Here is a 56,860-nt window from a genome sequence, read left to right as displayed (position 1 = left end):
GATCATGTTTGGCAGGCTGAAGGATTGGCGACGTGTGGCCACACGATACGACAGATGCCCCAAGGTCTTCCTCTCCGCAATCGCACTCGCCGCGCTGGTCATCTATTGGCTATGAGTCCTGACCCTAACGTATCAAGATGGGGCAGGCAGGGCAGGCCAATGCGGCGGATCTGATCCTCGGGGCCTGCGACGAATTCCAGATTGGTCCGCAGCCCTTCGGCGCGGGCGCGTTTCAACACGGTGACCCAGCCGTTGGCATCCTCGCCCCAAGCATTGTCCATCGTCTTATGAATGCCGGGCAGGCCAAGGTGCAGCACGCGGGCGGTGCTGCCGGACACATCCAGATGATCGGGCGACAGAACATCCGCCACGCCGAAAAAGATGATATGCGTGCGCCGCCCGGTTTTGGCCGACAGATAGGCGTCGGTGGTCTGCGTCATCATGCCGGGCAGGCGGGCGACGCGGCTGCGGTCGATCCCATAGTTATCGGCCACCGTTAAAAGAAAATCACCATTTTCGCCTGCGCCCACAAGGCCGGTGGTCGCCACGGGGATAGACCCGTCCAGCCGCCGCATATCGACGGCGAAATTGCAGGCACTGCCGCCGCCCGCCGGATCGACGCGCTGCACGGCGGCGGCCATGTCTTCGGACCGCCATTGATCGACGGTGATATTGCGGTCAAGGCACCAGGTGCCAGCGGTCAGAAACCCCCGGCGCATGGATCACACATTGGCCTTCAGCAGCGGTTCGGTCAGGGCCAAGTCGTCATCGAGGCTGCGGAACGGCGTGATCCCGGCATTGGCCAGATCGCCATGAAATGCCCGGACGGCCTCGTCGCTGGTGATTTGTTCTTCGATCACGCGGCGCATGGCGCGGATCATGATGACGGAATCCTCGGAGTAATAGATCTTGCGCCCGAATAGCGCGACGCGGGCCCCATATTTCTCCGCCTGCCGGATCAGCTCAAGACAATCGCGCGTGGTGCCTGCGCCGCCACCCAAGATGCCGAAGATCAGGTTCTCGGGGTCAAACCCGGCGATTTCCTCGGTCGCGGCGGGGCCGTTGTAGGCGGCTTTCAGGAACACGGGCCGGTCATGGCGCGACACACCCGCAAGGCAACGGGCGATCATATCGTTGTTGTAGCTGGCAAAATCGCCGTTCGCCTCAACCGGGATCTGTGGGTTGAACACCTCAAGGAAGTGGTCGATCCCGGCGGCGGATGCCTCATCCCGGAACTGCGCGTATTCGGTCAGGGTGGCGTGATCTTGTTCCAGATCATTGTAGAAGGTCACCGAATAGAGGCCCAGCGGCGCGACAGGCTTGACCCGATCCAGCCGGGCCGAGCGGAAGTTCTTCATCATCCGCTTGGGGTAGCTGCCGCCGCGCACGTGCCAGATGTCGGATGTGTCGTTCAGGCGAACGGCAGGGGTCACGGGGCTGTCGTGAAAGGTGCCTGATTGGCTTAGCGCCTCAGCCGAAGACAGCGACATCAGCATGATATCCACCAGCCCGGTTTGCGTCACGCGCACCATGTCATCGCGGTAAGCCTTCAGCGGTTTCATCCGCCCATCTGGCCCTTTCCCAGGAGAGGCCGCACCAAAGGCCATGTCGCCATCTTTGGCGTCGGCGATGATAAAGTCCTTCGGGCGATACGCACCGTCGCGGATGGTATCGAGTTTGCGGCTTAGGCTTTTGGTCATGACGGTCTCCTCCACCGGGCAGTTTAGCGCCAACATTTCAAAAGTGTCAGCGAATTGTGAAGCCTCCATCGGCTACGATGTTTTCGCCGTTGATGATCCCGGATTGGGCCGAACACAGAAACGCGGCGGTTTCGGCGATCTCGGCCGGTTTGGCAAAGCGGCCTACGGGGATGTCGGCCTTGGCCTTTTCGCCCTTTTCCCCGGACCAGCCGGCCAATGCCATGGGCGTTTCGACGACCGTCGGGGAAATGGCGTTGGCGGTGATGCCAAACTGCGCCCATTCCAGCGCCATGACCTTGGTCAGCCCGATTAGCCCCGCCTTGCTGGCGCCATAGGCGGCATGGTCTGCAATGGCGACGATCCCGGCTTGGGATGCCATATTGACAATGCGCCCCCGGCCAGAGTGTTTGAGGAAGGGCAGGGCATGGGCGGCCATCAGCCACGGTGCACGCAGGTTGATGGCTTGGGTCAGATCCCAAGTGACGACATCGGTTTCATGGGCGGGCGCAACCACGCCCAGCCCGGCATTGTTTATCAGAATGTCGATGCCCATTGACGCGCCAATCGCAGGTACGGTGGCCGCAATGGCGTCGGGGTTTGCCAGATCCAGCTGCCACGCGCGATGATCTCCGGGCAGGGCGGCTGCCAAGTCAGTGCAATCCAGCCGATCGACCAATGCCAAGGTCGCCCCGGCGGTCGCAAATCGGTCGGCCATGGCGGCACCAATGCCGCCCGCCGCCCCAGTAAGCAGGACGGTCAGACCTGAAAGATCTTCGCAAGTCGCAGACATGCTAAATGTCAAAGTTGGTCGGCAGAACGATCATATCGCGGATCGTCACCGTGCGTTTGCGGGTCAGCATATAGAGAACGGCATCTGCGACCTCTTCGGGGTCGATCAACGCGCCGTTTTCCTTGGCTTTGCGCAGGTTCTCTTCGGGCCAGTCGGCCAACAGCGCAGAAACCACCGGGCCGGGTGAAACTTGGCCGACGCGGATGCCGTGCTTGTTCAACTGGCGGCGCATGGTTTGCACAAAACAGGTGATCGCCCATTTCGATCCGGAATAGACCGGCTCCCACTGGATGGGCATGTGTCCTGCGACCGAAGACGTGACGACGATATCACCGATGCCGCGTTCGGTCATATGGGGGATTACATCGCGGACGTTTTTCATCACCGCGTTGACGTTCAGGTTGAGCATACGGTCGATGGTGGCCGTGTCCGTCTCAATCAGATCGCCGCCGATATAAGTGCCGGCGTTGCAGTGCAGAATGTCGATTTGGCCGACCTTTTCCAAGATCTGCGGCACCATGGCGGCGCAATCCTCGGCATCCAGAAGGTTGGTGACCTGGGCAATGGCGTTCTCGCCAAGTTCCCTGGTCAGACGGTCCAGCGCCGCCTTGTCGTAATCGACCATCACCACCCTTGCGCCTGCATTCAGCAAGGCGCGGGTGGTGGCCAGACCGATGCCGGATGCGGCTCCGGTGATCGCGGCGGTTTTGCCCGTAAGCGTTTGTGCCATATTCAGAAACTCCGATGAAAGGGTCAGACGGCCAGAAAACCGCCGTCAATAGGAAGGACAGCGCCGGTCACGACCGGGGCGTCGTCCGACAAGAGCATTGCGATGGTGCGGGCCACATCTTCGACCTCGGCAAAGCGGCCCATGGGGTGGCGCACCATCATCGGGTCTTTCTTGGCCGGGTCGGACCACGCGGCGGCGGCCAGTTCGGTCATGGTGACGGTCGGGGCCACGGCGTTGACGCGGATGCCGTGCGGCCCGAGTTCCTTGGCCATGACGCGCGTTGCGCCCTCTAGCCCGGCCTTGGACGCGGCATAGACCATATGGTCCTGAAATCCGCGATGCCCGGCGATAGAGGTGACGTTCAGAATGCTGCCGCCTCCACCCGCCTTGATCCGGGCGCGGGCAAATTCCTGCGCGCAGATCAGCGCCGCCCGCAGGTTGATGTCCATCACGGTGTCATAGCCGTCCTCGGTCATGTCCAGCACGCTTTCCAGCACATTGGTTCCGGCGCAGTTGATCAGATGGTCGGCGGTGCCGGCCTCGGCCATGGCGGCGCGGGCGGCATCGGCGCGGGACAGATCAACCTTGATTGGCACCGCGCCGCAGCGGGCGCTTAGATCGTCCAGATCGGCCTGCGTGCGGGCCATGGCAATCACCCTTGCCCCGCGCTTGGCCAGCAGTTCGGTGCAAGCGCGGCCAATGCCTTTGCCTGCGCCGGTAATGATGATGGTCTTGTCTTGGAAATCGGCTGTCATGAATGGCTCCGGTATTTATCAGGCAACGGCCTCAAGCTGGCTGGCGCAGGCGGCAGAATAGGCCCGAAGGCATTCGCGGATGCGCCAGATCACCAAGGCTTCGGGGTCAAAGGGAGTGTCGGCAAAATGCGACGCGGCGGGCATGTGTTGCCACAGCAGCGGACGCGGCAACTTCTGCCCGCGCAGGGCATTGAACAGGGTCGCAACGGCGGCTTCGGCCTCGGGCTGGGCCCAGTAGTAACGGATGCGATCCGACAGTGAATAATGCCGCAACAGACGCTGTTGCCCCGACGCTCCGCTGTAGTGGCGGCTCCAGTTGCCCGACCGGGCGCACATCAGCGCCTCCATCGCGTGCATCAGGGGCCTGTCGCCATAGTCTGGCAACAGGTCCGATGCGATCAGGTCCAGCGCATAAAGCGCCTCGCGCAGGATGAACGTCAGTTCCGGCCCGACCTTCAAAATTGCAAACCCGTCGCGGATCAAATCCGACAGGGGGCGGACGCCTTGGTAGTCTGTGGAATGGGCTTCAAACACCAAATCGGGCTCGTCGTCCAAAATCCGGCTGAGCGCCTTGGCGGCGGCGGGATCATAGGCAATGACGTTGTGATTGCCGAATTCCACGCCCGGCTGCACCACAATGCCCAGAACGCGCGCAAAGGCATCCTCTAGCCCGGCATTGGCAAAGGCGCGGCGGTGGATGGCGATGGTCTGGCGTGCGGCCTCGGGATCGGTGGGCGGCACGGTGTCCAGCACATGATCGGCTCCGCCGGGGGGCGGCACCTCGGTCCCGATGATGTAGCGCGGGCGCGGGCCGCCCGTTTGGTCCGCTGCCCGTTCGGCAACGGCGGCCAATTGCACAGCCCGCATCGCGCAGGTGTCATCGTCCAGCGCCTCAGGCTCGCCCGCGCAGCCCATTGAGGCATCAAGGTGGATCTTGCGGAACCCGGCCAAAACATAGGCCTCGATCATCGCCGCAGCCTCGGCCATGGCTAGATCGGCGGACAGATGACGCCACGGGTTGGGGCCAAGATGGTCGCCGCCCAGAACGATCAGCGCTTCGGGGCAGTTTTCCTGACGGGCAAGCTCTGTCACCATGTCGCGAAAATCGGTGGGGCGCATTCCGGTATAGCCGCCTTGATGATTCACCTGATTGCAGGTCGCCTCGATCAGAACGGTTTCGCCGGTGTCGCGCCCGTGGCGCAGCGCCGCCCGCAAAACCAAGGGATGGGCGGAACAGACCGATGTAATGCCGCGCGGCAGGTCGTTGCGTCGGCAGGGGGCCAGATCGTCAAGCAGTAATGCCATGCGTGATCCTCCTGTTTGCTTTCATAAAGTCTTCAAGTTCTTGGCGGGTGCCTGCGCCTTCCATCGGGCCGCGAACTGTGACGTTGCGGGCCCCTGCGGCGCAGGCCAGATCAAGCGCGGTGGCAATCTGCTCACCCAGACGGCGTGCAGCGATATAGGCCCCGCCAAAGCAGTCGCCCGCGCCGGTTGGATCGACCTCGGTCACGGCAAAGGCATCGGCGTGAACCGGGGCCGCGCCGGGCGTGAACACCGTGGCCCCGCGCGTGCCGTCCTTCAGGGCGATCTCGGTGATCCCGCGGGCAAACAGGGCGTCAATCGCCGCTTGCCTGTCCGATCGTCCCGCCGCCAGTTGCAATTCGTCGCCCGACGGCAACAGAACATCCGTCATCTCAAGGATCTGCGCCAACCGCGCGGCGGTTTCGCCGTCGTCCTTCAGTTCCTTGCGCAAGTTCGGGTCAAGCGAGATGCTGCCGCCACGTGCCTTTATGATCTGCGCGGCGCGGTCCGTCATGTCCCAGATGCCAGGCCGAACCAGCAGTGTTCCCATGACGTGCAAGTGACCTGCGCCGCTGACCACCGCCTCAACCGCATCGGTCCAGCGCAGGTTTCCGGCGGCAGAGGTCCACATGTTGAACACGAAATCACGGTCCCCATCCGGGCGATACCGGACAAAGGCAGAGCCGGTGGGCAGGGTGTCATCCACCGCGATGCCAGACACATCGACGCCGTCGCGTTCCAGCCTTGCGCGGTTCATCCGCCCGAAATCATCATCGCCCACCGCGCCGATCATCGCCGCCTTGCCGCCGATCCGGCCGCATTGGTCGATAAAAATCGCCGGAGCGCCGGATGGGAAGGGCCCGATCAGTGGCTGGCTTTCGGCAAAGCCATGTCCTGTGGTGGTGGCCACGATCTCGGCCAGAATCTCGCCGATACAGATCGTGGGGCCAAGTGTGTCAGGCGAAATCATCGATCACGCCCGGCGGTTGGTGGCTTGTCGGCGAAGTGCCTCGGCCCATTTCAGGTCAATGAACTGCTTGGCATGGGCGGCCAACGGCGCGCTGTCGGTCCATGTGTCGCGCCAGATCGCGCAGGCCAGCGATAGCCCTTCATCCACCACTGCGGTTGAGAAGCTCTCGAATACGACATCGCGATCATACCCAATCTCGGCCAAGGCATCGAAGACCCGATCCCAGTCGATGGTGCCATCGCCCAGATAGCCACGGTTGGATTCGCCAATGTGGAAATAGCCGATTTTGTCGCCCGCCATGCGGATCGCGGCGGCTAGGTTGGCCTCTTCCATCTGCATGTGGAAGGTGTCCAGATGCAGGCGGACGTGGTCATTGCCGGTGTCGGCGATGAATTTCATCCCCTGCGCGGCGGTGTTCAGCAGGTTGGTTTCGAACCGGTTGACGACCTCAAGCACCAGATCGACGCCCGCCTTTTCGGCCAGCTCTGCTGTTTCGGCGATGGCCTGAACCGAGTTGGCCCAGCCGCCTGCGGTGGGCTGACGATTGTATTTGGTATGGGCCGAATAAAGGATGCCGCCCAGCTTATCGCCGCCTATATCCCGCACCGCGCGCACCGCATCGGCCAGCATCGCCTTGCCCGCGGCGACCGCATCAGGATCTTCGGACGATACGTCTTTGTCTAGCGGAAGACCCATGGTCACACCGATCTGAACGTCTAGGTCTTGGCTTTTCCTGGCCAGCCGGTCGAGGTCAAAGAGTTCGGGTCGCAGATAGGCAAATTCAATACAGCGATAGCCGTGTTCGGCAGATTGTTCGAGGGCGCGTTCCAGCCCCTCTTGGGTTTGTCCGCCTGTCCATACAAAGGAATGAATTCCCAGTCTGCGCATCGTCGTCTCCGGTATGAGGCTAGGCCTCGGTTGACCCCGGTAAGGGGGGCGTTGCAGATTTTCCGTGTTCGAGCAGAAGCTCGGCCGTCAGGTCGTCTGTGACCAAGGTGTTCACCAAGCCGCGCTTGATGGCGGCGGCGATGATCTCGACTTTGTGGGGGCCAGCGGCGGCCATGATTTTTTCCGGTACGGCCTCGACCGCCTCAAGCGGCATGCCGATGGTGTGATCGTCCACGTAGGGCAGGACAGACTTGCCGTCGCTGTCCAGAAATCGGCCCAGAACATCGCCGATCGCCCCGGCTTCCTTTAGCTTTCGCGGCGTCAGGGATGCGGGCAAGCCGTTGGAAACAAGAAATGATTTCGACGACACGTTCGAACAGGTCAGAAGCACCGCATCCAGCCGGTCGAATTTGTCGAAATGGGTGCGCAGAACGTCCTGCGACAGGAACAGATCGCGGTCGATCCCTTCGGACAGGTAAATCGGCGCGGTCAGAATCGAGTAGTTCGCACCCAGCACATCGGCAAACCCCGACGCAATCCCGAAAGAGTTGAAGGACGACCCGTGCGGTGTGCCGCCAAGGATCGAAACGACCTCTAGCTGGGGGTGGCTTTGGCGTTGCAGGCGGCGGATTGCGCTGTCCAGCGTCAGCCCCCAAGACACGCCAAACGTCTTCCATTCACCGCTGCGCAACCGTTCGGTCAGATAGTTGGCAAGGCCCGATCCAACCGGCCCGTGAAAATCGTAATTGTCCCGGTCCACGGGCGCAACCAGCGCTTTTTCAATGCCGTAGACCTTCTGAAGTTCCTGTTGAAGCTCCATCCGGGTGGTGAAGGGGGAATCGATTTGTACATGAACCAACCCCAGCGCCTTGGCCTTTTGGATGGCTTGGTTCACGCGCAGACGCGTGACCCCCATCATCCGCGCGACTTCGGCTTGGGTGTTTCCGTTCATGTAGTAGTGCCAGCAAACCTCCGTGATGAAGGTGACGCTGTCTTCGATCTGCTCTCGTGCCACGGTGTTTCCTCCTGGATGCGGTGACCAATTGGTTACCGCATCGGCGATGAACGTGACATACCTTGCATATGTATGGCAAGTGATACAAATGGAAAAATTACAGTTGCATTGTGAAATTTACAAATGCATGTTTGCGCCGTGAGTTGACGCGAATCGACCCTGTTTTCGACGGCAGGGCGCGCGATTCAGCCCGTTACCTTTGGGAGGAAAGTGAATGAGCTTTGCACATAAAATCGCGGTCTCTGCGCTGGCGCTGGCAGTCTCTGCCGGGGCGGCCTTGGCCGGTGGACATGAAGATTTCTGGAAAAAAGCAGCCGAGCCGTATCAGGGCGTGACTCTGCGCGGTGTGACGGAATCATCACCGCCGTCGCTGTATATTCGTGAGGTTCTGGCCCCGCAGTTCGAAGCGCTGACAGGCATCCGCGTCGATATCGAAACCACGTCATGGGATCAGATGTTTGATAAAGCGATCAAGGACATGGAAGCCGGAACCGGCATTTATGATATGGTCTATATCGAACAGGACATCATCTATTCGTATCTGGCCCGCAACTTCCTGACCGATACGACCCAGCTTCTGGCCGATAACCCGCAATTGCAGGCACCCGGCTATGATGAGGCGAACTTTACCACCTTCGCCGACTACTTCCGCGGCGACAACGGGCACCTTTATGGCATCCCGATGGAAGCTTTCATCAAGATCTACCTGTACCGCACCGATCTGTTCGGCGATGCCGACATTCAGGCCGCCTTCAAAGCGGCAACAGGCCGCGATCTGGCACCGGCGACCACCCATGCCGAATACACCGAAATCGCCAAGTTCTTCTATGAATACGGTCAGGCCAATGACATGCAGCTGTGGGGTGCCACGGTTCAGGGCCACACCGGTCACCCGGCGTCTTGGTACGAATACTTTGAATCGGTTGCGCCGACCTTTGGCGTCTACAACTGGGGCATCGACGCCAACAACAACTACGCGGCAAGCGTGGCCAATGGCGGCGCGATGAACTCGGACACCGCGAAAGAGGCGCTTCAGTGGTGGCTGGATCTGCGTCAGTACGCACCGCCTGAATCGAACCAGTCCACCTGGACCGAGGTCGGTACGACCTTTGGCGCGGGCCGCGCGGCCCAAGGTCTGGTTTACGGTGAAAACGCAGGTTGGATCGCAGCCGATGACACCAAATCGCTGGTTGTCGGCAAAGTGGGCGTCGCCCTGCCGCCGCTGGCCGATGGTGTGATGGCCGCTGCCGAAGCAGGTGATGGCTACATCGGGTATTATGACGGCGGTGCCTTCGGTCTGCCTTCGACCTCAAAGCAGAAAGAGGCCGCAGCGCTGTTCCTGGAATACATTGGTCAGAACGACGTTCAGCCCGACTGGGCCGTTGCCGCGCCGCGCGTGACCAACACCGCCACCTATGACGATCCCAAAGTCGTGGCGATGAACGAAGAACTGGGCGGCTACTACGACATGCTGCGCGACAAGGGTTACCTGTTCGCGGGCGCGCCGGCCTATCCGTTCCACGCGCAGGTGCGCGAAGCCACCGCACCGACCTTCTACAAGATCCTGACCGGTGATCTGAACGTGTCGGAAGGTCTGGACCAAATGGCAGCCGAGGCCGAGGCGTCGCTGACCGAACTGGGCTATCGCAAGTAAGCCTCCCTGGCTGTGCGACTGGGCCGCTGCCTTTCGTGGCGGCGGCCATTTCCACCACCGATCCGGCACAGCCGCGCACGGTGGTTCTACTTCCGCATCGTACCTTAAAGGGGGACTGCCGATGCATTCCAACAGGCTTGGATGGATCCTGCTGGCACCGACGCTGGTCATTCTGTTTTTCTTCGGTGTCTTGCCGTTCGTCTATGTGGTGTTCGTGTCGTTCCATTCGTGGAACCCCTTCGCCGCCAACCCCGAGATGATCTTCAACGGGGCGGACAATTTTCGCAAAATCGTCTTTGATGCCGAGTTTCTGAATTCCGTTGGCGTCACGGTGACATTCGTATTCTTCGCGGTCGTGTCCGAATTGATCGTTGGGTATTTTCTGGCGCAGGCCTTCATGAAGGAATTCCCCGGCAAGGCGATTTTTCGCACCATTCATACGCTGCCGCTGATCATGGCCCCGATCATCGTCGGGTCTGTCTGGAAGCTGATGATGACCCCCTCAATCGGGATCATCCCGCATTATCTGAACGAATGGTTTGGCCTGTCGGTCAATATCGGTACCTCGTCTTTCGCGGCCTTTGCCACCATCGTTGTCATGGACATCTGGCACTGGACGCCGCTGGTCACGCTGACCTTGATCGCTGCGCTGGTGTCTCTGCCGCAAGATCCGTTTGAACAAGCCCAGATCGACGGGGCGAACAAGCGCCAGATCTTCTTTCACATCACGGTGCCGATGATCGCGCCTGCGGTTGTGGCGACGGTCTTTATCCGCCTGATGGACGCGCTGCGCACCGTGGATGAGGTCTGGATGTTGACCGGCGGCGGCCCCGGATCGGCCACACGTTTTGTTGGCGTACACATCTTCCGCGAGGTGTTCCCGAAAACGAACTACGGCTACGGATCGACGATTTCGGTGATCGTTCTGTACCTGACGATTGTCGCCTGTTGGTTGCTCTATGTGACCATGCTGGCCCCCCGCAACACCAAGAAGGACTGAGACTGATGAAAAAGAACCGCCCGGTCCTTGCCATCGTATTCTGGGTTCTGGTCAGCTTTCTGACCCTGTTCCCGATTTACTGGCTGTTCGTGATTTCGGTGAAACCCGCTGTTCAGCTGTTTTCCACGCCTGATGTTATCCTGTCGGACCCGTACTGGGGCAACTACGCCAAGGTGTGGGGCGACCGTCTGCTGCGCAGTTACATGGTCAATTCACTGGTAATTTCGACCGGCAATGCGGTGCTCTGCACGCTCCTTGGGTTCTTTGCCTGCTATGCGCTTTCGCGCTTCAACATGGCGGGCAAGGAAAGCCTGTTCTTCTGGACCATCACCAACCGTATGGCCCCGCCTGCCGTGTTTCTGCTGCCGCTGTTCCTGCTGATGACGCAGGTCTATGCGGTGGGCGATTTCCGGCTGCTGGATACGCGGATCGGGATGATCCTTGTCTATTGTACCTTCAACCTGCCGTTCGCCATTTGGACCCTGCGTCCAACGGTCGACGGCATCCCGAAAGAGCTGGACGAGGCGGCCTATGTCGACGGGGCCAGTGCGTGGAAAGTGATCACCGAGGTCGTCTTTCCGCTGTGCCGTCCGGGGCTTGCTGTCACGCTGATCCTGACCTGGGTCTTTGCCTGGAACGAATATCTGCTGGCTGCGACCCTGACCAACTTCAACGCCCGGACCCTGACAACGGGCCTGTCGGAATATGTCACCACCACCGGCACGGAATGGGGGATCATGGCGACGATTTCGGTCTTTACCCTGATCCCGGCCCTGATCGTCTTTGGCATGGTGCAAAAGCATATCGTGACCGGCCTGACCTTTGGCGCGGTGAAAGGATAACCGATGACACAGCATGAAACGCCGCTGGCATCGGCCCAGCACGAAGACGAGGCCCCAAAGACGCAGCCGCCCAAGGTTGGTTTCCTGCCGATCGAGACCAACTGGTTTGACCGTTTGTTCATCTCGGTCGTGATCTGGGTGGCGCTGTCCTTGTTCTGGTTCCGGTTCGTGGAACCAGTGGGCCTGTCGATCTGGATTTCCAATATCATCGCGTTGGCCTTGGCCGTCGTCATTATCAGAAAGGGGTAAGCCAATGAAATCGCTTGTGCTGGAGCGTAAAGACGAACTGTCCCTGCGCGATTTCCCGGCCATTTCCAAAGCCGAAGAAACGCTCGGCCCCCGCGACGTGCGGATCAAGCTGCACACGGTCGGCATTTGCGGGTCGGACGTGCATTACTACACCCATGGCAAGATCGGCCCCTTCGTGGTGAACGCGCCGATGATCCTAGGGCACGAAGCCTCAGGCACGGTGATCGAAGTGGGGTCAGACGTTTCAACGCTGACCATTGGTGATCGCGTCTGCATGGAGCCGGGCATCCCGGACCCAAACAGCCGCGCGACCCGCCTTGGCATGTACAACATCGACCCGGCGGTGCAGTTCTGGGCCACGCCGCCCGTGCATGGCATCTTGCGCCCAACCTGCGTGCATCCCGAGGCCTTCACGTTCAAACTGCCGGACGATGTCAGCTTTGCCGAGGCAGCGATGGTCGAACCTTTGGCCGTAGGCGTGCATGCCGCGACCAAAGCGCGGGTTAAGCCGGGCGATGTGGCGATTGTGATGGGGGCAGGGCCGATTGGTCTGGTCACCGCGCTATCGGCGCTGGCCGCAGGATGTGCACGGGTATTCGTGACCGATCTGGCCGAAAAGAAACTGGACATCGCCGCCAGCCTCAGCCCCGCCATCACACCCATTCAGATCCCGGCGCAGGACATGGTGCAGATCGTGAAGCGTGAAACCGCAGGTTGGGGCGCGGATATCGTGTTCGAAGCCACCGGCAGCCCACATGCCGCGCGGACCGTGTTTGAACCGCTAGCGCCCGGCGGCTGCGTCGTCATGATTGGCGGCCAGCCCGACCCGATCCAGTATGATGCAGGCGCTGCCATGGTGCGCGAAGCGCGGGTCGAAAACATCTTCCGCTATGCCCACGTCTTTCCGCGCTGCGTTGGCATGCTGTCCAGCGGCGCGATTGACGTTAAACCCCTGATCACCAGAACATTCGACTTTGAAGACAGCGTCCGCGCCTTCGAAATTGCCGCGTCGGCCCCGCCCGCGGATGTGAAGATGCAGATCGTGCTGCCGCAATAGAAAGGACCACCCCCTTGGCCAACGTAAAAATTGACAATGTTATCAAGCGATACGGCTCTGTGCAGGTGATGCACGGCGTCAGCGTCGATATTGATGACGGCGAATTCGTGGTCCTTGTCGGCCCGTCCGGTTGCGGCAAATCAACTTTGCTGCGGATGCTGGCAGGGCTTGAGGAAATCAGCGACGGCGAAATCTCGATCGGGTCGCGCGTGGTGAATGATGTTCCGCCCAAGGAACGCGACATTGCCATGGTGTTTCAAAGCTATGCGCTCTACCCGCATAAAACGGTGTTCGACAACATTGGCTTTCCGCTGAAAATGGCCAAGCGGCCTGCGGCGGAAATCAAGGAAAAGGTAACTCGGGCGGCAGAGATCCTGGATCTTGCCCATTTGCTGGACCGCTATCCCAAGCAATTGTCTGGCGGCCAACGCCAGCGGGTTGCCATGGGTCGCGCCATTGTGCGCGACCCGCAGGTTTTCCTGTTCGATGAGCCGCTGTCGAACCTTGACGCCAAGCTGCGCGTGACCATGCGGGTTGAGATCAAGGAACTGCATCAGCGTCTTGGCACAACCATCGTCTATGTGACCCACGATCAGATCGAAGCGATGACCATGGCCGACAAGATCGTAGTGATGCGTGACGGCAGGGTAGAACAGATCGGATCGCCGCTCGATCTCTATGACAACCCGGCGAATGTTTTTGTGGCGGGCTTTATCGGATCGCCCTCGATGAACTTTATCCATGGCAAGGTGGATATGGCGGACGGGGCCAAGGTCTTTGCGTCGGACAGCGGTTTGACGCTGCCTTTGCCGGACACTTCCGCCACTGTGGGGCAGGGGATCGTCTATGGAATTCGGCCCGAACATATCCAGATCGGCGACGCCGGTGTGCCTGTCAAAGTCGTGGTGACCGAGCCTACCGGATCAGAAACGCAGGTCTTCGCCAAATCCGGCAAAGATTTGCTGGATGCCGTTGTAAAAGATCGGATTTTTGCCAAGCCGGGGCAGCAGATCGGTTTCATTATTGACCCTGCCAATGTACATGTGTTCGACCGCACGAGCGAGCAACGCATTTGAGGCAGAATAGATGGGTGAACACGTAACCGAAGCAGTGATCTTCGATCTGGATGGATGTCTGGTGGATAGCGAACCTTTGTCGCTGGAAGCCGTCGCATCGGTCATGCGCGACTTGGGCGTGACAGACGCCACCGCCGAGGAGATCGGATCGCAGTTTCTGGGCGTGTCGATGAAGGTCATCAGCGATTACGTGACCAAACGGCTGGGCAAACCTTGCCCGGCCGACTTTGCGGATCGGGTCGAGGCGCGGCTATTCGACTGGTATCAGACCAAGCTGCGCCGGATCGACGGGGCAGATGCCTTGTTGGCGCAATTGCAGGGGCAGGGGCTGGGGCTGGCTATTGCCACTGGCGGATCGCTGAAACGGATGGGGATCACCCTGCGCACTGTCGCGATTGACGGGTATTTCACCGATGCCGCCTGTAGCGCGGATGAGGTGGCCAAGGGCAAACCCGCCCCGGATCTGTTTGAACTGGCTGCATCCCGACTGGAAGCCAAGCCCGCCGCCTGTGTGGTGGTTGAAGATTCCCCGCACGGGATCAAAGGCGCAAAAGCGGCTGGAATGCGGGCCATTGGCTTTGTCGGCGGGTCGCATCTGGACGGGCAGCGCGACAGACATGCCGACCGGCTGCGCGCAGCGGGGGCTGATGTGGTTGTTGAAACCCTCGCCGAGGTGGCCGCCGAAATTTTGTAAACGCCACTGTTTGTGACGTGTTCCAAGCCCTTGCCGCCCGGCAGGGGCTTTTGTTTTGCGCGCGTCAATCGGCCAAAAGAAAACCGCGCCCCGGTGACAGGGCGCGGCGTTGATTTTGCGATTTACGTCAGGCTCAGACGAACTTGTTGACGTAGTTTTCCAAGATTTCCTGACGGCCCGAACGGGGCTGCGGGTTGACCCCTTCGGCCAGAACGCGCTGGGTGATGCTGTCCAGATCGCTGTTCAGCATGGCCTTGGCGCCCTCGGTTTCCCAACCGGCATAGCGATCGGACAGGGCCTTTTCCAAACCGCCATCTTCGAGCATGGCAGCGGCGGCTTTCAGGCCGCGGGCGCAGACATCCATACCGCCGATATGACCGGCGATCAGGTCTTCTGCATCCAGCGACTGACGGCGCAGCTTGGAATCAAAGTTGGTGCCGCCAGTGCTGAACCCGCCCGATTTCAGGACGTGGTAATAGGCCAGCGCCGTTTCGGGAACGTTGTTCGGGAACTGGTCGGTGTCCCAGCCGGACTGATAGTCGTTGCGGTTCATGTCGATGCTGCCCAGCATGCCTTCGGCGGCAGCGACAGCCAGTTCGTGTTCGAACGAATGCCCGGCAAGGATGGCATGACCCTGTTCAAGGTTCAGCTTTACCTCGTTCTCAAGCCCGTATTTACGCAGGAACCCGATGCAGGTCGCCGCGTCATAGTCATACTGGTGCTTGCTGGGCTCCTGCGGCTTCGGTTCCACCAAGATCGTGCCTTTGAAGCCGATCTTGTGTTTGTAATCGACAACCATGTTCAGGAAACGGCCCATGTGGTCCAGTTCCTGACCCAGATCGGTGTTCAGCAGGGTTTCATAGCCTTCACGGCCGCCCCACAGAACATAGTTCGCGCCGCCCATTTTGTGCGTTGCGTCCATGCAGGATTTCACCGTTGCAGCGGCAAAGGCGAACACCTCGGGATCGGGGTTGGTGCTGGCACCGGCCATCCAGCGGCGGTGGCTGAACATGTTGGCCGTCCCCCAAAGACACTTGGTCTTCGAGGTTTCCATCTTGCCGCAGATATAATCGGTGATTTCTTCCAGCGTGCGCAGGTTGCCTTCATAGCTGCCCTGTTCGGGGCGGATGTCGGCATCGTGCCAGCAGAAGAAGGGAACGTTGAGGATGTCGAACATCTCAAACGCCACATCGGCCTTCAGCTTGGCGCGCTCCATGTTGTCCTGGGGGTGCCAGGGCCGTTCGAAGGTCAGACCGCCGAAGGGGTCGCCGCCTTCCCACGCGAACGAATGCCACCACGCGGCGGCAAAGCGCAGATGGTCTTCCATCCGCTTGCCCATGACGACTTCGTCGGGGTTGTAGTGTTTGAAGGCCAGCGGGTTATCGCTGTTGGGGCCTTCATAGGCGACTTTGGAAATGCCGTCGAAAAATCCAGTGCTCATATCAGTGTCTTTCAGTCTGCGTTGGCGTCTTCGCCGGGTTTCTTGCCAAGGATGATCATCGACAGCAGGTCGTCATCGGTGACATCGGGGATGTCCACGGTGCCGACCAGTTTGCCGTTTTTCATCACGCTGGCACGGTCGCAAAGCTCCATCACGGCGTGCACGTCGTGGTCGATCAGGAAAATGCCGATGCCTTCAGCCTTCAGCTGTTGGATCAGCTCGGCCACCATCTGCGTTTCGTGCGGGCCAAGCGCGGCGGTGGGTTCGTCCATGATCAGGATACGGGCGTTGAAATAGACAGCGCGGGCAATGGCCACCGACTGGCGCTGACCGCCCGACAGGGCCGACACGGGCGCTGCGAACTTGCGGAAGTTCGGGTTCAGGCGGCCCATGATTTTGCGGGTCTCGGCCTCCATCGCGGCGTCATCGACAAACCCCAACGGCGAGATCAGCTCGCGCCCGAGGAACAGGTTCGATGCGGCGTCCAGATTGTCGGCCAAGGCCAGCGTCTGGTAGATGGTTTCGATGTTCAACTCGCGTGCGTCGCGGGGCGAATGGATCTGAACGGGGTTGCCGTCCACAAAGATCTGGCCGCCACTGGGCTTATACGCGCCCGACAGCATCTTGATCAGGGTCGATTTGCCCGCGCCGTTGTGGCCCAGAAGGCCGACAACTTCGCCGGGATAAAGGTCAACCGACACGTCGTCGACCGCGTTGATCCCGCCGAACGAGATCGACATGTTGCGCATTTCGACCAGCGGAGTTCCGGAACGATCAATGGTCATCACTTAATCCCCGTACGCTTGCGATATTGAATGTCGATCCAGACGGCAAAGACCAGAACGGCACCGACGACGATGTTTTGCAGCGGGCTGTCGACACCGACCATGCCCATGCCCGATGTCAGCGATTGCATGATCAATGCGCCAAGGATCGCGCCATAGATGGTGCCAGCGCCGCCCGATAGGGCCGTGCCGCCGATAACGGCCGCCGCGATCACGCGCAATTCGTCCAGCGTGCCGATGTCATTGGCGTGGCTTTGCAGACGGGCCTGGGCTACGACAGCGGATAGCGCGCAAAGGAAGCCCATGATCGCAAAGACTTTGACCGTCAGAAGGCGGGTGTTGATGCCCGACAGTTCCGCCGCATCCGGGTTGCCGCCGGTGGCAAAGATATAACGGCCAAGGCGGGTTTTGCGGGCGACGATGGTCATCACAACCGCCACAAGGATCAGGATCAGCACCGAAATCGGCAGGCCGTGGCCTTGGGTAAAGCCGTCCGGCATCACCTCGCCGCGGGCTTCGAACATGCGGCGCAGTTTGCCTTTGGGAATGCTATAGGCGTTTAGCGTGGCGACAAAGCCAAGAATGGCCACCACCGCGATACCGGCGAGCGAGAATTCGGCCCAGAGCGGTTTGGTGGGGAATTCGTGGCGGATGCGGCTTTGACGTGCGGCCCAGACACCGTAGACGGCGGCGATGGCGGCAAGAATGCCAACGACCCAGCTAAGTGCCTCGCCCAGAGTGCCTTCGGAGCCGCCAAACAGGATGAAGGTTTCGTTCAGCGGGGCAATCGTCTGGCCTTGGGTCAGATACCAACCGGCATAGCGCCAGATCAGGAAGCCGCCGAGCGTGACGATAAAGGCCGGGATGCCCTGATAGCCAATCAGCCAGCCATTGAACGCCCCGATCAGGGTGCCCACGGCAAGACCGATCAGAATGGCGATCGGCGCAATCAGCGGCGAGCCAAGATCAATGCCCAGACCGGGCAGCCAACGCGCCTGCGTCATAGCCATAATGGCCGAACAGATCGCAAGGACAGCGCCAACGGATAGGTCGATGTGGCGGGTGACGATCACAAACACCATGCCAGTGGCCATGATCGCCACGGAAACGGTTTGAATTGTCAGGTTGAAGATGTTTCGCGGCGACAGGAAGTTGCCCCCGGTGATGAAGTTGAAGGCAACGGCGATCAGAATGAAAGCGCCAATCATGCCCATCAAGCGCATGTCCAGTTCCAAGCTTTGCACAAAGCTGCGCTTGGTCTGAGTGGTGGCTTGCGAAGCGTCGCTCATAGCGAAAGTCCCGCTGTTTGCACCTCGGTTTCCCGGGTTGTGTCATGGATTTTGGGTGAAATGCCTAGGTTGCCACCCCGCAACATGGCGGGGTGGCTGAGGCGATTTGGTCTGTAATCAGATCAAATTAGTTGCAGGGTGCCGGGCCGTTTTCCACGCCCTGGCACAGTGCGTCTTTGGTGATCCAGCCAGCGTCGACGACAACGGTCAGGTTGTCAGCGGTCACCGGAACCGGCTTCAGGAACACGGCCGATACTTCGTTGCCGCCCGGAGTGGTGAAGGACACCGCACCGTTCACGTCACCAGCAGCCGAACCGCCAGCCAGAGCCACGGCGATTTCGCCTGCGGCTTTGCCCAGCTCACGGGCGTCTTTCCAAACCGAAACGGTCTGGGTGCCTTTGGCAACGCGGTTCAGAGCGGCATGGTCGCCGTCCTGACCCGAAACCGGCAGACCCTGCATGCCCTGGCCGGACAGTGCGGCCACAACGCCACCTGCGGTGCCGTCGTTCGAAGCCACAACAGCGTCAACGCCGTTGCTGGTTTCGGTCAGGATCTGTTCCATGTTGCGCTGTGCGTTCGCCGGCAGCCAGCCATCGGTATAGGCTTCGCCAACGATTTGGATGTCACCGGCGTCGATTGCCGCCTGAAGCACTTCTTGCTGACCGCCGCGCAGGAAGTCTGCGTTCGGATCGGTCGGCGAGCCTTTGATCATGACATAGCGGCCCTTGGGGGCAGCGGCCAGAACGGCTGCGGCCTGCATACGGCCGACTTCGACGTTGTCGAAGGTCAGGTAGAAGGCGCGGCTGTCTTCGATCAGACGGTCATAGGCGATGACGGGGATGTCTTCGTCAACGGCGGCCTGAACAGCGGGGATAACCGCCTGCGTGTCTTGGCCCAGAACGATCAGAGCGTCCACGCCCTGTGCGATCAGGTTCTCAATGTCGCTCAGCTGTTTGGCCGAGGACGACTGAGCGTCTGCCGATACGTAGGATGCGCCTGCGGCTTCCAGTGCTGCTTTGATCGCCGCTTCGTCGGTTTTCCAGCGCTCTTCCTGGAAGTTGGACCAGCTGACGCCGACGGTAACGCCGTGGCTGCCTGCGAATGCTGCGGTGCTGGCCATAATCGCGATGGCCGAAATGGTTCCGAGAAGTTTCATCTCAGTATTCCTCCCTGAAGGTGTCTTCGCCCGAAACATGACCTTTCGGTCCGTTCGGAGCGCCGTTCATGACTAAGATTAAATATTTTACTTGTCAAAATAATTCTTTTGGAGAATTCTGCGCCGACTTGGGAGGACGCAGTTTTGAAGAAGACCATGGCAGAGGTTCAGGTGGTCCGACCGTCGTCGGATCAGCGAGAATCCGGTCGATTACAAGTGCTTGACACGATCCGATCAGCTGGCCGGATCGCCCGGATCGACATCGCGCAGGCCACAGGATTTAGCCCTGCCACGGTGACCGCGATCACTTCGGAGCTTCTGGCCGCCGGGCTTATCGAGGAATCATCCAGCGACGATCAGCCCAGTGAAACCCGGCGCGGACGCCCGCGTGTTACGCTGAAATTGCGGGGCAAAGCGCATCGCATTGCCGGGCTGAAGGTCGCGCAGCGCACCATCACCATGCTGATCGTGGATTTCGAAGGCAAAACCATCGTCGATCACGAGATGGAGTTCCCAACGGCCCGCGTGTCGCCCACCGAACTGGTGGACCGCATCTTGAAAATCGTCGACGCAACCTGCCGCAAAGGCGGGTTCGATCGGACGGGGCTATCGGGGCTGGGAATCGGCCTGCCGGGGCAGATCAACAGCGTGTCGAACTTCGTGCATTGGTCGTCCTCCTTGTTGGAACGGAACGTCGAACTTGGGGCGCTTCTGGCGCAGCGCCTGCCGTTTCCGGTGTTCGTGGATAACGATGCGAACCTTGTGGCCAAGGCCGAACATCTGTTCGGTAAGGGGCGGGAATCACGTAATTTTCTGGTTGTGACGCTGGAATTTGGCGTCGGCCTTGGTATCATGATTGATGGTGAGGTGTATCGTGGCCAACGGGGCTGCGGTGCCGAATTCGGGCACACCAAAGTGCAGCTGCACGGGGCGCTCTGCCAGTGTGGTCAGCGTGGCTGCCTTGAGGCATATGTCGGTGATTATGCCCTGCTGCGGGAAGCAAACGGCGTGACCGTGGGCGAGCCTTATACCGATGTCGCGCAGCTGGTTGCTGCCGCGCGGGGCGGCGATCAAGTGGCCATGTCGATCTTTGAACGGGCCGGGGCGATGTTCGGGATGGGGCTGGCCAATCTGATCAATATTTTCGACCCGGACCTGATCATTCTCGCGGGGCGCAGCCACAACAAACGCCATATTTTTCTGGATGCCGCTGTCACGCGGGCGATGCAGTCCGTGGTGCAGGTCGATGCGCCCCCGCCAGAAATACGCACACACGGTTGGGGCGATTTGATGTGGGCCAAAGGGGCCGCCGCCTATGCCATCGAAAAGGTGTCTGGCCTGACGGTCAAGGATGTGACGCGCAATGCCTCGTAATCTATGGATTTTTCTACAAGGCGGGGTGCTGGTTTTGGGCGCACCTGCACAGGCTGCCGATCCCGTTTTCGCACCGCGCCCCGTGACCGAGCACCGCTATGACGGCGGGTGGGAACACTTCGTCGGGGGCGGTGTTGCGGCCTTTGATTGCAACGGCGATGAACTGCCCGAACTTTACGCCGCCGGTGGCAGCAACCCGGCGGAACTGTTCCTCAATCAGTCAGGTGAGGGCGGGTTAACCTTCGCGCCCAGCACCCCGGATGCCCTATCTCTGACAGGCGTCACTGGTGCTTACCCGATTGATATTGATGGAGATTCTGTGCTTGATCTGGCCATTCTTCGGGTCGGCCCTGATGTCCTGATGCGCGGGCTGGGCGATTGCCAATTCGCACCCTTCGACGGTCTGTCGTTTGAGACGGGCGATCATTGGAGCACGGCTTTTTCTGCCACATGGGAGGCGGGGCAGGCCCTGCCGACGCTGGCGATCGGCACCTATGTTGACCGCAGCGACCCGAACGGGCCGTTTATGACCTGCGATGACACGCTGCTGTATCGGCCTGACGGCGACCACTATGCGCCGCCGCATGCGCTAACCCCCGGATTTTGCGCGCTTTCGATGCTGTTTACCGATTGGTCCCGCACCGGCCGCGCTGATCTGCGCATCAGCAATGACCGCCATTACTATGTGCGCGGCGGGCAAGAACAAATGTGGGCGATGGAGCCCGCGCCGCGCCTCTATTCCGAGGCCGAGGGCTGGGCGCCCTATAGCCTGTGGGGCATGGGAATCGCGTCGCGCGATGTGACGGGGGACGGATATTCCGACGTTTACCTGACATCGATGGGCGATCAGAAGTTTCAGACCTTTGACCCTGCGAGCGGCGGGCCGGTTTACCGCGACGCCACCTACGCACGCGGCACCACGGCGCATCGGCCTTATACGGGCGGCGATGGGCGGCCTTCGACCGGGTGGCACGCGGCTTTTGGCGATGTGAACAACGACGGGCTGGACGATGTGTTCGTCGCCAAGGGCAATGTCGAACAGATGCCGGACGCGGCGATGCACGACCCCAACAACCTGCTGATGCAACAGCCAGACGGCACCTTTGCCGAAAGCGGTGCGGCGGCGGGCCTAGCCAGCATGGAACGCGGGCGCGGGGCGGCTTTGGTTGATCTGAACTTGGACGGTATGCTTGATCTGGCGGTGGTCAATCGCCGCGCGCCGCTAGAGCTGTATCAGAACGTGACCGCGGGCGCAGGCAACTGGCTGTTGGTGGCGTTGCAAGGGCAGAGCGGAAATAGCCAAGCCATTGGGTCTTTTGTGGAATTGCGCGTCGGTGGCCAAGTGCAAACCCGCGAAATGACCATCGGCGGTGGCCATGCCGGGGGCGATGCAGGATATCTGCATTTCGGTCTGGGCAATGCCGAACACGCCGAGATTCGGGTCATTTGGCCGGATGGCCAAGTGGGCGACTGGCAGGCGGTGTCCGCCAACCAGCGCCTTAGCTTATCCCGTTAACGATCAACCGGCAGTCCGCTGGGCACGCGATCGGGAATGCCCAAACGCTCGGCCGGGTCTTCCAGCGCATGCAGGAAAGCGATGATCGCGTCGATCTGGCCGCTTGATAGCATCGGCGTGACCGGGCGGGCGACATCGGCCAAAGCGGCCATATCCTGCGGGCTTTGCAAGATCAGATCATCCTTCGCGGTGCTAAGATCCGGCAATACCGCGCTGCTAAGTTGATACCCCTGCAAGCTGGCGACCGGGTCCATGTGCTGGCGGATCATCGCGCCAAGATCGGCAAATGCGCCGTCATGGCCATAGGGCGCGGTCAGGGTCACATTGCGCAGCGACGGCGTGCGAAAGGCAAAGGCGTCTGCAGCCGCGCCCGTCACGCGCAAACGGCCATCATCGCGGTGGTGGTTTTCGAACCGCGCGGCCTTGCCGGGGCCGATCTGGGGCAGGGCCAACGCGTGAAAATCGTGGTCGGTTTGCAGCCAGCCGCTGTGACAGGCCGCGCACCCGGCCTCGCCGTAAAACAGTTCCATTCCAAGGGTTTGCGCATCTGTCAGTGAGGAGCCACCGGCCATGTAACGGTCAAAGGCGCTATTGTCGGCCCGCCATTCGACCCGGATGAAATCGGCGATCAGGTTGCCGATCTCAGGGAAGGTGATGGGGCTGCCGGGGCCGTTCACCGCGTCGAACTTGGCGCGATATTCTGGGATTTCGGAAACCCGCGCTGCCAGTTGGTCCCACGCGCCGCCCGGCTGGCTGAGAAGGCCAAGGCGCACCGTTTTGCTGATGTCGTTTTCCGCGTAATGCCCGGCCATTTCGTCGGGTGACAACACGGGGAACATCGCCTGCGCTGCCAGCGCTGAGTCGAACCCTTCGGCCATATCGGCCCCTAGCGGCGTGCGCACGCCGTGCGGTTGGCTGGGATCATCCTGCAACCGGCCATCGTGGAAAAACGTCGTAAATTCAATCGCTCCGAGGTTCCAAAGCGCCGGTGCGTTGCGCGGAATGCGTTGTTCCGGCAGGTTGGCCGGGTCGGGTTTGCGATCGGGGCCAAGGCCAATGCCGCCATCGCCAATGCCAAGCGACAACCCGTCCGCCGTGCCAAAGCGCGGATGGTGGCAGGTGGCGCAGCTGACCGATTTATTGCCCGACAGGATCGGATCGTAGAACAACAGTTGGCCAAGCGCGGCGCGGTCGGCATGGGGTGTATTGAACACGGGGCGCGGTCCTAGGTCTGGCTGGGTCTGCCCGACCACCGGCATGGCCGTCGCCACCGTCAGAGACGCAGCAAGACGCCAGAGATTCGCGATATTTGCCATAGCTGGCCCCATATTAATTCAGTCCGTGAATTAACAATGCCAAGGGGGAGGGCGTCAACCGATTGATGCGCTGCGATGCAGTATCGGATGGCCTCAAAAACGCGCAAATGGTGGGGGTCTGCCAAATCAACACGCGTGTCGTTCGACGCCGGGCCGGATTGAGCTACAAAGTCGTGCCGTCGTTACAAGAGCTTGGCACAGTAAGGCAGGGCCATAAAAGGGGACGGCAATGTTTTCACTTCAGGGCAAAAAGGCGCTGATTGTCGGGGTCGCGAATGCGCAGTCCATCGCCTATGGCTGTGCCAAGGCGCTGCGGATGCAGGGGGCGGATCTGGCGATTACCTATCTGAATGCCAAGGCCGAACCTTATGTCCGCCCACTCGCCGAAGATTTGGGCGCGCAGATCATCGCACCGCTGGATGTGGCCGATCACGGGCAGATCGACGCCTTGTTTGACCAGATCGGGGCGGAATGGGGCACGTTGGATACCGTCCTGCATTCCATCGCCTTTTGCCCGGCAGAGGATCTGCATGGCCGCGTCACCGATTGTTCGCGTGCGGGTTTTGCCACGGCGATGGATATCTCGGTCGGCAGTTTCATGCATCTGGTGCGCAAATCCGAACCGATGATGCCGAATGGTGGAACCTGCATGACGGTGAGCTATTACGGCGCGGAAAAGGTCGTCGATCATTACAACGTCATGGGGCCGGTCAAGGCCGCGCTGGAAAGCGTGACCCGCTATATGGCGGCGGAACTTGGGCCGAAGGGGATCAGCGTGCACGCATTGTCGCCCGGACCATTAAAGACCCGGGCGGCAAGTGGCATTGCGCATTTTGATGAGCTGTTGGACAAAGCGGCCCAGAAGGCCCCCACTCATCACCTTGCGACGATCGAAGATGTGGGGGCCTATGCCGCGTTTCTGGCCAGCACGGAAGCCGCCAATGTCACCGGTGGGGTGCACTATATCGATGGCGGCTACCATATTGTCGGCTAGCGCTTAGCCGAGCAGGTCGAAGGTCTGACCGGCGGCCAGCACGTTCAGGCTGGTTTGCGCATCGCCATCGACCAAGGCCCAGAGCAGGTTGCCCGATGGGAGATGCGTGACGAACACCTCTTGCACGGCGGCATCGCCGGCGTTCGGGGTGCTGGCCCGCTGCACAAGGAAGTCGGACTTGACCGCGACACCGCCACCAAAGAACAGCACGTCGCCTTCGGCCGCGTTGTAGTCCTGGATCCAGTCGGACCCGTGTCCGGCGGCATTGGTGTGATAGAATTTATCAGCCCCCGTGCCACCGTTCACCCGGTCGAAGCCAAACCCACCGTTGATGAAATCATTGCCGTTGCCGCCAAAGATCTGGTCGGACCACGCAGACCCGGTCAGCACATCATTGCCGTCCCCACCGATCACCAGATCGACGCCAAATCCGCCTTCGATGCTGTCGTCACCCGCGTCGCCGCGCAACTCGTCATTGCCGTAGCCGCCGTCGATAGAGTCGTTGCCGTCACCGCCATAGACCACATCCCGCAGGTCGTCGCTGGTGGCACCGCCAAGGAGGGTGTCATTGCCCGCACCGCCGATCAGCAGGTCAAGCCCGTCGCCGCCAAGGATGCTATCGTTGCCATCCTCGCCCGACAGACGGTCATTGCCGCCAAGGCCGGAAATGGTGTCATTGCCACCGCCGCCGGTCAGGGTGTCGTTCCCTTCGGTGCCGACAAGGTTCAGGTTGGCACTGGCGCGAAGCTGGGCTTCGGTGAACAGGCCATCCCGAAAGATGAACTCTTCCACGCCTTCGAAAGTGTCGGTGCCCTCTGGTCCAGACAGGATCAGCTGTGCACCGTTGACCGTGACCGTGGTGTCGGCCAGCGCAGCGTCATGCAGGATCACCTGATCGGTGCCGTCGCCGCCAATGACCAGATCGTTGCCCAGACTGGGCGCAAACCCGTCATTGCCGTCACCGCCCAGCAAGGTGTCATTGCCTTCGCCGCCATTCAGGAAGTCGTTGCCCCCAAGGCCAGACAGGCTGTCATTGCCGGTCATGCCGTAGATTGTGTCATTGCCTGAATCGCCGGTCAGGGTGTCATCATCGACCGTGCCGTTGATGATCTGGCCCGCCGGGGGCAGCAGATCGGCCACGGCGACGGTTTTGTCATTGAAGACGATGGTTTCCACGCCGGATACGGTGTCCATCCCATCCGCCGAGGAGATGGTAAACGTGCCTTGATCGCCGCCAAGCGTGACATTGGCCTGATCGTCGTGGATGCGCAGCCGGTCCGTGCCAGCGCCGCCCGCGATCACGTCATTGCCCGTGCCACCATCGAGGTAGTCATTATCGGCCCCGCCGTCGAGCAGGTCATTGCCTGCAGCTCCGGCCAGACTGTCATTGCCGCCGCCGCCGCGCAGGGTGTCGTTGCCCGAGCCAGCCGTGATGTTATCCGTGCCGTTCGACTGGTCGTCATAGTCGAAGATGTCGATCCCCGTGAAGTCGAGGTTGTTGACGTAGTAGCCATCGAATTGGCCGCTGAACCCGTCTGTTCCGGCGGTCGCCGTCATATAGGCCCCGCCCGAGTCCGTCCGGGTGTTGGTCACTTTCAGCGTGTCGATCCCTGCGCCGCCGTGAACCGCGTCCCAGCTGGCCAGAACCATTTCGATCCGGTCATCGCCCGCACCGGTGGTGAACACATCGCCTTGCGAGGTGGCGATATCGGTGTTGCTGACGATGGTGTCATTGCCCGCACCTGTGGTCAGGTTCGCGCCTTCGATGTTCTTGACACTGCCGCCGCCGTGATAGGTGGAGGTTTGATTCAGGTTGATCAAAACAGCCGTGTCATTGGCGCTGATATCGGCGGTCCAATAATCCACACCGGTGCCGCCATCGATCGTATCCAGTCCGCCGCCACTGATCAGGGTGTCATTGCCCGCGCCACCGGACAGGCTGTCGTTGCCCATGCCCGAAACGAACCGGTCATTGCCGCCTGCGTTGTCGATAAAGGTGAAGTGGTTCACCCCGTGAAAGTCGATGTTGTTGGTGTAATACCCATCGATAAAGCCGGAATAGCCTTCGCCATTTTCGTCCTCGGAAAAGGCGCTGACGTTGACATGCGGGCTGGCTACCAGATCGGTTGTCACGATCAGACGGTCATCGCCCGGACCCATCCAGACGCCATCCCACGCCGCCAGCGACAGGGTCACCACGTCGTCCCCCGCGCCGGTGTCGATGATATCGCCGTAGTTACTTTCGCGCAGGGCAAGGCCGGTGATGGCGTCATTGCCGGACCCGGTCTTCAGGTTCATCCCTTCGACATTGGTCAGAGCGCCGCCGCCGGGCAGGGTGCTGGGGCCGTTCAGGTCGACCACGACTGCAGTGGTCAGGCCCGAATGATCGGCCATCCAGTAGTCGCGACCTTCGCCGCCATCGACGGTGTCATTGCCCGACCCGCTGTTCAGCGTGTCATTGCCGCCGCCACCGATCAGCAGATCCGCGCCTGCGCCCGAGGTGAAGTTGTCGCTTGTGCCGGCGGTATCGATGAAGGTGAAGTCATTGATCCCCGAGAAGTCGATGTTGTTGGTGTAATAGCCGTCAATGAACCCCGAATAGCCGGTGCCATCATCGGTGGCCCTAAAAGAGCTCATGACGACCGCGCCGTCGCTCACATCGTTGGTGACGATCAGCCGGTCATTGCCGGTGCCGCCAACGACCAGATCCCAGCGGTGCAGCGCCAATTGGATGATGTCATCACCGGCACCACCGTTGACGGTGTCGTTCATATAGACTGAGTCGTGGCCGCGCAGCGTGTCGTTGCCGCTGCCCGACAGCAGGTTCATGCCTTCCATATTCGTCAGCGTGCCGCCGCCGGGCAGGGTAGAGGTGCCGTTCAGGTCAATGCTCAGCGGTGTGGTGACCGCGCTCAGGTCCGCGACCCAAGCGTCATTGCCGTCGCCGCCATTCACCGTGTCCTGACCTGCACCGCTGTTCAGCGTGTCATTGCCACCGCCGCCGGTCAGGCTGTCATTGCCGGACCCGGCAACAAAGTGGTCGTTGCCGTTGTTCAGATCGGTGAAGGTGAAATGCTCGATCCCGGAAAAGTCGATGTTGTTGATATAATAGCCATCGATAAAGCCAGTGTACCCGAATGTCCCTTCGGGGGTCCGGGTGTTGGTCAGGGAAAGCCCGGTGCCGGGGCTGACTTGGTTGGTCACCACCAGCCGGTCGCTGCCTGCGCCGCCATCGACGCTATCCCAGCCGCCAAGCCATAGGGTGATCAGGTCATCGCCGCCGCCCGAGTGCACGGTGTCGCCATAGTTGGTTTCCCCGCTGACACAGCCGGTCAGACTATCGTTGCCGCCGGCGGTGGTGACGTCGAAGCCTTCGACATTCTGCACGCTGCCTTGGCCCAGATAGGTCGATGGCCCGTTCAGGTCGATGGCCACGGCCGTGTCGCTAAAGCTGGTATCGCCCTGCCAGAAGTCACGCCCTTCGCCGCCGTCGATGGTGTCATAGCCTTGCGCCGACCGCATGGTGTCATTGCCCATACCGCCGAACAGGCTGTCGTTGCCATTGCCGGTGTTCAGGTTGTCATTGCCGCCAGCATTGTCGATGACGGTGAAATGCTCGATCCCGGAAAAGTCGATGTTGTTGATGTAATTGCCGTCGATAAAGCCTGAATAGCCATCCGCCCCAAGCGTGAGACTATCAATCGACATGGTCGGTTCGGCAAGGTTGTTGGTGACGTGCAGACGGTCGTCGCCTGTACCGCCTTCAACCGCATCCCAGCCGCCAAGATCCAATTTGATCAGGTCATCGCCTGCGCCGCCGCGGATGGTGTCGCCATAGTTGGTTTCCATCAGGGCATGGCCGACGACCGTGTCATTGCCCGCGCCCATGGTCAGGTTCACGCCTTCAACGTTCTGCACCACCCCGCCCGTGCCGTAGTTGGACACAGCGTTCAGGTCGATCAGGGTATTGGCACTGAATTCCGACAGATCCGCGCCCCAGAAATCGCGCCCGGCACCGCCGTTGATCTGGTCGCTTCCCGTGCCGCTGTAGACGGTGTCATTGCCGCCAGCGAGGTTGAAGATATCGTCCCCCGCACCAGTGGTCAGGCGCGAGCTGGTATCAGATTGAACATTGACGGTGAACGCCTCAATCGAGGTGAAGTAGGCGTTGAAAGTATAATACCCGTCGAACAGCCCACTATAGGTGTTCCCATTGTCGGTGATAGTCAGTTCAACACCGCCCTCGGGGCGGGTGTAGGTATAGGTCAGCCGATCAAAATCCGCCGTGCCATGGAGCACATTGTCGGACGTGTTCGAATAGACGTCAGTGACGAAGAAATTAGCCATGATGATCCCCCTTTATGAAATTATGTTAAAACTTCCGGGAGACATTCGAATTGACGCATATCAAATTTGCCCCGCAACTCAGCAAGTTGGCGAAACATTTTGCATGACGTTGCGTAATGCGGGTGTGCCCAGAGGCTGCGGCCTCTGGGCAGTTTGGGCTTAGGCCAACAGGTCGAAAACCTCGGCGCCGGATTTGACGTTCAGGCTTGTTTGGGCGTCGCCATCCACCAGCGCCCATAGCAGAACGCCTGTGCTTTTATGGGTCACAAACACTTCCTGTACGTTTGCGGCGCCTGCGGTCGGGGTGGTTGCGCGCTGCACAAGGAAGTCATCTTTGACCGCGCTTCCGCCGTAAAACAGCACGTCACCTTCGGCGGCATCGTAGTCCTGAATCCAGTCGCTGCCGTGGTTGGAATCTCCAATATGATAGAATTGGTCGGCCCCATCACCGCCGTTCAGACGGTCAAACCCGAAGCCGCCGTTCAGGAAATCATCGCCCGCACCGCCAAACAGGGCGTCGGACAGGGCGCTGCCGGAAAGCGAGTCGTTGCCCGCTTCGCCGATCAATTCGTCCGAGCCATAGCCGCCTTCGGCGCTGTCATCGCCGGACCCGGCATAGACCAGATCGTTGCCAGTTCCGGCGTCGATTGTATCGTTGCCTGCGCCCGCATAGATCACGTCGCGCAGATCCGCGCCATTGCTGGCCGATCCCGCGCCATAGATCAGGTCGTCGCCGTCACCGCCGTTCAGCGTGTCGCTATCCGCGCCGCCATGCAATGTGTCATTGCCAGCCCCGCCGATCAGGGTGTCATTTCCTTCGCGGCCTTCCAGACTGTCATCGCCCGCGCCCGCATCAAGACGACTGTTGCCGCTGCCCTGAAGCGTGTCATTGCCAGACCCGGAATAGATCGTGTCATTGCCCGAGCCGTGGTTGTACTGAAGGCCAAAGGTCAGCTCATTGGCGATGATCGTATCATCCTCTAGGCTGCCATTGATATAGAACGACCCAAAGCTAGAACTGACATCGCTGATGCGGCCATTCAGGTTTGTGCGCCCGGCGGTCACCAGATTGATGCCCGACAGGTTCTGGATGTCGTCAAAGAATTCCAGCTGGCCCGCATTGGCATAGACGGACCCGGCGTGCAGAACCTCAACATCAATCAGGGTGAGGCCTTGCAGGTATAACGCACTGAAGGTGTTGTTCTGCACCGTGTCTGTGCCGTCGCCGCCGTCGATGGTGTCTTGCGGCGGGTTGGTGATCTGGCCTTTGTACTTGACCAAGAACAGATCATCGCCCGCGCCGCCTTCCAGCGTGTCGGTGCCGGACGATCCGGTCAGTGTGTCATTGCCCGCGCCGCCGCGCACAAGGTCGTCGCCATCGCCAGCGGTGATTTCATCATTTCCGGACCCACCAGTCAGCGTGTCATTGCCACCGTAATTATCCTCAAGATACCAGCCAAAGGAAAAGCCGCTGAGGTTGATGTTGTCATCCCCGTTCGAGGCCAAAAACCGCCCGGCGCGATCATCGGTGGTGTTGCTGAAATCGGTGCTGCCCGCCGCGACATGTCGGAACTCTCCGACATTGATCAGCGAGGTGAACAGGTCCGCCTGACCCGGCGTGATCATCAATGTCTTGCTGTTCATGTCGAGGGTTTCGACGTCCTGGAAGACGAGGTTCTGGATGCGTTCAACGCCGCTGGTGGCAGGCAGGATCAGCACCGTGTCGATGCCATCGCCGCCGTTCATCGTGTCGGTGTCATCGTCGTAGCGCCAGATCAGCGTGTCATTGCCGCCATCGCCAAACAATTGGTCCGCGCCATCGTCACCGGACAGGGTGTCATCCCCGGCGCCGCCAAACAGGCTATCGTCGCCTCCCAGACCGTTGATGATATCGTCTTCGACCGTCCCGACCAGAGACGGGTTGTCCGCACCATTGTCATTGCCGGACGTTCCATTGAATGTTGCCATGACTGGCCCCCCACTCATTATACAAAGCATTGCCCCCGCGCCGCGGGACGAAAAAGGAATGGTTCAGTCTTGCCCCATGAGGGATTCGAGTCAAATCTGGGGAGGCAAGGTCACAAACGGGTGACGCGCCAACGTCGCGAAACGGCATCTGCGGAACAAACAGGCAGACATTCGGCGTGGGCGATATAATAATAGGCACGGGCCTGTCAGATGCATAATTCGGTGGCGGTTCGATTTGAAATTGTGTCTAGCTGGTGGGCAAGACGCGGCAATATTAAAGAAGTCAAAGGCTTAAGCTGATTTCATGGAGCAAGATCCGATATTCGATGAGATGGGTGGCACTGGCGGCGAGGTCCGGCCCCCCTATGAGGTGTTCAAGACCTGGTTCGATGGCGAAGACCCATCCAGATTACGGGCCAAGCAGCGCGAAGCCGAAGAACTGTTCCGACTGACGGGGATCACCTTCAACGTCTATGGCCGGGCCGAGGCCGAAGAACGGCTGATCCCCTTCGACATCGTACCGCGCATCATTTCGGGGCGGGAATGGCAGAAACTGTCGCGCGGGATCGAACAGCGCGTGCGCGCCATAAACGCCTTTCTGCATGACATCTACAACCGTCAGGAAATCATCATAGCAGGCCGCATTCCCGAACGGATGATCAGCCAGAACGCTGCCTTCCTTCCGCATATGATCGGCGTGACGCCTCCGGGCGGGATTTATACGCATATCGTGGGCATAGACCTTGTCCGCACCGGGCCGGACCAGTTCTATGTTCTGGAAGACAACGCCCGCACGCCTTCGGGTGTCAGCTATATGCTGGAAAACCGGGAAACCATGCTTCAGATGTTTCCCGAACTTTTTGCCACGAACCGCGTGCAGCCTGTCGAAAATTACCCGGCCGCGCTGCGCCGATCCTTGGCAGCTTGTGCGCCGGAAAAGGCCAGCGGTCGTCCGACCGTCGCCGTTCTGACGCCGGGGATCTATAACGCCGCGTATTTTGAGCACGCCTTTCTGGCCGATCAAATGGGCGTTGAACTGGTCGAAGGCCATGACCTGCGGGTCGTGGACGGGCGTGTCGCCATGCGCACAACCAGCGGGTATAAACCAATTGACGTGATCTATCGCCGGATCGACGATGATTTCCTTGATCCGCTGAACTTCAACCCCGAAAGTCAGTTGGGCGTGCCGGGCATTATGGATGTCTACCGTTCGGGCGGGATCACCATCGCCAACGCGCCCGGAACGGGCATTGCCGACGATAAGGCGATCTATAGCTATATGCCTGAAATTGTTGAGTTCTACACCGGCGAGCGGCCCATCTTGGAAAACGTGCCGACATGGCGCTGTTCTGAGAAGGAGTCGCTGGACTATGTGTTGGATAACCTCGAAGATCTGGTCGTTAAAGAGGTGCACGGATCTGGCGGCTATGGCATGTTGATCGGCCCTACCGCGACGCGCAAGGAAATCGCCGAGTTCCGCCGCAAACTGACCGCCCGGCCATCCAACTACATCGCTCAGCCGACGCTATCGCTGTCCACCGTGCCGATCTTCACCCGGCAGGGGCTGGCCCCGCGTCACGTCGATCTGCGGCCTTTCGTTCTGGTTAGCCCCGAAGGGATCAACATCACGCCCGGCGGTCTGACGCGGGTGGCGCTGAAAAAAGGCTCGCTTGTGGTGAACTCATCGCAGGGCGGCGGCACCAAAGACACTTGGGTTCTGGAGGACTGATGCTCGGGAAAACTGCCAACGGCCTTTTCTGGATGTACCGTTCGCTAGAGCGGGCCGAGAACACAACACGACTGATTGAAACCGGCCAACGTATCGCCCTGACGCGGCTTGCGGCGGCGGATGACGAATGGCGGTCGATCATGCTGACGGCGGGCGTGCTGTCAGGCTATGAGGCCGCCAATGACGACATCGCCAAAGATCAGGTCATCGATTGGATGCTGCGGTCCAAGGACAACCATTCGTCGGTCATGACCTCAATCGCCAGCGCCCGCCAGAATGCGCGTATGGTGCGGACGGCGCTGACCACCGAAGTCTGGGAAGCGACGAACAGCACCTATATGACCTGCAAGGATTTGCTGGCCCGCAAGGTGAATGAACGCGATTTGCCGCAAACCCTTGGCGCGATCCGTCAGCGCACGTCCTTGGTGCGCGGCACCACGCATGGCACGATGCTACGGAACGACATTTATGATTTCGCCCGCATTGGCACGTTTCTGGAACGGGCCGACAACACCGCACGGATTCTGGACGTCAAATACTATGTCCTGCTGCCCTCGGTTATGTCGGTCGGGTCATCCATCGACAACGTGCAATGGGAAACGATCCTGCGCTCAGTCTCGGCCCGTGGCGGGTTCCGCATGGCCTATGGCAACAGCTACGACCCCCGCGATATCGTGCAATTCCTGATCCTTGACCGCCGGATGCCGCGCAGCTTGGCCTTCTGTATCAGTAAAATCTGCGATAACCTTGGCTATCTGACGGATGATCATGGCATCCGCCTGCCATCCTTCCAAATGGCCGATCAGATCCGGCGTCAGTTTCTTTCGCACGACATCGAGGCGATTTTCGAGTATGGCTTGCATGAGTATATTCAGAAAATTCTGAGCCTGATCGCCGATTTGGCCAGCCAGATCGAAATTGACTATAGATTCTACGAATGAGCCGATGCGCCTGAAGGTTTCACACACGACCCGCTATATATTTCCGTCCGAGGTCAATTTCGGTCTGCAACAGGTGCGCAAAACGCCCAAAGAGACCGATCAACAAACCATCCACGGCTGGACGACCACCATTCAGGGGGGCCAGTCGCAACTGAGCTTTACCGATTACCACAACAATCATGTGGAATTGGTCAGCTTTGAAAAGGGCACGACCGAACTGGTTCTGACCAGTGCCGGCGAAGTGCAGATCGCGGATTCCTATGGCGTGGTGGGGCGGCATCGCGGCCCGGCGCCTCTGTGGCTCTACCGTCAATCCACGGATCTGACCAAAATCGGGCAGGGGGTCAAAGCCTTGGCGCGTCAGGTCGAAGGCGCGACCGAGCTGGAGCGGATGCACAACCTGTCAGCGCTTGTCTTGCAGGCGGTCGGCTACGACAAATCGGTCAAGGCGGTGGATCGCAATGTCGAACAGATCCTCGAAGATGGCAATGGCGTTTGTCAGGATCACACCCATTTGTTTTTGGCCTGTGCCCGCGACATGGGCCTGCCCGCGCGCTACGTGTCGGGCTATCTGATGCTGGACACCCAAACCACGCAAGAAGCCATGCACGCCTGGGCCGAAGCCTATGTCGACGGGCTTGGCTGGGTCGGGTTCGACGTGTCGAACGCAATTTCGCCGGATGCCCGATATGTTCGCGTCGCGACAGGTCTGGACTATTCCCAAGCGGCCCCTGTAACTGGCATGCGGATTGGCGGCGAGGGCGAGGCTTTGGCTGTCGAAATCGAAGTGGTGCAGCAATAAAGGCCTGCCATGACGTATTGCGTTGGAATGATGCTCGAAAAGGGGCTGGTGTTCATGTCGGACACCCGAACCAATGCCGGGCTGGATAATATCTCGACCTTCCAGAAGATGAAGATCTGGGAACAGCCGGGGCAGGGCGTCATCACATTGATGTCCGCGGGAAATCTGGCAACGACGCAGGCCGTCGTCAGCATTTTGGACGAACGCACCAAGGCGCATGACGAACGCGATCCGTCTATTCTGGCGGTGCCGTCGATGTTTCAGGCCGCGCGCCTGATCGCCAAAACGCTGAAAGATGTGATCGCCAATCATGCCCAAGTCGGCCAGCGTGCCGATTCGGCGTTCAACGCGACCTTGATCCTTGGCGGGCAAATCGCGGGCGGGCCGCCGCGTCTGTTCCTGATCTATCCCGAAGGCAACTTCATCGAGGCCGGGGCAGACACGCCTTTCTTCCAAATTGGCGAGATGATGTACGGTCGCCCGATCCTTGTCCGCGCCTATGAGCCGGGCCTGAGCTTCGAAGAGGCGATGCGCCTGTTGCTGGTCAGCTTTGATTCCACCATCAAGGCGAACCTGACCGTTGGGCTGCCGCTGGACTTTCATTTCTATGAAACCGACAGTCTGGAACAGGGCAAAACGGGCCGGATTTCTGCGGATGATCCCTATTTTCTGGCCATTTCCCAAGGCTGGGGCGAAGCGCTGAAATCGGCCTTGGATCAACAACCGACCTTTGAATTCTAAGGCGCTGGGCGCGGGCCATCTGGCATCGCGCCGCGCTTTGCGCTAGCCCTGAGCCACAGCAAGGCCCACAGGAACGGAGCGGCAGAATGATCCCGGTACATGGTTTCGAAGACAAGCGCGTGGGCGTTCTGGGGCTTGGCCGGTCGGGCCTGTCAGCGGCGCGGGCCTTGAAGGAGGGCGGCGCGGTGCCGGTGTGCTGGGATGACAACCCCGACGCCCGCGCCAAGGCCGAGGCCGAAGGGTTTGAGATCGCCGAACTGGCACGCGGGCAGGTGATGGACGGCCTGTCGTGGCTGGTGGTCAGCCCCGGCATTCCGCACCTATACCCAACCCCGAACCCTGTGATCCGCGCCGCTTGGGGCGCAGGCGTGCCGGTGGACAACGATATTGGCCTGTTCTTCCGGGCGCTGTCGCATGCCGGATGGGAAGAGTTTGACACCATTCCGCGCGTCGTCGCGGTGACCGGATCAAACGGCAAATCCACGACTTCGGCGCTGATCCATCACATCCTGACCCATGCCAACCGGGCCTCGCAATTGGCGGGGAACATCGGGCGCGGCGTGCTGGATATTGACCCGCCCGAGGATGGCGGCGTCGTGGTGCTGGAACTGTCGTCCTATCAAACCGATCTGGCGCGGTCGCTGACGCCGGATATCGCAGTCTTCACCAACCTGTCGCCCGACCATCTGGACCGTCACGGCGGGCCGGGGGGCTATTTCGCGGCCAAGCGACGGCTGTTTGCCGAAGGCGGGCCGGACCGGGCGATCATCGGCGTGGACGAAGACGAAGGCCAGTTCATGGTCAACCAGCTGGTCGACGTTCCCAGCGATGACCGGGTAATCCGCGTATCGTCCGGGCAAAAGCTGACGGGGCCGGGGTGGATGGTGTTCGCCCGCAAAGGATTTCTGAGCGAATGGCGCAAGGGGCGTCAGGTCGGGTCAATTGATCTGCGCGACATTCGCGGGTTGCCGGGCGCGCACAACCACCAAAACGCCTGCGCGGCCTATGCCGCCTGCCGCTGCCTTGGCCTTGCGCCCCGCGTGATTGAGGCGGCTTTTGCCAGCTTCGAAGGCCTGCCGCATCGCAGCCAGTTGATTGCCGAAGCCAACGGCGTGACCTTCGTCAATGACAGCAAGGCCACCAATGTCGACAGCGCCGCCAAGGCGTTGCTGGCATTCAAGAATATCCGCTGGGTCTGTGGCGGCTTGCAGAAAGAGGGTGGTCTTGATGGCCTGTCCGAAGGGCTGGCCAATGTCGCCAAGGCCTATGTGATCGGGCGCGAAGCGGCAGGTTTTGCCCTGCAACTTCAGGGAGTCGAGGCCGAGATTTGCACCCATATGGATGTGGCTGTGGCCAAGGCGATCGAAGAGGCACAGCCGGGCGATGTGGTGCTTCTGGCCCCCGCGGCTGCCAGCTTTGACCAATACGACAATTTCGAAAAACGCGGCGAGGCTTTTGCCGCCGCCGTTCGCGCGAAACTGGGTTAAGCCTGCCCGATCGCGCGGCCTGCGGCGACCGCGCTGGACCAAGCCCATTGGAAGTTGTAGCCGCCCAGCCAGCCGGTGACGTCGAGCGCCTCGCCGATAAAGTACAGGCCGGGCTGATGCGCGGACATCATGGTTTTCGAGGACACCGCATCCGTCGCCACCCCGCCGAGCGTGACTTCGGCGGTGCGGTAGCCTTCGGTGCCTTGTGGCAAGACCTGCCAATCGCGCAGCGCCTCGGCCAGCGCGGCAATGCGTTTGTCCGACAGATCCCCCAGATTGCCGTTAAAGTCGATCTGCGGCGCCAGATGCTCCACCAGCCGCGCGGGCAGCAGGTTGGCCAGTTCGGTCGTCAGGCTGCGCTTGCCTTGCTGGGTGCGCAGGCCGCGCAGATGCGCCTCTAGGTCGGTGCCGGGCAACAAGTCAAAGCTGACCGTCTGACCTTCGCGCCAATAGCTGGACACTTGCAGCACCGATGGTCCTGACAGGCCGCGATGGGTGAATAGCAGGGCTTCGTCAAAGCTGGTGCCGTTGCTGGTGGCCCGAACCGGGCAGGCGACCCCGGCCAAGGGTTTGAACCGCCCATCGGGGAAGGTGAAGGGCACCAGTCCGGGGCGGGTTTCGGTCACGCTATGGCCGAATTGTTGTGCAATGTCATAGGCAAGGCCGGTCGCGCCCATCTTCGGGATGGATTTGCCGCCCGTCGCCACGATCAGATTTTTTGCGCGCACCTCGGTCCGCTGGCCGTTGCGGTCCAGCGTCGCGCGGAACCGGCTGCCGTCATGCGACAGATCCACCAACGCGGTTTCCAGCCAAAGCCGCGCGCCCGCGCGCTCCATCTCGGTCCGCAGCATATCGACGATCTGCCGGGCGCTATCGTCGCAGAACAACTGCCCAAGCGTCTTTTCGTGATAGGCGATGCCGTGCTTGGCGATCAGATCGACGAAATCCCACTGCGTATACCGCTTGAGCGCGGATTTGTGGAAATGCGGGTTGCCGCCCAAAAACCGCGATGGTTCGCAATACATATTGGTGAAATTGCAGCGCCCGCCGCCGGAGATGCGGATCTTTTCGCCCGGCGCCTTGGCATGGTCGATCACCAAAACATCCGCGCCCGCATGGGCGGCGGCCATCATACCGGCAGCACCGGCGCCAAGGATCAGGGTCTGGACGTTCATAGCCGCGAAGGACCACGGAACACGCCGCGACGCAAGCCATATCGGCGGGCAATCGCCGCGATTCGGACGCGCGCAATCTTTTCTGGCAAGGCGATTCGTTTTGCGATATCCTGTTCGGACAGACCCGGACAACCGGGCAGTTCAGAGGCAAAAGGCAGGCGCTTCATGACAGAGATGGTCTATGGATCGGCCCCCGTCCACGCGGGAGAGCCGGTGCTGCCGAAATGGTGGCGCACAGTGGACAAGTGGACCTTGTCCTGCATTCTGATGCTGTTTGGCGTTGGTATTTTGCTTGGTCTTGCGGCCTCGCCGCCGCTGGCCGAACGGAATGGCCATGCGGCCTTTTACTACGTTAAAAAACAGGCGTTTTTTGGCGGCATGGCGATCATCAGCATGTTCATCGTGTCGATGATGGACCCCAAAACCGTGCGCCGGTTTGCCGTTCTGGGCTTTGTTGCGGCCTTTGTCGCGCTGGCCATGTTGCCGTTCTTCGGCACGGACTTTGGCAAGGGCGCAACGCGCTGGTATAGCCTTGGGTTCGGATCGATTCAGCCGTCGGAATTCCTTAAGCCCGGCTTCGTTGTGGCCTCGGCCTGGATGATGGCCGCCGCGCAAGATTTGAACGGCCCGCCGGGGCGGCTTTGGTCCTTTGCGCTGACCGTTGCGATTGTTCTGATGCTGTCCATGCAGCCGGATTTTGGCCAGTCTGCGCTGATCCTGTTCGGCTGGGGCGTGATGTATTTCGTTGCCGGTGCGCCGATGCTGATCCTTGTGGCGATTGCCGGTCTGGTCGTGCTGGGCGGCACTTTTGCCTATAGCAATTCCGAACACTTCGCGCGGCGGATTGACGGGTTCCTGAACCCTGAAATCGATCCAACCACCCAGATCGGCTATGCCACGAACGCCATTCAAAGCGGTGGTTTCTTCGGCGTTGGCGTGGGCGAAGGTCAGGTGAAATGGTCGCTGCCTGATGCGCACACCGATTTTATCATCGCCGTTGCCGCCGAGGAATACGGGCTGGTGCTGGTGCTTGTCATCATCGGGCTATATGCAACGATCGTCGTCCGGTCGCTGACGCGGCTGATGCGCGAACGTGATACCTTTATTCGTCTGGCCGGAACCGGGCTTGCCTGCATGTTCGGGGTTCAGGCGATGATCAACATGGGCGTTGCGGTGCGTCTGTTGCCGGCCAAGGGCATGACACTGCCCTTCGTCAGCTACGGCGGATCGTCGCTTATTGCGACTGGGATTGCGGTTGGCATGCTGCTGGCCTTTACAAGGACCCGTCCGCAAGGCGAAATAGGCGACATTCTGAAAGGGCGCGGCAGGCTCTAGGCCGCTGCGACCTGACTGTACAACACTGGCCGCCGTATCCCGGCGGCCTTTGCCTGATCGGGGGATGTCATGGCGGAACGATATTCGCGACCCTTGCTTGTGATCGCGGCTGGTGGAACCGGCGGCCATATGTTCCCGGCGCAGGCGCTGGCGGAAAACATGCTGGCCAAAGGCTGGCGGGTAAAGCTGTCGACCGATGCGCGCGGTGCACGCTACACGGGTGGTTTCCCCGACGCGGTTGAGATCGAGCAGGTCGCCAGCGCGACCTTTGCCCGTGGTGGTATCGCGTCGAAACTGGCGGTGCCGTTCAAAATTCTGGGCGGCACGCTGGGCATGGCGGTGCGCTTGCTGCGGGACAAACCCGATGCCGTTGTCGGCTTTGGCGGCTATCCCAGCATTCCTGCGCTTGGGGCGGCTTGGATGCTGCGCTTGCCGCGGATGATCCACGAACAGAACGGCGTTCTGGGCCGGGTGAACCAAGTCTTCGCCACGCGGGTCGATTCGGTGGCCTGCGGGACATGGCCAACCACGTTGCCCGATGGGGTCGAAGCCACGCATACCGGCAATCCGGTGCGCGGCGCGGTCAAGGCGCGGGCCGGGGCGGGCTATATCGTGCCGGGCGATTATCCGATGTCGATACTGGTGATCGGTGGCAGCCAAGGCGCGCGCATCCTGTCGGACATTGTGCCGCCCGCGATTGCCAATCTGCCGATGGATCTGCTTGGTCATCTGCGCGTCAGCCATCAGGCCCGCGATGAGGATGAGGCACGGGTGTCCACGTTCTACGACGAAAACGGCATTCGTGCCGAGGTCCAGCCGTTCTTTGCCGATGTCCCAGAACGCATGAGCGAGGCGCAATTGGTGATTTCCCGGTCGGGCGCGTCATCGGTTGCGGATATTAGTGTGATTGGCCGCCCGTCGATCCTGATCCCGTTTGCGGCGGCGGCGGGCGACCACCAGACGGCGAACGCGCAAGGTCTGGTCGATGCGGGCGCGGCGATCCGCATTCCCGAAAGCAAACTGACAATTGAAGCCTTGACCGAGGCGATTGAGACGGTACTGCGCAACCCCAAAGGGTCGCAGAAAATGGCAAGCGCGGCACTGGGGGCGTCAAAGCCCGACGCCGCAGAAGAACTGGCCGCGCTGGTGATTGCGCTGGCCGAGAAGGGACAGAAATGAACGCAGCCACCAAGCTGCCCGGCGATGTCGGGCCCATCCACTTTGTCGGTATTGGCGGTATTGGGATGTCCGGCATTGCCGAGGTTCTGCTGAACCTTGGCTATGTGGTGCAGGGCTCGGATCTGAAAAGCTCGAAGATCACCGAACGCCTTGAAGGCTTTGGTGCACGCATCTTCGAGGGCCAGTCGGCGGACAATCTGGAAGATGCGCAGGTCGTGGTGATTTCCTCGGCGATCAAACCGGGCAACCCCGAACTTGACGAGGCGCGTCGCCGCGGCTTGCCCATCGTTCGCCGCGCCGAAATGCTGGCTGAACTGATGCGCCTACGGTCGAACATCGCGATTGCGGGCACCCATGGCAAAACCACCACCACGACGATGATGGCCGAGGTGATGGTAGCTGGCAGCTTTGACCCGACCGTCGTCAATGGCGGGATCATCCACGCCTACGGGTCGAACGCGCGGATGGGGCAGGGCGAATGGATGGTGGTGGAGGCCGATGAATCCGACGGCACCTTTAACCGGCTTCCGGCGACCATTGCCGTGGTCACCAATATCGACCCCGAACATATGGAACACTGGGGCAGCATCGAAAATCTGCGCAAAGGGTTTTACGATTTCGTCTCGAACATCCCGTTCTATGGCGTGGCCGTCTGCTGCACCGACCACCCAGAGGTGCAGGCGCTGGTGGGCCGGATCACCGACCGCCGTGTGAAAACCTATGGCTTTAACGCGCAGGCCGATGTGCGGGCGATCAACCTGACCTACAAAAAGGGCGTCGCCCATTTCGATATCGCGCTGCAAACCGAAGACGCGGTGATCGAAGGCTGCACCCTGCCGATGCCGGGCGATCACAACGTCTCGAACGCGCTGGCTGCCGTGGCGGTGGCCCGTCATTTGGGCATGAAACGCGAAGAAATCCGCGAAGCGCTGGCCAAGTTCGGCGGCGTGAACCGCCGCTTTACCAAGGTTGGTGAAGTGAACGGCGTGACGATCATCGACGATTACGGCCACCATCCGGTGGAAATCGCCGCCGTTTTGAAAGCCGCGCGTCAGGCCTGCGAAGGCCGCGTGATCGCCGTACATCAGCCGCACCGCTACACCCGCCTGCATTCGCTGTTCGAAGATTTCTGCACCTGTTTCAATGAGGCAGACGTGGTCGCCATCGCTGAGGTTTTCGCGGCAGGCGAAGCGGAAATTCCGGGCGCCACCCGCGATGATCTGGTCGCCGGTCTGATCCGCCACGGGCACCGCCATGCGCGTGCCTTGCTGACCGAAGAAGACCTGGAACGTTTGGTGCGCGAACAGACCCAGCCCGGCGATATGGTGGTCTGCCTTGGGGCGGGGACAATCTCGGCTTGGGCGAACCGCCTGCCGGAAAAGCTATCCGCCTAAGTCGAGGACGCCATGACTGATATGCCCGCCGTCCGCGGCACGCTGACGCCCAATCGTATGCTGTCTGATCTGACGTGGCTGCGCGTGGGCGGGCCTGCCGATTGGTTCTTTCAGCCCGCCGATGTTGATGATCTGGCGCAGTTTCTGGCGGCGCTTGATCCGGCGGTGCCGGTGTTCCCGATGGGCGTTGGGTCTAACCTGATCGTGCGCGACGGTGGTCTGCGGGCCGTGGTGATCCGCATGGGGCGCGGGTTCAATCAGATCACGGTAGAAGAGGGCGGGCGCGTTCGTGTGGGCGTGGCCGCGCTTGATGCGCATGTGGCACGCAAGGCGGCGGATGCGGGCGTCGACCTGACCTTTCTGCGCACCATCCCCGGCAGCATCGGCGGCGCGATCCGCATGAATGCAGGCTGTTATGGGTCGTATCTGGCGGATGTGTTCGTTGAGGCCACGGCCATAACCCGCGACGGCAAGACCGTGAGTCTGACCGCCGATGACCTGCAATTTGCCTATCGTCAGTCCAGCCTGCCCGAAGGTTGGGTGCTGGTTGAGACCGTTTTGCAAGGCGGCGAGGGCGCACCCGATGCGCTTCATGCCCATATGGACGCGCAGTTGAAAAAGCGCGACGAGACCCAGCCGACCAAAGACCGCACGGCAGGCAGCACCTTTCGAAACCCCGCAGGGTTCAGCTCGACCGGCAAATCCGATGACGTTCATGATTTGAAAGCATGGAAAGTGATCGACGATGCGGGCATGCGCGGGGCCACGCGCGGCGGTGCTCAAATGAGTCCAAAACACTCTAATTTCCTTGTGAACACCGGAGAGGCAACGGCAGATGATCTCGAAGGATTGGGCGAGGAAGTACGAAAAAGGGTTTTCCAACACAGCGGAATAGAGCTACACTGGGAAATCATGCGGGTCGGAGAACCTGCGTCTAAAGATTAATGCGGGCCAACCGCTGCGGACATTACAGGACGCAATAATAACTGGGGCAAAGCCCCGATATAAAGGCAGGTTTGGGTATGTCGAGCAGGACAAACCCGAAAGTGGCAGTGTTAAAGGGTGGCTTCTCGGCAGAGCGGGAAGTGTCGCTTAGTTCTGGTCGTGAATGCGCTGCCGCTTTGCGGGATCAAGGATTCGAAGTGATCGAGGTCGATGCCGGCCCCGAGCTTTCGGCACAATTGGCGGAAATCCAACCCGACGTCGTTTTCAACGCGCTGCATGGCCGTTGGGGCGAAGATGGCTGCGTGCAGGGCATGCTGGAATGGATGCGGATTCCCTATACCCATTCGGGCGTCTTGGCTTCGTCTTTGGCGATGGACAAAGAGCGTAGCAAGGACGCCTATCGTGCCGCCGGTCTGCCGGTCGCGGAAAGCGTTCTGGTTTCCAAGTCCGATGCGATGGCCAGCCATGTGATGATGCCGCCCTACGTGGTTAAGCCTTACAACGAAGGGTCTTCGGTTGGGGTGTATCTGGTTGAGGCGGGCGCAAACACGCCGCCGCGTCTGGACGATGCGATGCCGGATGTCGTGATGGTCGAGGCGTTTGTACCGGGCCGCGAATTGACGACCACCGTGATGGGCGACCGCGCCTTGGGTGTGACCGATATTCTGACCGATGGCTGGTACGATTACGACGCCAAGTACAAGGCTGGCGGGTCGCGCCATGTTTGCCCCGCCGACATTCCGCCGGCGATTTATGACGCTTGCATGGATTATGCCCTGCGCGCCCATAATGCGTTGGGATGCCGGGGCGTGAGCCGGACCGATTTCCGCTGGGATGAGGCCAAGGGGCTTGAGGGGCTGATCTTGCTGGAAACCAACACCCAGCCGGGGATGACGCCAACCTCACTTAGCCCCGAGCATGCCGGGCTGATTGGCCTGAGCTTTGGGGAATTCTGCGCTTGGATGGTGGAGGATGCCTCATGCAACCGGTAAGCGCGCCCAAAAAGGCCGATCCGGCCCCTTCGCGTTGGGCTTACCGCTTTGAGCGGCTGATGCTGACGCCGCTGTTCCGGCTGACGTTGCGGGTGGCTTTGCCCTTTGCCGTGACCTTTGGCGGGGCGACGCTTTGGTTTGCCGATCAGGACCGCCGCGATGATTTCAACCTGATGGTCTATGACCTGCGGTCCTCGGTGGTGCAGCGCGAAGAGTTCATGGTCAAGCTGATGGCTGTGGACGGCGCGACCGATGGCGTTGCCGAAGACATCCGCGAAGTTCTGCCATTGGATTTCCCGGTCTCGTCCTTCGATCTGGATCTGGACCGCATGCGCGAAACCATCGTCGGTCTGGACGCGGTTCAGTCGGCGCAGGTGCGCATCCGTTCAGGCGGGGTTCTTCAAATCGACGTGGTGGAACGCGTGCCGGTCGTTGTCTGGCGTGGCCGCAGTGAATTGGAGTTGATCGACCGCGAAGGCGTGTTGGTTCGCCCGATCGGCTCGCGTTTGGATTACCCGCACCTGCCGGTCATGGCGGGCGCCGGGGCGGATCTGCATGTCGAAGAGGCAATGACGTTGATTTCGTCGCTTGGCCCGCTGATGGACCGCTTTCGCGGGCTGGAGCGGATCGGCGAACGCCGTTGGGATGTGGTCTTGGACCGGTCGCAACGGATCATGCTGCCCGAAACCGGGGCGGTGCGCGCGCTAGAGCGTGTGATCGCGATGGATCGGGCTGTGGAAATGCTGGACCGGGATGTGGTCGCGGTGGACATGCGTCTGCCTCAGCGTCCAACGCTTCGGATCACCGATGGGGCGGTGAAGGAGCTTTGGCGAATTCGGGCAATAGAGGTTGGGGATAACAAATAATGATCGAGCTCTATGAATCGCAGCGCGCGATGCGCAACATGCGCAAGGCGGCAATGCAACGCGGTGTGATTGCCATTTTGGACGTGGGCACGTCCAAAATTGCCTGTTTGGTTCTGCGCTTTGATGGCGCGGAACGTATGGATGAAAGCCAGGGCGTCGGTTCCATGGCAGGCCAGTCGGGGTTCCGTGTTATTGGTGCCGCAACCACACGGTCGCGTGGCGTGCGCTTTGGCGAAATCGTATCGATGGCCGAGGCGGAGCGCGCGATCCGCACTGCCGTGCAGGCCGCCCAGAAAATGGCGCAGATCCGCGTGGATCATGTGATCGCCTGTTTCTCGGGCGCGGGGCCGCGCAGCTATGGGCTTGATGGCTCTGTCGAAGTGAACGGCACCGAAGTGACCGAACAGGACATCGCCCGCGTTCTGAGCGCTTGCGACGTCCCGAATTTTGGCGAAGGCCGCGAAGTGCTGCACGCCCAGCCGGTGAATTTTGCGCTGGACCATCGGTCGGGTCTGATCGACCCGCGCGGGCAGGTGGGGCATACGCTGTCGACCGATATGCATATGCTGACCGTCGATGCGCAGGCCGTTCAAAACCTTGCACAATGCGTCAAGCGCTGCGATCTGGAACTGGCAGGGATTGCAAACTCGGCCTATGTGTCAGGCATTTCCGGGCTGGTGGAAGACGAACAGGAACTGGGTGCGGCCTGTGTCGATATTGGCGGCGGCACGACCAGCGTGTCGATCTTCCTGAAGAAACATATGATCTATGCCGACACCGTGCGCATGGGCGGCGATCACATCACCGGCGATATTTCGCTTGGGTTCCAGGTGCCGATTGCCACCGCCGAGCGGATCAAATCCTTCTACGGCGGGCTGTTCGCCACGGGGCGCGATGACAGCGAAATGATCCAGATCGGCGGCGATACCGGCGATTGGGAACATGACCGCCGCGAAATCAGCCGGGCCGAGCTGATTGGCATCATGCGCCCGCGTGTCGATGAAATCCTCGAAGAGGTACGCGCCCGTTTGGACGCCGCTGGATTTGAGCATTTGCCCAGCCAGCAGATCGTTCTAACAGGCGGATCGAGCCTGATCCCCGGCCTTGACGGGCTGGCCAGCCGCATTCTGGGGCAGCAAGTGCGTCTTGGCCGACCGATGCGTGTGCATGGTTTGCCGCAGGCCGCGACCAGCGCTGGTTTTGCAGCTTCTGTGGGATTGTGCCTGTTTGCTGCTCACCCTCAAGATGAGTGGTGGGACTTCGAAATTCCCATGGATCGCTATCCGGCACGCTCGCTCAAGCGCGCGGTTCAATGGTTCCGGGATAACTGGTAAAAACACTATCTAGTGAATTCAGCGAAATACGGCGCGAAGTTCATGTTTTGCCGCCATATTTTGTGGATTTTCATAGATTTTTACGTGACCTTGCCGCGATCTGTGGTAATAATTGTGGATAAAGGTGCAAAAACGGCCTGAATGGGCTGACAAAAACAGGCGGACATTAAAAATGACATTGAACCTATCCGTGCCCGGTCAGCAGGAGCTTAAACCGCGTATCACCGTTTTCGGTGTGGGCGGCGCGGGCGGTAACGCTGTCAATAACATGATCGACAAGCAGTTGGACGGCGTGGATTTCGTCGTCGCCAACACCGACGCGCAGGCACTGCAGCAGTCGATGGCGCAGCAGCGCGTCCAGCTGGGCGTGAAGGTCACCGAAGGTCTGGGCGCAGGGGCCCGCGCTTCGGTTGGCGCAGCGGCGGCCGAAGAAAGCATTGAACAGATTGTTGACCATCTGGCGGGCGCACACATGTGCTTTATCACCGCTGGCATGGGCGGCGGCACCGGCACCGGGGCTGCCCCGATCATCGCGCAGGCCGCGCGTGAGCTGGGCGTTCTGACCGTTGGTGTTGTGACCAAGCCCTTCCAGTTCGAAGGTGCCAAGCGGATGCGTCAGGCCGAAGACGGCGTAGAAGCGCTGCAAAAGGTCGTCGACACGCTGATCATCATTCCGAACCAGAACCTGTTCCGTCTGGCCAACGAAAAGACCACCTTCACCGATGCCTTCGCCATGGCGGACGACGTTCTGTACCAAGGTGTCAAAGGCGTGACCGACCTGATGGTTCGCCCCGGTCTGATCAACCTCGACTTTGCTGACGTTCGCGCCGTGATGGACGAAATGGGCAAGGCGATGATGGGCACGGGCGAGGCCGAAGGCGAAGATCGCGCCATTCAGGCCGCCGAGAAGGCCATTGCAAACCCGCTGCTGGACGAAATCAGCCTGAAGGGTGCGAAGGGCGTTCTGATCAACATCACCGGCGGCAACGACCTGACCCTGTTCGAATTGGACGAAGCGGCCAACCGCATTCGCGAAGAAGTCGATCAGGATGCAAACATCATCGTTGGTTCGACGCTGGACGAAAGCATGGAAGGCATGATGCGCGTCAGCGTTGTTGCCACCGGCATCGACGCCACCAACGTGCACAGCGAAATGCCGGTTCCGCGCCGTTCGCTGGCCGAGCCGCTGAAACCTGCGGTGCCCGCACCGGCCCCGGCGGCTGCCGCTCCGGCTGCTGCGCCCAACTTCCACGAAGCGCCTGCTCAGGCCCCGTTGGAAGCCGCAGAAGAACCGTCGCTGTTCGAAAACCAAGCGCAGGACGAAGACGATCAGGCCATGCCGTCGTTCTTTGACCATCAGGCTGCCAAGACCGCGCAGCCCGCACCCAAGGCTGCGAAGTCCGACGATCTTCCGCCGCCCGCCTATCAGCCTGCACCGCAGGCTCAGGCCCCGATGGCGGCTGAATTTGTCGCGCCGCGCGCACCGGCCCCTGGCACCCCGAGTGCCGATGCCCTGTCGCGTTTGCGCCGTGCTGCCGACCGAGTGCGCCACGACCCGGCAACCGAAGAAGATGCTGCCGCGGATGAGCGTCCCAAGTCGCCGCTGAATTCGCTGATTGGCCGTATGACCAAGCAGCATCACGCACCGCAAGCCCCGGCCCGTCATCAGCCCGCACCGGCCCCGATGGCGCCGCGTCAGGCCGCAGCGCCTGCACCGCAGCCGCAACCGCAGACCCAAGCGGATCCCGATCAAGAGAAGATCGAAATCCCCGCTTTCCTGCGTCGCCAGGCAAATTAAGCGTACAAATCTTTTTGAATGGGGCGTCTGTCAGGCTGACAGGCGCCCCTTCTTTTTGACGTAATTTCAATGGCTTGTGCCTGTAGGCGAATCTCTGCCGACCATCTGAGGCGCCATGTTTCACTGCGTTACAAAGAGTGATTTGAGGCCAATGGTTCCTAAAGGGTAAATCCGAGTTGGGATGTATGGGGCAGGACAGATCTGCCTGTTTGGGGATAATCGCGTGCAGACAACTCTGAGAACGGCGTTGGTGTTTGAAGGCATCGGCTTGCATCAAGGCAAACCGGCTCGCTTGGTGATTCACCCGGCTGGGGCGGAACATGGCATTTGGTTCAAGCGCACCGATATTCGCCTTGGCGATACGCTGATCCCCGCCCGTTGGGACATCGTCGAACAGACCCCGCTGTGCACCAAATTGGTGAACCGCGCAGGCGCGTCTGTGGCAACGGTTGAACATCTGATGGCCGCTTTGGCAGGCTGCGGTGTGAACAACGCCCTGATCGAAATCGACGGCCCCGAAGTTCCTATCCTTGATGGCAGTTCGGTGAAATTTGTCGAAGGCATTCTGAAGGTCGGCCTGCGCCAGCTGGCCAGCCCCGTGCGTGCCTTCGAAATCCTGAAGCCCGTGGAATTCCGCAAAGGCGATGCTTGGGCCCGCCTAAGCCCGGCCAAGGGCGTTGAAATGGCCTTTAGCATCGACTTTGACGATGCCGCGATTGGCCAGCAACAGCGCCGCCTGAACCTGGCCAACGGCAGCTTTGTCCGTGATCTGTGCGATAGCCGCACCTTCTGCATGCAGGCCGACGTCGACATGATGCAGGCCAACGGCTTGGCCCTTGGCGGTGTGCCGGGCGAAAACGCGGTTGTGTTCGACAAGGGCTGCGTCGTCAGCCCCGGCGGCCTGCGCCACATTGATGAACCGGTCCGCCATAAGATGCTGGATGCGCTTGGGGATTTGTCGCTGGCTGGTGCGCCGATCCTTGGTCTTTATGAAGGCAACCGCGCGGGGCATGCTGTCACCAACAGCCTGCTGCGAACCCTGTTCGCCACGCCCGACGCCTTCCGCATGATCGAATGTGATGCTGATCTGGCCGCAAAACTGCCGGGTGTGGGCGTTACACGCGATGAGATCCCGAAGGTCGCCTAAGCGAGACATCGCAAGGACGTCGTTAAAGCGTTTTGCCTCGGAATTTTATGTGCTAGGACCATTGCAATGGGCGGGGTGGGGTTGCCTCCCGTTTGAAGGAATGAGGGTGAGCACCAATGGCAGGCGTTTCGTCGCGTAGCATGGGTCTTGGGGCGTTGCTGCTCTCGGTCGCATTGGCCGGGTGTGGTCTCGATGTTGAGCGGGAAGGGTTCGGGCCCGGCGGTGTGCCGATCGAAAACTTCACCGCCGAGCAGATCTTTGGCCGCGGCGAATTTGAACTGAACCGCAGCAAGCCTGAAAAGGCTGCCTATTTCTTCTCAGAAATCGAACGGCTGTATCCCTATTCGGACTGGGCCAAGCGTGCGCTGATCATGCAGGCCTATGCGTTCCATCAGGACCGCGACTATGAAAACAGCCGGTCAGCCGCGCAGCGATACATTGACTTCTACCCTGCCGATGACGATGCGGCCTATGCGCAATACCTGCTGGCGCTGTCCTACTATGACCAGATCGAAGAAGTGGGCCGCGACCAAGGCCTGACCTTCCAGGCGCTGCAAGCCCTTCGCGCCGTGATCGAACGCTATCCCGATAGCGATTATGCCCGGTCCTCGGTGCTGAAATTCGATCTGGCGTTTGATCACCTTGCGGGCAAGGAAATGGAAATCGGCCGCTACTATCTGCGCCGCGAACATTACGGCGCGGCGATCAACCGGTTCCGGTCTGTGGTCGAAGATTTCCAGACAACCACCCACACCGCCGAAGCGCTGCACCGCTTGGTTGAGGCCTATCTATCGCTTGGCCTGACCGATGAGGCGCAGACTGCCGGTGCGATCCTTGGCTATAACTACCAATCCACCGAATGGTACGAAGACAGCTATAAGCTGCTGACGGGTCGCGGGCTCGAGCTTGAAGCCGCGGGCGACAGCTGGTTGCGTCAGGTCTATCGCCAGATGGTCAAAGGTAAATGGCTGTAACAGAGGTGGGGGCCAACCTACCCGTCTGAGGTGTGCCGATGCTTCGCGCGCTTGAAATTCGTGACATGCTTATCATCGACCGGTTGGACCTGATGTTCCAACCGGGCCTGAACGTGCTGACCGGGGAAACCGGGGCGGGCAAGTCGATCCTGCTCGACTCGCTTGGCTTTGTTCTGGGCTGGCGTGGGCGTGCGGAATTGGTGCGTGCCGGGGCCGATCAGGGCGAGGTGACGGCGGTCTTTGATCTTCCCGAAGGCCATGCCGCCCATGCCGTTCTGGCCGAAGCCGGGTTGCCCGGCGGTGATGAATTGATCCTGCGGCGGGTGAACACCAAGGACGGGCGCAAAACGGCTTGGGTCAATGACCGCCGCTGTTCGGGCGAAGTGCTGCGCGGGCTGAGCGATGTTCTTTTGGAACTGCACGGGCAGCATGACGACCGCGGGCTGCTCGACCCGAAGGGGCATCGCGATATTCTGGATCTTTATGCCGGGCTGAAGCCGCAACTGGATACGGCCCGCGCCGCCTGGCTGGATCTTGGCCGCGCCCGACGCGCCCTGCGCGATGCCGAGGCCGGGATTGAGGCGGTCCGCGCCGAAGAGGATTTCCTGCGCCACGCTGTGTCGGAGCTGGACAAGCTGGACCCGCAGCCGGGCGAGGAACAGGAACTGGACGCACGCCGCCGCCTGATGCAAGGGGCCGAGCGGATCCGCGATGACATTTCCCGCGCCCATGCCGCGCTTGGATCGGATGGGGCCGAGGGCGCGATGGGCGATGCGCTGCGGTGGCTGGACGGTGCGGCAGACAAAGCCGAAGGGCGGCTTGATCCGCCTCTGGCCGCGCTGGAACGGGCGATGAACGAACTGGCCGATGCCGTGGCTGGGGTAGAAGACTGTCTTGATGCGCTGGAATTTGATCCGCGTGAACTTGAGGCGACCGAGGAACGGCTGTTCGCCATTCGCGGCATGGCCCGCAAGCATCAGATCGCGCCGGATGAACTGCCTGCCTTGGCTGAAACCCTGCGCGGCAAGCTGGCGGCGTTGGATGCCGGTGAAGGCGATCTTGAGGCGCTGCGCAAAGTAGTTACCGCCGCTGAGGCCGCCTATAACGCCGCCGCTAACAACCTAAGCGACAAGCGCCAATCGGCTGCCAAGGCGCTGGACAAGGCGGTGATGGGCGAACTTGCGCCGCTGAAAATGGATCGCGCCGTCTTCCACACCGAATTCGCCACCGCGCCCGATGGGCCAGAGGGGCGCGACGCCGTGTCCTTTACCGTGGCCACAAACCCCGGCGCACCGGCTGGGCCGCTGAACAAGATCGCCTCAGGCGGGGAACTGAGCCGGTTCTTGCTGGCGCTGAAGGTTTGTCTGAGCCAGAGCCGCGATGCCGCAAAGACCATGATCTTTGACGAAATCGACCGGGGTGTTGGCGGGGCCACCGCCGATGCCGTGGGCCGCCGTTTGGCGGCGCTGGCCGATGGCGGGCAGGTTCTGGTTGTCACCCACTCGCCGCAGGTGGCGGCGCTTGGGGCGCATCACTGGCGGGTGCAGAAATCGGTCACCGATGATATCACCACCTCGACCGTGGTGCCGCTGTCGGCGGCTGACCGGGTGGACGAAATCGCCCGTATGTTGGCAGGCGATACCGTCACGGATGAGGCCCGCGCCGCAGCGCGCGCCCTCATGCCGTCTTAACGCAGCTTTAGCAGTCCCAGACCGACCAACAGAAGGCTGACGCCCGATGCCGCGGTGCGGATGATGTTGAACATCTGCCAGCGCGGGGAATACTCGGCCCAGATTTGCGCAGCGGCGGCGGGGTCGTCTGGCAGGGCCGTTGCAGCCAATGCTTCGTTCATCGGGACATTCGCAAATCCCGTCAGCATCACGCCCAGCAGCAGATAGATCATCGCGGCACTGTTAAACAGCCAAGACGCTTGGCGATGTCCTTCTTTCCGGGCCATTTGCGCCACGGATCCCAGAACAAAGGGTGTGCCGAAGAAGGCCGGGGCAAAGACCGCGTTGCGGACAGAAGCGTTCATGCCGTTCATCGCTTGGATCGCCACGTGGGGGTCGATGGCATCGAGCCCCCACATGGTTGAACAGACCCACGCATAGAAGAAGCCGAAAATCGCACCTGTCAGAAGCAGGCCCAGCAATGCGGTTGGGATCAGCGCCTTTTGCATCACGCGGCCTGTGCGGTGGGGGCAGGGCGCAGGTTCAACGCGATGATCACACAGGCGATTTGTGCGCCGATGACGGCCGGCCACACCTGACCAAAGGCCGGGTCAAAGTACTTCTGCGGGCCAAAGCTGACCAGCGCGAGGATCGCGGCCAACACGGCCAATGCAGCGGCGGACTTGCCCCCGGTTTCGGCGTGCCGGTACGCGGCCAGCGCGACCGAGATCGACACCGCCAGGAAGGGGGCCATGCCAAAGGGTGCGATGGCGGCGGGGGGGTGCGGCTGCACACCGGCGAATAAGGCGGCCAGCATCACGCCTTGCAACAGGATCAGCGCGGCGAGGGCGGATTGACGGGCTTTGAAGGAGGAGGATGCGAACATTTTCTAAATCCGTAATTTGGTGTACGTATGTACAGTAGGCGTAATTGTATGTACGGATATTGTCAACCCAGATCGGAGACGAAATGAAAACCAAAGCGAAAGAGAAACGGCACGACCAGATCGCAGAGGCCGCCTATGCGGTCTTGGCCGAGAAAGGGTACCTGGGGCTGTCGATGCTGGCGGTGGCCAAGCGGGCCAAGGCGTCAAATGAAACGCTGTATCGTTGGTACGGGGATAAAGCGGGGCTTTTTCAGTCGCTTATCGAACACAACGCGCAGCAGGTCAGCGACTATCTGGAACAGGTTCTGGACGCTGCGGACGGGGCGAATGAGGCGCTTGGGGCGTTGGCGCCTAAGCTGCTCGAACTGCTGCTGAGCGATCGGGCGATTGCCTTGAATCGTGCCGCGGCGGCGGATGCCAGCGGCACGCTAGGAAAGGTACTTGCGCTATCGGGCCGCGACTCGGTCCTGCCGCGTGTCCAAACCTTGATGGAACGGCAGACCGAAATCGACATCGCGCCGCTGACCGGCGCTGAGGCCGCCGCGCTATTGGTCGAACTGTTGGTCGGGGATCAGCAGATCCGTCGCGCCATTGGCGTGCTGCCGCAGCCGACTCAAGCCCAGATCGACCAGCGCGCTACGTTGGCCTTGGATCGGTTCCGCCTGCTGTGCAGCGGGGCTTAGTTGCCCTGCGGGACCATTTTGCCGGGGTTAAGGATGTTTTTGGGGTCCATCGCGGATTTCAGCGCGCCCATGACCTGCCACGCCGCCCCATGTTCGCGCGGCATGTAGTCCAGCTTGCCCATGCCGACGCCATGTTCGCCCGTGGCGGTACCGCCTAGGTCCAGCGCCCGTTCCACCATGACGTGCGACAGGCGCTTGGCCTCGGCCAGCTCATCGGGGCTGTCGGGGTCAACCATCAGGATCGCGTGGAAATTTCCATCGCCCACATGGCCAAGGATCGGGCCGGGGATCGGGCTTGCGTCGATATCGGCGATGGTGGCCTCAACCGCCTCGGCCAGCCGGGAGATCGGAACGCATATGTCGGTGACCACGGCCTTGCAGCCGGGACGAGACGCAAGGATCGCGTAGTATCCGTTGTGCCGCATCGCCCAAAGCTTGCGGCGGTCCTCTTCCTTGGTGGACCAGGCAAAGCCCTTGCCGCCGTGGTCCGCCACGATTTCCCCGAAGCGTTCGGATTGTTCGGCGACCCCGGCCTCCGAGCCCTGAAACTCGATCATCAGATGCGGGCATTCGGGCAGGGTCGCATCGGCATAGGCGTTGAAGGCCACAGCGGTGGCGGCGTCAACAAACTCGATCCGGGCCATGGGAATGCCCATCTGGATGGTTTCCTGAACAGCGCTGACCGCATCCTCGATCCGGTCAAAGGCACAGACGCCGGACGATACCGCCTCGGGCTGGCCATGCAGGCGCAGGGTCAGGGCGGTGATTAACGCAAGCGTGCCTTCGGAGCCGACCAGCAGCGCTGTCAGGTCATAGCCCGCCGCAGATTTGCGGGCGCGGGTGCCGGTGTTGATGATCGTGCCATCGGCCAAGACCGCCTCGAGCCCCAGAACGTTGTCGCGCATCGTGCCGTAGCGTACGGCGGTGGTGCCGCTGGCGCGGGTGGCGGCCATGCCGCCGATGGTGGCGTTTGCGCCGGGATCGACCGGAAAGAACAGGCCGGTTGCACGCAGCTCTGTATTCAGGGCCTCGCGGGTGATGCCGGGTTGCACGGTGACGTCCTGATCCTCGGGCCGGATCCCCAGCACCTTATCCATGCGAGTGAAATCAACCACCACGCCGCCGCGCACCGCCAGCCCATGCCCTTCCAGCGAGGTGCCGGCGCCCCAGCCGATCACCGGGCAATCCTGCGCCGCGCAGATCTTGACCAGCTCTGATACTTCTTGCGTCGTTTCGGGATAGGCCACCGCATCGGGCAGCGTTTCGGGAAAATAGGACTCGGATCGGCCATGCAGGGCCAAGTCGGACTTGGACAGGCTGAGCCGTTGTCCTAACAAGGAAGTTAAGGCCTCAATGGCGGCTGGAATAGACATGGAACCCATCCTTTCAAATTTCGGGCGACCATACGCCCGGTGGGGGCGGGCGAAAAGCAGGAAGCGCAGGCAATGATAGACACCCCCCGACCCACGCGGCCGTTGACGCGGCAGATGCGCGAAATGGGCGAGGTGTTTTCCCAAGGCTGGGATCTGCTGCGCCACAAAGGGCCCAGTCAGGCGCAGTTCTGGTTTATCGCTTTGCTGATCGGGGTTGCCGCCGGTTTTGCGGCGGTGGTGTTCCGTCTGGCGATCAACTGGCTGCAAACGCTGCTCTATCGGACGCCCGATGTGAACACGCTGCACAGCTTTGCCGAAACGCTGCCGTGGTACTGGGTGATGCTGATCCCAATGGCGGGCGGGGTGACGGTTGGGTTGATCCTGCACTATGCCACGCCCGATGGCCGGGTCCGCGCGGTGGCGGATGTGATCGAAGGCGCGGCTCTGAACGATGGCCGAGTCGAGAAAAAGGCCGGCATCGCCTCAACCTTTGCGCATTGGATCACGCTGTCTACAGGCGGGTCTACAGGGCGCGAAGGGCCAGTGGTTCTGATGGCGGCGATGATGTCCAGCTGGATCAGCAACTTGATCCGTGCCGATGGCATCACGGGCCGCGATCTGCTGGGCTGCGCCGTGGCGGCGGCGGTCAGTGCGTCGTTCAACGCGCCCATCGCCGGGGCCTTGTTCGCGCTTGAAGTGATCTTGCGCCACTTCGCCCTGCACGCCTTTGCGCCCATCGTCATCGCCTCGGCCGCTGGGACGGTGATCAACCGTTTGGCCTTTGGCGATGTGACCGAGTTTGTGCTGCCCGGCACCAGCACGCTGGAGTTCTACTTAGAGCTTCCGGCCTTCCTGCTGCTGGGTTTGGTCTGCGGTGCGGTGGCGGTTTTGATGATCCGCGCCATCTTCTGGGCCGATGATTTCGAAAGCCGCCTTCAGGCCCGGCTGAAATTGCCCCGCTGGGCGCGGCCTGCGGTGGCGGGCGCGGTGCTTGGGGCCTTGGCAATCTTCTATCCGCATATCATCGGCGTCGGGTATGAGACGACCTCGCTTGCGCTGACCGGCAGCCTGCTGCTGCATGAGGCGATCATCTTTGCCATCCTCAAGGTGATTGCCGTGGCCGTCACCATGGCGGGGCGCATGGGGGGCGGCATCTTTTCCCCGTCGCTGATGATCGGCGCTTTGACTGGCCTGTCTTTTGGCCTGATTGCAACCGGTCTGTTCCCCGAACAATCGGGGGCTTTCACGCTCTATGCGCTGGCGGGCATGGGCGCGGTGGCGGCAGCAGTTCTGGGTGCGCCCATCTCAACCACCTTGATCGTGTTCGAACTGACGGGCGACTGGCAGACGGGGCTTGCGGTGATGGTGTCGGTGTCGATGTCCACCGCGCTGGCGTCGCGCTTTGTGGATCGGTCGTTCTTCTTGTCGCAACTGGAACGGCGCAACGTTCATTTGGCCGCCGGGCCGCAGGCCTATCTGCTTGCGATGTTCCGGGTACAGGGCGTGATGCGCGGCCCAACCGATGACGGCGCCGCGGATGAGGCGACCTGTCTGCAAATGATCGAACAGGGCCTGTATTTGCAAGCCAACGCCACCTTGGAAACGGCCCTGCCGCGCTTTGACAAATCGGGCGTGGCCTTCTTGCCGGTCGTCACTATGGACGAAAAAGAAAACGCGCCCCGGCTACAGGGCGCGCTTTTCCATGTCGATGCGCTCAAGGCCTACAACCGGGCGCTGGCCGCCACAGCCGAGGAAGAGCATAGCTGATTACAGCTGTTCGACCGCCACTTTGGGCGTTTTGTTGAAGGCGATATAACCTTTGATTTCGCTTAGGTCCGATACCGGGCTTTCATAGGTCCAGGCCGCGTTTTTCAGCGTTTCAGACTTGGTCACGATCGAAAAATACGACGCTTCGCCCTTTTCAGCCGAGGTGTTCTTCTGATCGGTCGGGTCCAGAAACGCCATGGCAATATCGCCGCGCGGGAAATAGATCACCGGCGCAAGATCGCCCTCGGTCAGTTCCATCGCGCCGTTTGATTCACACAGAACCGCGCCGCCTGCGCGCACCACCCAAGTGCCTGTGGCTGGCCGAATAGTTATGAATTTCGTCAAAGTCTCACTCCCGATCGTTCGGCGGATGTTATGACCCGCGTTAGGTAACAGCAACGTGTCACAATGGCTGACAGGCAGATACGAGCCATTCCGCCGCAGGCCCGTCTAGCAGTGGCAGAACGCGGCTCTCCACTTCTTGGTGGTAGGCATTCAGCCAATCGCGTTCGGCATTGGTAAGCATGGTGACGTCGATCAACCGTCGATCAATCGGCACCCATGTCAGCGTCTCAAAGCACAGCATGTCCTGAACGGTCTGCCCCGGCAAATCAAGTGCTTTCTGAACCACGATCAGGTTTTCGATCCGAATCCCATAGGCCCCTTCGCGGTAAAATCCCGGCTCATTCGACAGAATCATCCCCGGTTCAAACGGCACAGTTCCCGACCGCGCC

General features: G+C 60.8%; 50 protein-coding genes and 1 pseudogene (1 of these 51 only partly in view). 29 read left to right on the top strand and 22 right to left on the bottom strand.

The window, feature by feature from the left end; translation table 11 throughout:
• A pseudogene (locus PRI8871_RS12235) lies at positions 1-115 on the top strand (IS5/IS1182 family transposase); the annotation flags it as partial.
• Here the strand turns inward: PRI8871_RS12235 and PRI8871_RS12230 are convergent.
• From PRI8871_RS12230 to PRI8871_RS12190, 9 genes are read right to left on the bottom strand one after another with little or no spacing between them, the layout of a single operon-like run.
• On the bottom strand, positions 99-719 hold the full coding sequence (locus PRI8871_RS12230) for a carbohydrate kinase family protein (protein WP_108886496.1): 621 nt from the start codon (positions 717-719) through the stop codon (positions 99-101). The pseudogene PRI8871_RS12235 and the gene PRI8871_RS12230 sit on opposite strands and share 17 nt — an antisense overlap.
• A gap of 3 nt (positions 720-722) precedes the next feature.
• Positions 723-1,700, bottom strand: coding sequence for a hypothetical protein (locus PRI8871_RS12225; protein ID WP_108886495.1), 978 nt, complete (start codon positions 1,698-1,700; stop codon positions 723-725).
• Between the two features lie 46 nt (positions 1,701-1,746).
• Positions 1,747-2,490 carry an SDR family oxidoreductase gene (locus tag PRI8871_RS12220; RefSeq protein ID WP_108886494.1) on the bottom strand — a complete coding sequence of 248 codons (744 nt, stop codon included), beginning with the start codon at positions 2,488-2,490 and terminating at the stop codon, positions 1,747-1,749.
• Position 2,491: 1 nt separating this feature from the next.
• Positions 2,492-3,220: an SDR family oxidoreductase gene (locus tag PRI8871_RS12215; RefSeq protein ID WP_108886493.1), complete on the bottom strand. Its 729-nt coding sequence runs from the start codon at positions 3,218-3,220 to the stop codon at positions 2,492-2,494.
• Positions 3,221-3,243: 23 nt separating this feature from the next.
• Positions 3,244-3,975 (bottom strand): SDR family oxidoreductase, encoded by a 732-nt coding sequence (locus PRI8871_RS12210; protein WP_108886492.1) that lies wholly within the window; start codon positions 3,973-3,975, stop codon positions 3,244-3,246.
• Positions 3,976-3,993: 18 nt separating this feature from the next.
• Positions 3,994-5,280, bottom strand: coding sequence for a D-tagatose-bisphosphate aldolase, class II, non-catalytic subunit (locus tag PRI8871_RS12205; protein ID WP_108886491.1), 1,287 nt, complete (start codon positions 5,278-5,280; stop codon positions 3,994-3,996).
• Positions 5,264-6,247, bottom strand: coding sequence for a tagatose kinase (locus PRI8871_RS12200; RefSeq protein WP_108886490.1), 984 nt, complete (start codon positions 6,245-6,247; stop codon positions 5,264-5,266). Before PRI8871_RS12200 ends, PRI8871_RS12205 begins: the two co-directional genes overlap by 17 nt.
• 3 nt (positions 6,248-6,250) lie before the next feature.
• Positions 6,251-7,135: a sugar phosphate isomerase/epimerase family protein gene (locus PRI8871_RS12195; protein ID WP_108886489.1), complete on the bottom strand. Its 885-nt coding sequence runs from the start codon at positions 7,133-7,135 to the stop codon at positions 6,251-6,253.
• Positions 7,136-7,154: 19 nt separating this feature from the next.
• The gene (locus tag PRI8871_RS12190) at positions 7,155-8,150 is read right to left on the bottom strand and encodes a sugar-binding transcriptional regulator (protein ID WP_245897850.1); all 996 of its coding nucleotides are present in this window, start codon (positions 8,148-8,150) and stop codon (positions 7,155-7,157) included.
• A 214-nt stretch (positions 8,151-8,364) separates the two neighbouring features.
• Between PRI8871_RS12190 and PRI8871_RS12185 the strand changes: the two genes are divergently transcribed.
• From PRI8871_RS12185 to PRI8871_RS12155, 7 genes are all read left to right on the top strand, one after another.
• A complete protein-coding gene (locus PRI8871_RS12185) occupies positions 8,365-9,804 on the top strand; it encodes an ABC transporter substrate-binding protein (protein WP_108886488.1) in 1,440 nt (479 codons plus the stop codon).
• A 121-nt stretch (positions 9,805-9,925) separates the two neighbouring features.
• On the top strand, positions 9,926-10,804 hold the full coding sequence (locus PRI8871_RS12180; RefSeq protein ID WP_108886487.1) for a carbohydrate ABC transporter permease: 879 nt from the start codon (positions 9,926-9,928) through the stop codon (positions 10,802-10,804).
• A 5-nt stretch (positions 10,805-10,809) separates the two neighbouring features.
• Positions 10,810-11,646 (top strand): carbohydrate ABC transporter permease, encoded by an 837-nt coding sequence (locus PRI8871_RS12175; protein ID WP_108886486.1) that lies wholly within the window; start codon positions 10,810-10,812, stop codon positions 11,644-11,646.
• Positions 11,647-11,649: 3 nt separating this feature from the next.
• Complete coding sequence (locus tag PRI8871_RS12170; RefSeq protein WP_219929021.1) at positions 11,650-11,895, top strand: DUF2160 family membrane protein; 246 nt, start codon at positions 11,650-11,652, stop codon at positions 11,893-11,895.
• Positions 11,896-11,899: 4 nt separating this feature from the next.
• Entirely contained in the window at positions 11,900-12,952 is a 1,053-nt protein-coding gene (locus PRI8871_RS12165; protein ID WP_108886485.1) for an NAD(P)-dependent alcohol dehydrogenase, read from the top strand.
• Between the two features lie 14 nt (positions 12,953-12,966).
• A complete protein-coding gene (locus PRI8871_RS12160; protein ID WP_108886484.1) occupies positions 12,967-14,028 on the top strand; it encodes an ABC transporter ATP-binding protein in 1,062 nt (353 codons plus the stop codon).
• Positions 14,029-14,038: 10 nt separating this feature from the next.
• Complete coding sequence (locus tag PRI8871_RS12155; protein WP_108886483.1) at positions 14,039-14,722, top strand: HAD family hydrolase; 684 nt, start codon at positions 14,039-14,041, stop codon at positions 14,720-14,722.
• A gap of 133 nt (positions 14,723-14,855) precedes the next feature.
• On the opposite strand, the gene xylA is transcribed toward PRI8871_RS12155, so the two are convergent.
• The 4 genes from xylA to xylF form a co-directional block, all read right to left on the bottom strand.
• Entirely contained in the window at positions 14,856-16,163 is a 1,308-nt protein-coding gene (xylA, locus tag PRI8871_RS12150) for a xylose isomerase (RefSeq protein ID WP_108886482.1), read from the bottom strand.
• 11 nt (positions 16,164-16,174) lie between these two features.
• On the bottom strand, positions 16,175-16,948 hold the full coding sequence (locus PRI8871_RS12145; protein ID WP_108886481.1) for an ATP-binding cassette domain-containing protein: 774 nt from the start codon (positions 16,946-16,948) through the stop codon (positions 16,175-16,177).
• Positions 16,948-18,237, bottom strand: a complete 1,290-nt coding sequence (locus PRI8871_RS12140; RefSeq protein WP_108886480.1) for a sugar ABC transporter permease — start codon at positions 18,235-18,237, stop codon at positions 16,948-16,950. The genes PRI8871_RS12145 and PRI8871_RS12140 overlap by 1 nt, the downstream gene beginning before the upstream one ends.
• Positions 18,238-18,364: 127 nt before the next feature.
• Complete coding sequence (xylF, locus tag PRI8871_RS12135; RefSeq protein ID WP_108886479.1) at positions 18,365-19,393, bottom strand: D-xylose ABC transporter substrate-binding protein; 1,029 nt, start codon at positions 19,391-19,393, stop codon at positions 18,365-18,367.
• A 156-nt stretch (positions 19,394-19,549) separates the two neighbouring features.
• Between xylF and PRI8871_RS12130 the strand changes: the two genes are divergently transcribed.
• Together PRI8871_RS12130 and PRI8871_RS12125 are read left to right on the top strand one after the other, a co-directional pair.
• A complete protein-coding gene (locus PRI8871_RS12130; RefSeq protein ID WP_108886523.1) occupies positions 19,550-20,767 on the top strand; it encodes an ROK family transcriptional regulator in 1,218 nt (405 codons plus the stop codon).
• On the top strand, positions 20,757-22,283 hold the full coding sequence (locus tag PRI8871_RS12125) for a CRTAC1 family protein (RefSeq protein ID WP_108886478.1): 1,527 nt from the start codon (positions 20,757-20,759) through the stop codon (positions 22,281-22,283). Before PRI8871_RS12130 ends, PRI8871_RS12125 begins: the two co-directional genes overlap by 11 nt.
• Here PRI8871_RS12125 and PRI8871_RS12120 read toward each other — a convergent pair.
• Positions 22,280-23,599: a cytochrome-c peroxidase gene (locus PRI8871_RS12120; RefSeq protein WP_108886477.1), complete on the bottom strand. Its 1,320-nt coding sequence runs from the start codon at positions 23,597-23,599 to the stop codon at positions 22,280-22,282. The two genes, PRI8871_RS12125 and PRI8871_RS12120, sit on opposite strands and share 4 nt — an antisense overlap.
• A gap of 229 nt (positions 23,600-23,828) precedes the next feature.
• Here PRI8871_RS12120 and fabI point away from each other — a divergent pair, with 229 nt between their 5' ends.
• The gene (fabI, locus tag PRI8871_RS12115; protein ID WP_108886476.1) at positions 23,829-24,593 is read left to right on the top strand and encodes an enoyl-ACP reductase FabI; all 765 of its coding nucleotides are present in this window, start codon (positions 23,829-23,831) and stop codon (positions 24,591-24,593) included.
• 3 nt (positions 24,594-24,596) lie between these two features.
• Here the strand turns inward: fabI and PRI8871_RS20130 are convergent, their stop codons facing one another.
• A complete protein-coding gene (locus PRI8871_RS20130; protein ID WP_108886475.1) occupies positions 24,597-28,940 on the bottom strand; it encodes a beta strand repeat-containing protein in 4,344 nt (1,447 codons plus the stop codon).
• Between the two features lie 159 nt (positions 28,941-29,099).
• A complete protein-coding gene (locus tag PRI8871_RS12105; RefSeq protein ID WP_181389453.1) occupies positions 29,100-30,908 on the bottom strand; it encodes a calcium-binding protein in 1,809 nt (602 codons plus the stop codon).
• 304 nt (positions 30,909-31,212) lie between these two features.
• On the opposite strand from PRI8871_RS12105, the gene PRI8871_RS12100 reads away from it, so the two are divergent.
• From PRI8871_RS12100 to murD, 5 genes are all read left to right on the top strand, one after another.
• Positions 31,213-32,637 (top strand): circularly permuted type 2 ATP-grasp protein, encoded by a 1,425-nt coding sequence (locus PRI8871_RS12100; RefSeq protein WP_108886473.1) that lies wholly within the window; start codon positions 31,213-31,215, stop codon positions 32,635-32,637.
• Positions 32,637-33,578 (top strand): alpha-E domain-containing protein, encoded by a 942-nt coding sequence (locus PRI8871_RS12095; RefSeq protein WP_108886472.1) that lies wholly within the window; start codon positions 32,637-32,639, stop codon positions 33,576-33,578. Before PRI8871_RS12100 ends, PRI8871_RS12095 begins: the two co-directional genes overlap by 1 nt.
• Complete coding sequence (locus PRI8871_RS12090) at positions 33,556-34,380, top strand: transglutaminase family protein (RefSeq protein WP_306418455.1); 825 nt, start codon at positions 33,556-33,558, stop codon at positions 34,378-34,380. The genes PRI8871_RS12095 and PRI8871_RS12090 overlap by 23 nt, the downstream gene beginning before the upstream one ends.
• A gap of 27 nt (positions 34,381-34,407) precedes the next feature.
• On the top strand, positions 34,408-35,121 hold the full coding sequence (locus PRI8871_RS12085) for a proteasome-type protease (RefSeq protein WP_245897849.1): 714 nt from the start codon (positions 34,408-34,410) through the stop codon (positions 35,119-35,121).
• Positions 35,122-35,207: 86 nt separating this feature from the next.
• Positions 35,208-36,608, top strand: coding sequence for a UDP-N-acetylmuramoyl-L-alanine--D-glutamate ligase (murD, locus tag PRI8871_RS12080; protein WP_108886469.1), 1,401 nt, complete (start codon positions 35,208-35,210; stop codon positions 36,606-36,608).
• Here the strand turns inward: murD and PRI8871_RS12075 are convergent.
• Complete coding sequence (locus PRI8871_RS12075; RefSeq protein ID WP_108886468.1) at positions 36,605-37,783, bottom strand: BaiN/RdsA family NAD(P)/FAD-dependent oxidoreductase; 1,179 nt, start codon at positions 37,781-37,783, stop codon at positions 36,605-36,607. The two genes, murD and PRI8871_RS12075, sit on opposite strands and share 4 nt — an antisense overlap.
• Positions 37,784-37,948: 165 nt before the next feature.
• Between PRI8871_RS12075 and ftsW the strand changes: the two genes are divergently transcribed.
• The 11 genes from ftsW (at position 37,949) to recN (ending at position 51,438) form a co-directional block, all read left to right on the top strand.
• Positions 37,949-39,118: a putative lipid II flippase FtsW gene (gene ftsW, locus PRI8871_RS12070; protein ID WP_108886467.1), complete on the top strand. Its 1,170-nt coding sequence runs from the start codon at positions 37,949-37,951 to the stop codon at positions 39,116-39,118.
• A 69-nt stretch (positions 39,119-39,187) separates the two neighbouring features.
• Positions 39,188-40,297 carry a UDP-N-acetylglucosamine--N-acetylmuramyl-(pentapeptide) pyrophosphoryl-undecaprenol N-acetylglucosamine transferase gene (locus PRI8871_RS12065; RefSeq protein ID WP_108886466.1) on the top strand — a complete coding sequence of 370 codons (1,110 nt, stop codon included), beginning with the start codon at positions 39,188-39,190 and terminating at the stop codon, positions 40,295-40,297.
• Positions 40,294-41,691: a UDP-N-acetylmuramate--L-alanine ligase gene (murC, locus tag PRI8871_RS12060; protein WP_108886465.1), complete on the top strand. Its 1,398-nt coding sequence runs from the start codon at positions 40,294-40,296 to the stop codon at positions 41,689-41,691. The genes PRI8871_RS12065 and murC overlap by 4 nt, the downstream gene beginning before the upstream one ends.
• 12 nt (positions 41,692-41,703) lie before the next feature.
• A complete protein-coding gene (gene murB / locus PRI8871_RS12055; protein ID WP_108886464.1) occupies positions 41,704-42,636 on the top strand; it encodes a UDP-N-acetylmuramate dehydrogenase in 933 nt (310 codons plus the stop codon).
• Positions 42,637-42,737: 101 nt separating this feature from the next.
• Positions 42,738-43,628, top strand: coding sequence for a D-alanine--D-alanine ligase (locus PRI8871_RS12050; protein WP_108886463.1), 891 nt, complete (start codon positions 42,738-42,740; stop codon positions 43,626-43,628).
• Positions 43,616-44,494, top strand: coding sequence for a cell division protein FtsQ/DivIB (locus PRI8871_RS12045; RefSeq protein WP_108886462.1), 879 nt, complete (start codon positions 43,616-43,618; stop codon positions 44,492-44,494). Before PRI8871_RS12050 ends, PRI8871_RS12045 begins: the two co-directional genes overlap by 13 nt.
• Positions 44,494-45,828, top strand: a complete 1,335-nt coding sequence (ftsA, locus tag PRI8871_RS12040; RefSeq protein WP_108886461.1) for a cell division protein FtsA — start codon at positions 44,494-44,496, stop codon at positions 45,826-45,828. Before PRI8871_RS12045 ends, ftsA begins: the two co-directional genes overlap by 1 nt.
• 172 nt (positions 45,829-46,000) lie before the next feature.
• On the top strand, positions 46,001-47,626 hold the full coding sequence (gene ftsZ, locus PRI8871_RS12035; RefSeq protein WP_108886460.1) for a cell division protein FtsZ: 1,626 nt from the start codon (positions 46,001-46,003) through the stop codon (positions 47,624-47,626).
• A 223-nt stretch (positions 47,627-47,849) separates the two neighbouring features.
• Positions 47,850-48,773: a UDP-3-O-acyl-N-acetylglucosamine deacetylase gene (gene lpxC / locus PRI8871_RS12030; protein WP_108886522.1), complete on the top strand. Its 924-nt coding sequence runs from the start codon at positions 47,850-47,852 to the stop codon at positions 48,771-48,773.
• 116 nt (positions 48,774-48,889) lie between these two features.
• Positions 48,890-49,747: an outer membrane protein assembly factor BamD gene (locus PRI8871_RS12025; RefSeq protein WP_108886459.1), complete on the top strand. Its 858-nt coding sequence runs from the start codon at positions 48,890-48,892 to the stop codon at positions 49,745-49,747.
• A gap of 38 nt (positions 49,748-49,785) precedes the next feature.
• Positions 49,786-51,438 carry a DNA repair protein RecN gene (gene recN / locus PRI8871_RS12020; protein WP_108886458.1) on the top strand — a complete coding sequence of 551 codons (1,653 nt, stop codon included), beginning with the start codon at positions 49,786-49,788 and terminating at the stop codon, positions 51,436-51,438.
• On the opposite strand, the gene PRI8871_RS12015 is transcribed toward recN, so the two are convergent.
• Positions 51,435-51,926 (bottom strand): anthrone oxygenase family protein, encoded by a 492-nt coding sequence (locus tag PRI8871_RS12015; RefSeq protein ID WP_108886457.1) that lies wholly within the window; start codon positions 51,924-51,926, stop codon positions 51,435-51,437. The two genes, recN and PRI8871_RS12015, sit on opposite strands and share 4 nt — an antisense overlap.
• Positions 51,926-52,303, bottom strand: a complete 378-nt coding sequence (locus PRI8871_RS12010; protein WP_108886456.1) for a hypothetical protein — start codon at positions 52,301-52,303, stop codon at positions 51,926-51,928. Before PRI8871_RS12010 ends, PRI8871_RS12015 begins: the two co-directional genes overlap by 1 nt.
• An 83-nt stretch (positions 52,304-52,386) precedes the next feature.
• Here PRI8871_RS12010 and PRI8871_RS12005 point away from each other — a divergent pair, with 83 nt between their 5' ends.
• Positions 52,387-52,986 (top strand): TetR/AcrR family transcriptional regulator, encoded by a 600-nt coding sequence (locus PRI8871_RS12005; RefSeq protein ID WP_108886455.1) that lies wholly within the window; start codon positions 52,387-52,389, stop codon positions 52,984-52,986.
• Here the strand turns inward: PRI8871_RS12005 and PRI8871_RS12000 are convergent.
• Entirely contained in the window at positions 52,983-54,359 is a 1,377-nt protein-coding gene (locus PRI8871_RS12000; protein ID WP_108886454.1) for an FAD-binding oxidoreductase, read from the bottom strand. The genes PRI8871_RS12005 and PRI8871_RS12000 overlap by 4 nt on opposite strands.
• A 114-nt stretch (positions 54,360-54,473) precedes the next feature.
• On the opposite strand from PRI8871_RS12000, the gene PRI8871_RS11995 reads away from it, so the two are divergent.
• On the top strand, positions 54,474-56,126 hold the full coding sequence (locus tag PRI8871_RS11995; protein ID WP_181389457.1) for a chloride channel protein: 1,653 nt from the start codon (positions 54,474-54,476) through the stop codon (positions 56,124-56,126).
• Here the strand turns inward: PRI8871_RS11995 and PRI8871_RS11990 are convergent, their stop codons facing one another.
• Both PRI8871_RS11990 and PRI8871_RS11985 read right to left on the bottom strand, forming a co-directional pair.
• On the bottom strand, positions 56,127-56,471 hold the full coding sequence (locus PRI8871_RS11990) for a DUF427 domain-containing protein (protein ID WP_108886452.1): 345 nt from the start codon (positions 56,469-56,471) through the stop codon (positions 56,127-56,129).
• A gap of 58 nt (positions 56,472-56,529) precedes the next feature.
• Positions 56,530-56,860, bottom strand: the 3' end of a protein-coding gene (locus tag PRI8871_RS11985) for an aminopeptidase P family protein (RefSeq protein WP_108886451.1). 1,448 nt of this gene lie beyond the right edge of the window; 331 of the gene's 1,779 nt are visible here — the last part of the coding sequence; the start codon falls outside the window, past its right edge; its stop codon occupies positions 56,530-56,532.

The organism is Pseudoprimorskyibacter insulae (assembly GCF_900302505.1).
Classification (GTDB): domain Bacteria; phylum Pseudomonadota; class Alphaproteobacteria; order Rhodobacterales; family Rhodobacteraceae; genus Pseudoprimorskyibacter; species Pseudoprimorskyibacter insulae.
The sequence above is the reverse complement of the archived record's forward strand: the minus strand, read 5'-3'. Positions and strand labels throughout refer to the sequence as shown.

What these genes read in the sequence shown, in the direction of transcription:
- PRI8871_RS12230 (WP_108886496.1), bottom strand. Translation starts at nt 719, where the DNA reads ATGCGCCGGGGGTTTCTGACCGCTGGCACCTGGTGCCTTGACCGCAAT.
- PRI8871_RS12225 (WP_108886495.1), bottom strand. Translation starts at nt 1,700, where the DNA reads ATGACCAAAAGCCTAAGCCGCAAACTCGATACCATCCGCGACGGTGCG.
- PRI8871_RS12220 (WP_108886494.1), bottom strand. Translation starts at nt 2,490, where the DNA reads ATGTCTGCGACTTGCGAAGATCTTTCAGGTCTGACCGTCCTGCTTACT.
- PRI8871_RS12215 (WP_108886493.1), bottom strand. Translation starts at nt 3,220, where the DNA reads ATGGCACAAACGCTTACGGGCAAAACCGCCGCGATCACCGGAGCCGCA.
- PRI8871_RS12210 (WP_108886492.1), bottom strand. Translation starts at nt 3,975, where the DNA reads ATGACAGCCGATTTCCAAGACAAGACCATCATCATTACCGGCGCAGGC.
- PRI8871_RS12205 (WP_108886491.1), bottom strand. Translation starts at nt 5,280, where the DNA reads ATGGCATTACTGCTTGACGATCTGGCCCCCTGCCGACGCAACGACCTG.
- PRI8871_RS12200 (WP_108886490.1), bottom strand. Translation starts at nt 6,247, where the DNA reads ATGATTTCGCCTGACACACTTGGCCCCACGATCTGTATCGGCGAGATT.
- PRI8871_RS12195 (WP_108886489.1), bottom strand. Translation starts at nt 7,135, where the DNA reads ATGCGCAGACTGGGAATTCATTCCTTTGTATGGACAGGCGGACAAACC.
- PRI8871_RS12185 (WP_108886488.1), top strand. Translation starts at nt 8,365, where the DNA reads ATGAGCTTTGCACATAAAATCGCGGTCTCTGCGCTGGCGCTGGCAGTC.
- PRI8871_RS12180 (WP_108886487.1), top strand. Translation starts at nt 9,926, where the DNA reads ATGCATTCCAACAGGCTTGGATGGATCCTGCTGGCACCGACGCTGGTC.
- PRI8871_RS12175 (WP_108886486.1), top strand. Translation starts at nt 10,810, where the DNA reads ATGAAAAAGAACCGCCCGGTCCTTGCCATCGTATTCTGGGTTCTGGTC.
- PRI8871_RS12170 (WP_219929021.1), top strand. Translation starts at nt 11,650, where the DNA reads ATGACACAGCATGAAACGCCGCTGGCATCGGCCCAGCACGAAGACGAG.
- PRI8871_RS12165 (WP_108886485.1), top strand. Translation starts at nt 11,900, where the DNA reads ATGAAATCGCTTGTGCTGGAGCGTAAAGACGAACTGTCCCTGCGCGAT.
- PRI8871_RS12155 (WP_108886483.1), top strand. Translation starts at nt 14,039, where the DNA reads ATGGGTGAACACGTAACCGAAGCAGTGATCTTCGATCTGGATGGATGT.
- xylA (WP_108886482.1), bottom strand. Translation starts at nt 16,163, where the DNA reads ATGAGCACTGGATTTTTCGACGGCATTTCCAAAGTCGCCTATGAAGGC.
- PRI8871_RS12145 (WP_108886481.1), bottom strand. Translation starts at nt 16,948, where the DNA reads ATGACCATTGATCGTTCCGGAACTCCGCTGGTCGAAATGCGCAACATG.
- PRI8871_RS12140 (WP_108886480.1), bottom strand. Translation starts at nt 18,237, where the DNA reads ATGAGCGACGCTTCGCAAGCCACCACTCAGACCAAGCGCAGCTTTGTG.
- xylF (WP_108886479.1), bottom strand. Translation starts at nt 19,393, where the DNA reads ATGAAACTTCTCGGAACCATTTCGGCCATCGCGATTATGGCCAGCACC.
- PRI8871_RS12130 (WP_108886523.1), top strand. Translation starts at nt 19,550, where the DNA reads ATGGCAGAGGTTCAGGTGGTCCGACCGTCGTCGGATCAGCGAGAATCC.
- PRI8871_RS12125 (WP_108886478.1), top strand. Translation starts at nt 20,757, where the DNA reads ATGCCTCGTAATCTATGGATTTTTCTACAAGGCGGGGTGCTGGTTTTG.
- PRI8871_RS12120 (WP_108886477.1), bottom strand. Translation starts at nt 23,599, where the DNA reads ATGGCAAATATCGCGAATCTCTGGCGTCTTGCTGCGTCTCTGACGGTG.
- fabI (WP_108886476.1), top strand. Translation starts at nt 23,829, where the DNA reads ATGTTTTCACTTCAGGGCAAAAAGGCGCTGATTGTCGGGGTCGCGAAT.
- PRI8871_RS20130 (WP_108886475.1), bottom strand. Translation starts at nt 28,940, where the DNA reads ATGGCTAATTTCTTCGTCACTGACGTCTATTCGAACACGTCCGACAAT.
- PRI8871_RS12105 (WP_181389453.1), bottom strand. Translation starts at nt 30,908, where the DNA reads ATGGCAACATTCAATGGAACGTCCGGCAATGACAATGGTGCGGACAAC.
- PRI8871_RS12100 (WP_108886473.1), top strand. Translation starts at nt 31,213, where the DNA reads ATGGAGCAAGATCCGATATTCGATGAGATGGGTGGCACTGGCGGCGAG.
- PRI8871_RS12095 (WP_108886472.1), top strand. Translation starts at nt 32,637, where the DNA reads ATGCTCGGGAAAACTGCCAACGGCCTTTTCTGGATGTACCGTTCGCTA.
- PRI8871_RS12085 (WP_245897849.1), top strand. Translation starts at nt 34,408, where the DNA reads ATGATGCTCGAAAAGGGGCTGGTGTTCATGTCGGACACCCGAACCAAT.
- murD (WP_108886469.1), top strand. Translation starts at nt 35,208, where the DNA reads ATGATCCCGGTACATGGTTTCGAAGACAAGCGCGTGGGCGTTCTGGGG.
- PRI8871_RS12075 (WP_108886468.1), bottom strand. Translation starts at nt 37,783, where the DNA reads ATGAACGTCCAGACCCTGATCCTTGGCGCCGGTGCTGCCGGTATGATG.
- ftsW (WP_108886467.1), top strand. Translation starts at nt 37,949, where the DNA reads ATGACAGAGATGGTCTATGGATCGGCCCCCGTCCACGCGGGAGAGCCG.
- PRI8871_RS12065 (WP_108886466.1), top strand. Translation starts at nt 39,188, where the DNA reads ATGGCGGAACGATATTCGCGACCCTTGCTTGTGATCGCGGCTGGTGGA.
- murC (WP_108886465.1), top strand. Translation starts at nt 40,294, where the DNA reads ATGAACGCAGCCACCAAGCTGCCCGGCGATGTCGGGCCCATCCACTTT.
- murB (WP_108886464.1), top strand. Translation starts at nt 41,704, where the DNA reads ATGACTGATATGCCCGCCGTCCGCGGCACGCTGACGCCCAATCGTATG.
- PRI8871_RS12045 (WP_108886462.1), top strand. Translation starts at nt 43,616, where the DNA reads ATGCAACCGGTAAGCGCGCCCAAAAAGGCCGATCCGGCCCCTTCGCGT.
- ftsA (WP_108886461.1), top strand. Translation starts at nt 44,494, where the DNA reads ATGATCGAGCTCTATGAATCGCAGCGCGCGATGCGCAACATGCGCAAG.
- ftsZ (WP_108886460.1), top strand. Translation starts at nt 46,001, where the DNA reads ATGACATTGAACCTATCCGTGCCCGGTCAGCAGGAGCTTAAACCGCGT.
- PRI8871_RS12025 (WP_108886459.1), top strand. Translation starts at nt 48,890, where the DNA reads ATGGCAGGCGTTTCGTCGCGTAGCATGGGTCTTGGGGCGTTGCTGCTC.
- recN (WP_108886458.1), top strand. Translation starts at nt 49,786, where the DNA reads ATGCTTCGCGCGCTTGAAATTCGTGACATGCTTATCATCGACCGGTTG.
- PRI8871_RS12015 (WP_108886457.1), bottom strand. Translation starts at nt 51,926, where the DNA reads ATGCAAAAGGCGCTGATCCCAACCGCATTGCTGGGCCTGCTTCTGACA.
- PRI8871_RS12010 (WP_108886456.1), bottom strand. Translation starts at nt 52,303, where the DNA reads ATGTTCGCATCCTCCTCCTTCAAAGCCCGTCAATCCGCCCTCGCCGCG.
- PRI8871_RS12005 (WP_108886455.1), top strand. Translation starts at nt 52,387, where the DNA reads ATGAAAACCAAAGCGAAAGAGAAACGGCACGACCAGATCGCAGAGGCC.
- PRI8871_RS12000 (WP_108886454.1), bottom strand. Translation starts at nt 54,359, where the DNA reads ATGTCTATTCCAGCCGCCATTGAGGCCTTAACTTCCTTGTTAGGACAA.
- PRI8871_RS11995 (WP_181389457.1), top strand. Translation starts at nt 54,474, where the DNA reads ATGCGCGAAATGGGCGAGGTGTTTTCCCAAGGCTGGGATCTGCTGCGC.